The sequence below is a fragment of the Arcicella rigui genome, from assembly GCF_034929435.1.
Taxonomy (GTDB): Bacteria; Bacteroidota; Bacteroidia; order Cytophagales; family Spirosomataceae; genus Arcicella; species Arcicella rigui.
The window spans coordinates 1-57,671 of record NZ_JAYFUM010000007.1 but is presented as its reverse complement, the minus strand read 5'-3'; the positions used below and the strand labels follow the sequence as shown (position 1 = coordinate 57,671).

The window sequence follows — 57,671 nt, the reverse complement described above, 5'->3', positions numbered from 1 at the left end:
ACAGCAACTCAACAGACCCATTGAAAGCAATATTTTTAATGATATTTTCATTTTTAAAGGGAAATTTTAAATTTTGGCAAGCAAAATAAAGTACTTATTTGAGCTTAATTTCTTGTTTCAAACGTTCATTTTCTTTTGTTAAACTGTCCGATTTAAAATAGAAGTATAGGGCTGCTATCAAAAAAATCTTGGATAAAACAAACACGGCGATAAAAGCGGGTCGCCAGTATTTATGGACTTTAATGTGCGTATTATCAACTTCTACTTCTAAATACTTCAGCTGTTCTGTATGATTAGTAGCTTCTTTGAAAGTATTTTGTTGCTGCCATTTTTTTAATTCATTTTTATTGGCATTCAACAAAATCGCTTCCCGAACATTGGGTGGCGGCGGAACGGCATTTGTTAAATAATGATTGGCAATATCTATTTCGATAGATTGAAGTGCCTTGGCTACTTCGTTATCTATCAACACTCTTTGCTCTACTTCTCTTTGTTCTTCCTCAGAAACAATGCCTAATAAGTAGCTTTCGAGTATTCCACTTTGTATGTATTCTTGATTCTTCACAATGGTATTCGATTAAGATTGGCGAAAAGTTTTGAAATATTGACTAATAGCTTTGTAAACTTTTGCTTTCGGAATGTTTAATTTTTCAGCAATTGTTTCAGCACTTTTCCCCTGTCGAAAGGATAAATCAAAAATAAATTGGGCTTGTTCTGTGTCGGTTTCAGCAGCGGGAACGTGAGCTGTTTCCCAATCAAATTTTTGCTTGTAAAGCAATGCGAGTTCTCGTGCCTTTCTAATAATACATACAGCAATACTTACTTTACCTTCTACGCAGGGATTGACAGTGAGTGAATCAAACAATTCAATCATAATTTCCTGTGCCATTTGTTTCTGTGGTACAATCTGAAGAATAATTCCATAAGCCATTGCTCCATACTGTTCGTAAAGGTGTAGGCTGTTGGACAACACAGAGGTTTTATTTTCAGAAATTTGAAGCTTCGATGATTCAAAATCACTCATGTCAATAACCTTATAAATTGGTAATTAAAAAATCAATTGATACGACAAGTCTTTCAGTCCTGCCAATGGTAATACTAATTGTTTCACACCATTGTTATCACGAATAATTGCTTTACTCGTTTCAGGAATTGATACAAAATATTGTTGATTGTCGATAGCAAAACGATTTTTTCCTAAATCAGTAATCATATTTCCTTCTGCCAAAAGTACGTACAAAGAAGTACCTGCTGGCGTTGAGCCTTCAAAAGTCAAATGACGAACGATGGCATCTGAATTGGCAGACGGTGTCGAGAGGTCTTGTACTTTTAGTCCTTTGTATTCGTACATAAAAACTGGGAAAGCAATTTTTTCTCCTGCTACTTCAATTTTATTCAAACGGTAGCCTTTGTACTGTAAGTCACTTTTGGGTAAGGAAGCAGGAATACTTGCCGAAGCATCGCTCAATAATGCCAAAGGAAATTTATCATTCAATGAAATGGTTACTCCCATCGGAGCAGACGTTTGTGGTTCGCCACGGTCGTGCCACATTTGCGTTGCATCTAAGAATTTCCCTCTCCAAGCTTGTAAATATCCCCCTTGGTTTAAGTCATAAGCGTAACTCAAACCACCCGGCATACCTACGCTAACGGCATGCGTTTTTTTCACATCGCCATACATCATAAACGAGCGTTGAAGGATTGTCTCCTGAGCTACTTTCACTTCAATTAATGGCGTAGCTTCTGGTTCTGGCAATGAAGTACGTTCTGTAATGGCTTGTTTTGGAGTACCTACTCTTTCAACAAAAAATCCTAAAGCTTTAGGCCCCCAACCAAAATCTTTGGCATGAATTAATGAATAAGTATGTTCACCAGCCGAAAGTTTTTTTGAACCTTTTACATCTTCACTGTACCAATGGTCGCCTTTGGTAATGGTGTCGTTGTCAATCAACAATACGCCTGCACCAGTCCAATTGGTCGTGAAAGTATAAGTATCGTTTTCAGGAATTGTAATTGTTCCTTTGAATTTCAACAAGAAATCAGATTTAGCTTCTGCCAATTTCATACTTGGTTGTTTGGCTGTACCTGCTTGAACTGGCTTAGTAGCTCCTGTTTGAAGATTAGCAAATTTTCCTTGATAGTACTCATAAGAAGTTGGGCTGAAAGTAGCCAATGGCTTATCGAATACTTCATACTTAATGTTTTTGAAGGCTACTTGTCCGTGGTCGCCTTGAATTCTAATCGGGCCAGTAGCTACTTCTTGCTGAGAAACTGCTCCACGAGTTACGCCTAAAAGCTCGATATTTTCGTGAATTAAAACACCGTTCAATGTTACTTTATTGAATCTGGCATTGCTTAGTTTTTTTCCAGAAGCATCAAAAGTGGGTGCTTTGAAATCAATTTCGATATGATTCCACAAACCTGGTGCTTTTACGGCATTTTGGCGAGGAACATGACCTTCATACCCTTCTTTGCCTGCTCCACGAGACTCATCCCAACGATGATAAATAGCTCCGCAATCGCCATCATTGATTTCTTTTTTGAGCCAAGAATCTAAAATCTGAACTTCATAACGTCCTTGCAGATAAATCCCAGAATTCGACCCTTTCGGAATCATAAAGTCGAGCGACAAGCGAATATCACCGTGTTCGAGTTTGAAAAACAAATCATCCGTTGGCTGATACTTTGCTCCTTTCAAAGAACAAAACAAAACACCTTTGCCGGGTGTACTTGTGAGTGCCGTTGCCTGATGGTCTCCTACAACGCTTCCTTCAATCGTCCAGTTGGCACTTGGATTTTTAAAAGCGTTTAAATCATTCAGGGGAATTTCGGTTTGGGCAAATGCCGAAATTGGAAATAAAAGAAATAGTAATTTTTTCATTGAGTTGAGATATTTCAGGAAAATTATACAAAAAGTAAACTTTCGTTATCTTGTATTGACATTAAAATTACTCAAAAAAGTATAACACCTTAGAACACTTGATGAATATTTATTTGATACAGTGACTAATAAACAGATTCTCAGCTTTTTTCTGCCCACGCACCGAAAGGTAATTCCAATCGGAACAGGCGTTTTTTACAATCTTCAAAGCAAAATAACAGTCGGCTCGTTTATAAAGTGCTTCAAAAGCTTCGTCCTTCATCAGTACACATTTAGTATAAAGTTTAATGGCTTTTCCGTAATTTTTTAGTTCAAACTGTTTGTTGGCTCGTTTTAATACACTTTCATAAACTAAGTCATCGTAGTAATAGTTTTCAGGCTGTTCTTCTTCTTCGCCATATCTAAATTCATAATTGAATACAACATCTACTTTCTTTCCGTCGTAGTCGGCAGGAAGCCAAGATTTCCGAGTTTGCCAAACCGCCTTCAACAATTGGTTATTATAAGTAGAATCTGAAGATTCTTTGATTTCAACATTCTTTAGTACGCCTTCTTTTGATACTTGAAAAGCTATTTTAAAAATACCAGCCTGATTTTCGGGATACTTAAAGTTTTTTTCAATGTCTTCATAAGAAAACTGGTAAACGTCATCGAAATCGTCATAAATCGTTCCTTGAAAAAAATCTCTACCACCTTTATAGTGTGGAAAAACATACTTATTAAAATTGTAAAGCGTATCGCCATTGGATTGTTTTATGATATTAGGCTTGATAAATTGTCGAAAAAAGTACTCCGAAGCAGATTCTTTTGTGGACAAATAATGGTATCTATAAATTAAGTAATCGGGAGTATTGGGAATAATCTGAGAAAAAACTAATTCATAAGGCGTGAGCTTGTCGATATGATAAAGTGCAGCACGCCCTACCAACAAAGTATCGCCAACGGTCACATACAAAGTAGGTGAAGCTTCTTTTCCCAGAATAATCACACCAGCATTGTCTTTTCTGAAAATCAACATCGTGGCAGTTACTTTATCTACTTCTGGATTCGTTAATCGACTTCCATCTTTCATGTCGATATAATCTTTCACCCAGTTACCAATCAGTTTTCTGGAATCAACATTCAAAGAATCAGTTTTAGTTTGGGCATTCAACCAAAAAGAAAAAGACAAAAGCGTGCATAAAATACCTAATTTCATAAAGCAAATACGTTTATAAGTACTAATATATCTCAAAATATTTATAAAAAAATTCAATAAAAATTATTCTCCTGAAAAAAAGAAATCTACAAGACAAGAAAAATTATCGAGAGCGAATCCGAATACCCATCTGAAATCCGAGCCAAAAGGTAGAAACTTTGGTAGAGTACAGCGGTGGATAAGGGGGTATTTGTACGAATGGTTTTCCTTTCCAAGAAGCAGCATTATATGAATCCAGAAAAAAAGCTTTTATGGATGGGCCAAATGTAATCGCTGCATTTCTGGCAATTTGTTTTTCAAAGCTAAAGTCTAATCGCCATAAATTTCCTACGTTTGGTGTAAAATCATTATACTCTATCATCAAATTGGTGGTAATATCCGTGTTAAACATCCACGCATTTCTTAATTCGTAGGCTCGCCCAACGCCGTAACCGATACTAAATACTTCATTGGCTCTGAGGAAATTGTAGCCAATTGCCAAAATATTATAAAATTTTCTTACGCCTGTTTTGAAAATAAAACTACCAGTTTGATTTTCATCGATAGATAATTCCAAACGCTTATAGCCATCGCTACTACTCACGAAACTGAGTAAGCCAATCGGCGTAGTTTCAGAAAATTCGCTGATATTAATCAAACCAATTTGATGCCCTTTGCCTTGTACTTCGTTGGCGAAATTGATTAAACCAACCTGCCAGCCATTTGATACTTGGGTTACTACGTTTACGCCTACACTAAGTTGTACTCCTCTTTGAATGGCTTCGGTGAGGTTAAAAATCGAACTTATCTGAACGCCCAAAAGTTCGCCTCCGACAATGTTTCCAACACCTGCCAATTGAAAACCCGTAACATTATTACGAACGCCATTAAATAAACCTCCGATTTCTACTTTACGAACACCCGCCGAAAAACCCATGAGGATATTCAACGAAAAATCATTTTCGATACTTCCAGAAAGTAAACGATTTGTACCCAAAAATGGCAAAAGTGATACTTGAAAAGTACGATTGAGTGAATCGTTGATGTTGATGGCATTGATTCGCTGCGAACGTCTCACAAAAAAGGTTTCAATACGTTTTCTGAATTTATCCCAATTGGTATTTTCTTGTATAGAATCTGGTTCGATGATAATAGATGATTCGAGTTCGTCTATTTGGTCAAGAAATACTGGACGAGGGTTTTCTAAAACCATTGGTCGTTCAATTACTTGAACATTATTTTTAAACGCTTCCATTTTTTCCATTGAATTATCTTCAATGGTAGGTTCAAAAACGAATGGTTTTTTGATTCGCCTCAGCTCGATATTTTGGTAATCGTTCTGAGCATTTCTTATCAAAACAATTTCAGGTTCATAGCCCGGTTTTGAAACACTCAGTCGTATCGGGAAGCTTTTGGTAGAAAGCTTTATCTTATAAAAACCATACTGATTACTAATGGCTGAAATCAAGCTGTTTTTTTCGTAAATACTGGCATCTGGCAGTTTGATTCCCTCTCGGGGGTCAACAACGTAGCCACTCAGAAAAAAATGGGTTTGCCGTGTTTCAATCGTATTTTTTTGAAGAATTACGTATTGTCCACGTACTTTATAGCTGAGAGAAGTACCAAAAAGTTGTTTCAATACATCTCGAACTGGTCGGTCGGTTAGGGTTAAATCTATGCGACGATTTACATCAATGAGGCTGGAGGGATATGCGAAGTTGAAGCCACCTTCCTTTGCAATAAGGTCAAGGACTTCAGACAGTTTGTCGTTATTGGCTTTTAAACTAATATTGCGTTCTAAAATGGGTACTTGTGCATAAAGATTAAAAGCAATTAGCCACAAAACACAAACAAAAAATATACGTTTTTTCAAATAATAAGCCATCATCGTAAAACGATTTTCAAACCGTTTTTCAACCTAATTTTTTACTGACAGCCCTCGCCACTAAGCACAATTGAATCTCCTTGTTTGCGAACTTTCAGGTTTAATGTTTCAGAAATTATGGTGAGAATATTATCTAAATTTTCATGGTCGAAAGTAGCGGTAAGTGAACAATGTTTAATTTTTTCGTTCTCAAACGAAATCTTTTTTCCATAAATATCACTTAAAGATGCTATTACTTTGTCTAAGGTTGCTTCTTGGAATGTAAACGATTGTGTTTTGTAAGCAAGTATATTTTCGTCGATATTCGTCATTTTAGTTATTTCAGCTTGGTTTGCCTCAATAGCAGCGGCTTCGCCTTTTACTAAAATCACTTGCTGTTCATTCCTTGAAAATTGTACTTTTCCTGTACGTACCACCACTTGTACTTGTTCGTTATAGGCTTTTACATTGAAAGAAGTACCCAATACTTTAATTTGCGAACCTTGTGCATCAATGATAAAAGGATGTGCGGCATCGTGATGTACTTCAAAAAATGCTTCGCCTGTTAGCTTCACATTTCTGATGTCACCTTCAAATTTTTCTGGAAAACTAATACTTGAATTTTTATTCAAAAATACTTTTGTGCCATCTGCCAATACTTTTTCGGTTGGTGTTTCAGCCGTTTTGAAAGTCAATAATTCTGGCTCGGTAGCCATGTTTTTACTTACTAAAAACCAAGTACCAAACACAAGGGCCAAAGTAGCGGCAAATTTGAGAAAATTCTTAAAAATGAGATTTTGAGGAATAGATTTTGGTACATCCAAACGCTCGTCGCTACCACCAATTTTAGGCGTAAAAGGAGTAATTGGCTTTGCTACTTCGTTGGACTGCTTGGCAGCGAATTGTTCGATACCCAATTTTGCCCAAGCGGCATCTACATCTACGCTTTGTGAGCCATGTAGAGCTTTTGATTTTTCCCAAATCAAACTTGAATGTTCAAAAACCTTTTGATTTTCGTCTGACAAACCAATCCATTCGCTTACCTGTTCTGCTTCGTTGGAGTCAGTTTCTTCAGCAAGGTATTTTGCCAATAAGTCGTCTATGTTTTCTTCGTTAATCATATCAAACCCAAAGGTTTTATCTATTTTTTTTGGTTATTATCGGAACAAAAATAAAAATAAGAATATTGGTAAATAATCTGAGAGTTCGGCTCGCATTATTTTTAGGGCTTTACCAATTTGATTTTCTACCGTTTTGATAGAAAGCCCCAACCTATCAGCGATTTCTTGATACTTGAGTTCTTCAAATCGACTCATTTTAAAAATGAGTCGGCATTGTTCTGGCAGTTTTTCAAGTGCGTCGCTTATTCTTATTTCTAATTCATCTTTATCTAATAAATCAGTGGCCGACTCGTGGTTGTTTTCTAAATACTCGCCCACGTGTTGACGATAGACTTCTTGTACTTTTAAATGCTTGAGGCGATTGAGACAGGTATTGTGTACCGCACGGTAGAGATAGGATTTCAGCGACACTGTAATTTCTATTTCTTCCCTTTGTTCCCAAAGTTTCAAAAACATTCCTTGTACCATTTCTTCGGCATCGTCCATGTCTTTGAGGATGCCACAAGCGTAATTACACAAAGCCTGATAATGTTTCCGAAATACTGTTTCAAAAACACGAACATTGCCTTGACGGATAGCGAATAAAATATCAGAATCAGTAAGTTGCAAAATCAGTAGAGGTTATTATCATAGAGTTATCTTCACAAAATTACAACATTCGTTGATATTTTGATTGATGACACCTAAATTTGGCTTCCCCCCTACTTTTATACGAAAGTATTGTGGGAATTTCATTCATTTTAGCAGTATCAAATTACGCTTCGTAAGGTCTGAGAACTGTAATTCAACTGATTCATTTTCACATTTATCATATTTTTCAATGAACAAATTTTTCTTGCAGGCTGGTGCTGTTTTGGCAGGTTTATCAGTGGCACTGGGGGCTTTTGGGGCTCATGCTTTCAAAGCAGCTTTGGAGTTATCGCAGAGAACGGATACTTTTGAAACAGCAGCACGTTATCAAATGTATGGTGGTTTGGCTTTGATTTTGGTGGGTATTTTATCTGAAAAAATCTCGCATAAATTAATTACTTGGGCTGGTAATGCTTTCTTGTTGGGAACAATCATTTTTGCAGGTTCACTTTACTTGATTTGTGCAACGGGCGTTACGATATGGGGAGCAGTTGCTCCTATTGGCGGTTCGTCGCTCATAGCTGGCTGGATTTTTTTACTGATTGCGGTTTCAAAAAAATAGGTTTCAGAAAAAACTCCCACAATATTTGTTACAAACATTGTGGGAGCTAAATCTAAACTCAAAATAAACCTTTGTACTCTATAATTTTGTTTTTCAGCCAATGAGTCAAACGCACAAAACACTGTTTATCAACACCTTAAAACTAAAACTCATTCTTATCACGCATCATTTTTTCATTAGACTGAAACTATTTCTTACGCTAATTTTTTCAGCGATTTTCTCCCAAACAATTTTTGGAACGTCAATTTTATAATCGACCAACATTACTTCAAAATCTGAATCAAGCGAAATACCTGTTTTACTAATATTCAATTTGCCTTTGATTACTTTTTCCTTAGAAACCCCATGAAGTGTGAGTATTCCTTTGGCACTTACTTCAAAAATTCCTGTCTTTTTAAAATCTATTTCTTCATTGATTTTACCAGTGAAAGTTCCCGTCGGAAATTCATCTGATTCAATATAGTTTTCGTTGAAGTGTTCTTGCATCAATTTATTAGGGAAATTAAATTGATTCATGTTCATTCGCACAGCAATTTCTCCAGTACTTGTGTTAAGGATTGCCGATACATTGCTATTAACAGCCGTAATGTCTTCGAGAGGCGTTTTTGAAAAAAAGCTTGTAATACCAGATTGGGTCGAAAATAATTGAGAATAAGCTACTTGACTGACAAAAAGAAAGATTGCTAAGATAAAAATGTTCGTTTTCATAGTATTTCAATATTTAGTTTATGTTAATTATTTGATTTATGTTCAAAAAGAATGTTCTAAACAAAAAATATTGTAATTCATCCGTCCGTATCGACAATGAATTTTCTGTGATTTTACTTAACAAGTTTCTTCTTTTGTTGATGATTTTCAGAGCATACTCACTTTCTTCTAATTTACAATTCTCCTATTACGATTTCTTGGCTCTCTCTCGAAAATATCGTATATCCTTTATTTTCCAGACAAAAATTGTTTTTACAAACATATAATTTTTTGATACAAAAAATACAATTTTTTAATTAAATAATTATAGTTATTCGATTATGCGAGAAAATATTTTTCAATAAAAAAACTCCTTCAATCATCAGAGTAGGGATTGAAGGAGTTTATGACTTAAATTTTGTTTTTCAGAAGCTCAAAATGGCTTTTCTTTATTTTTTTACTAAAGAAAAATTGTTTTTTACGGCAATTTTTTCAGCTATTTTTTCCCAAACCAATTTTGGCACTTCAATTTTGTAATCAACCAAAGCTACTTCAAAATTTGAGTCGAGCGTCAAAGCATCTTTCCCAACAGTCAGTTTTCCAGTCAGTACTTTTTCTTTCGTAACGCCGTGGATGGTTAAAGTTCCTTTTGCCGTAACATCATAAGTACCAGCTTTGGTATAATCAATGGTTTCGTTGATTTTTCCTTTGAAACTACCCGTTGGAAACTTGTCAGATTCCATGTAGTTTTCGTTGAAATGTTCTTCCATCAATTTATTTTGAAACTTAAATTGTGTCATGTTCATTTTCACCGCAATTTCGCCATTACTTGTATTGATTGCCGCCAACACATTGCTATTCAATGCCGAAATATCTTCCACAGGTGTTTTTGAAAAGAAACTTGTTTTACCAGTTTGTGTCATAAATAATTGTCCAAAACTGGTTTGTGGTACAGCTACCTGCAATACCAAACCTACAAGTACTAAAAATAAAAGATTCTTTTTCATTAGATTAATTGTTTTTCTTTGATTTTCCATCAAAGCTGAATGTTCTTGAAATATTAAAGCCATAGAAAATATCGGCATTACTCCACTGACCAACGGTTTGGGCAATAAATTGTCTTTCAATCATTCCTCTTGAATTGGTAAAGTGTAATTGGAAAACGTGTCCGCCTGTTTCGATATCAAAACCTACTGATAATGAATTATGATACTTTTGTTCGGTTGTTGTTTTACCACGGTCGGCTAAATAATATTCAGCGTTTAAGCTCAGTCTTTTGTTCAATTTCAAACGTCCACCAAAGCCCAAAGCCAGCATATCATTTTTCATATCTGTACTTTCGGTTTTGTTGAAATGAATAATCGTCGGCATGATTTGTAAAGAAAGTTTATCGTTAAACTTTCGGGCAATGAGTAATTGTCCACAATACGTTTGGCGTTCGATATTATCATTGAATTTCATTACTGAACCCGATTCCATCGTGTAACCCGTAACCGCCGTCACGGCTGCACCGCTTAAATATGCTGTAACTGTAACGGGTACTTTGTTGGATTGACGAATGGCTTTGTACTTGGCATAATAGTCATATACTTTTTCTTGCGAACTTCTTCCCACACCAACCGTTAGTTGGTCAGTCAGTCCGTACTCCAAACCAAGTCTGATACGGGCTTCGTCTAAGCCGAAGAAATTATCAATAAAACCAGAATTTACAGCTCCGAAGCGGTGCGAAATCCAGAAATTGAGGTGATTTTTACTGGCAGTTTCAATTGTTTGCCCATTGATTAACCTCGGAGCTTTGAAAGTAGCAGTAGTATAATTGATTTTAGACTCGTTCTCTTTATCCAACATATTCATCAAATCATCTTGACAAAAACTTTGGAAGCTGCCCAGTAAGCAGGCTATCAAAAAATATTTTTTCATAAAATCTGGATTTTAAGTAATGTGTACAATTGAGCTGAGGCTTTAATACTTGATAAGAAATTGATAATTAAATATTTACAAATCAAATTTCAATTACTATTATTTTAAGATGATACTTCCGAGAAAATCATTCTCAACAGCAGTAATTATTAAACTGTACGAATTAAAGCCGTCCTTGGTTTTAGCTAACCGTAAGGATTGAACCATTTTTAGTAACTGTATAGGTTTTCAAGCCTGCACTACCATTACTGTTCGTTCCTTTTCCTGAATTATCAAAAGTAGCACCGTGAGCGGTACAGTAAAACTTATTGGTAGCGTAGGTAATTTGCTTTTGTCCTTCGTGGCTACAAATCAAGGTTACGGCAACATAAGTACCGTCGCTTGTGTATGCGACAACAATATTATTAGTGCGGTCAACAACATAACCACCTTTTGTATTCAAAGCAGCATTGGCTGCGGCAGTTAAGTCAAACGTGATTCCTCCTGTTGGTAGTGGGCCAGCAATGTCACCTTCGTTGGTACATGAAGTCATGGTTACACCACAGTAAACCGCCATTAGGCTTGCTCCCGAAAGCCCTAATTTTTTCAAAAAAGTAAGTCTGTCAATTTTTTCTTGAGTAATGTTCATTTTCAGGATTATTTATTGGTTTGAATGATTTCTGATAATCTATTTATCTGTACGTATAAAATCGAATGATGGATGCTTTTATCATTTAATTCGTGCACTTAGTTGTATGAAAGTATTGAAAAACTATTCGTCAGAAGCCGTAAGCATGGCTTGTAAAATAGATGCTCCTTGTTTTACAATCAACTGGTTACCAATATTTTTCTCAGGAAATACTTCCACATTTCCTCTTTCAGAAAGCCCGATTTTTACAGGAATTTGCTGAAAGGTATTTTCTTTAGTTTTGATAAAAATAAAACCTCCTTCGCCATGCAATACAATTGCTGTTTCGGGTAAAGTTTTAGCGATTCTATTTCTTGTTAGAATTTTTGAATTAACGAATTGTCCAACCGTAAATTTTTCTTCTAAAGCTTCATTTACGATATGTCCGTGAATATTAATTGTTTTGGTATCGGGTTCTACGTTTTTACCCACCAAAAACACCGTTGCCGTAACAGGTGAATCTGAAAATTTAGGATTTTCAACTACGATTTTCTGTCCAATCTTTACTTTGGAAATGTCGTTTTCAAATACTTTTAGCTCTAAATGTTTGTGGTCGTTTCCAACGATTTCAAAAAGTACGTCGGTCGGGGCAACATTTTTGCCAATTGATAAATTTACGGTTTTGACATAGCCTTCGATAGGAGAAATGATATTTACCACAGATGATATTTGTCCTTTTCTGAGTTTATCCATCGAACAACCAATCATTTCTAATTTCAATGCCAGAGCTTGGGCTTGGGCTTTAATCGAAGCTACTTCCGAGTCTGCTTGTTGCAATTTCTTCTTCGCTCCTACATCTTCTTGGCTCAAAACCGTTTGGCGAGATAATTCTTGTTCCAAAAACTTTAATCTGCTCAAAGATTGAAGATAATCTTGTTGCAACTGGATGTAATCCATACTATAAATACTTGCCAAAACGCCTCCTTTTTTAATGGGCGAACCAGGCAAAATATTCGTACTTTTCACATAACCGCTAATGGGAATACTTACAGAAGCCATATTCATTGGCGGTACATCTACTACGCCATTGGCTTTGATTTCTTCCGAAAGTGTAGTTTCATCAAACGAACCTATTACTAAATGAGCATTTTTTACTTGCTCAGGCGTAAGGCTGATAAGGTCTTTGGCTACTTCTTTTTCTGTTTTTACTTCTTCTGTTTTTGGGCTTGAACAAGCCATCATTAGTACAAAAGAGTAAGCAATAAAAACACTCTTCTGAAGAGTATTTAAACTATATTTTTGAGAATTATTCATTTCCGATTAAAGTTTCGATGTTGATAATTAGTTGGTTAAAGTTTTGTAATTCAGACAAATACATTTCTTTAATTTGCCAAGCCTGCGTGATATTTTGTACAAATTCTACGTACTCAATCTCGCCCGCACGGTAGCTTTTTGAAGCCGTTTTTGAAATTAAATCTGCTTGTGGTAATGCCGATTCTTTGTAATACTTCAAAGATGTTTCGGATTTTTCTACCTGAATTTTCAAAGAATTTAACTGACTTTGTAATTGACTTTCAGCGTATTGATACTGTTGATTGATTACTTGTTCGTTGATTTTAGACGCTGTAATTCGGGCTTGTTGGGCTTTTGTGAAAATGGGAATATTCATCCCAACTTGTACAAAATTCTGATTGTAATGGCGTTCGATACTCTGGTTGGTAACAGCAATTTTTACATCAGGTTTTAGGCGTTGCTGTTCCAAATTAGTCTGCAAACGGCTTACTTCACTTTGTTGTTTCAAAATGCCCAAGTATGGATTGGCAGCCAATTGTAAGTCTGAAATGGCAAGTGATTTTTTCGGAGTAAGGCTGTGGTCAATCTCAAAAACTTCATTGGTATTCATCAAAAAACGAAGTGTTTGATACAAATTTTGCTTATCGGCTTGCGTTCTTTGAATCCGATTTTGGATTTCTCTTAAACGAGTTTCAAAAGATACTTTTTCTAATAAATCCGTTTCGCCCGTTTTGTATCGAACCGAAGCCGCCTTGAAAGCACTTTGATAAAGGCTGTCTTGTTCTTGCAGTAATTTGATGTACTGTGTGGTGTATAAAATCTGAAAATAAACACTTTTCACTTCGCCAATCAATTGATTTTTAGTGAGTTTAGCTCTTTTTTCAGCCGATAAAACATTTCCTTTTAAAAGGTTTTCTTGAGCTTTATAAAAACTTGGCAAGGCAAAACTTTGTCCCACACTCAACGTAACATCGTTACCGTCAAATACTTGTGTGCGTCCGTATTGGGCATCAATAGCGGTTTTGGGTAAATCACGAGCCGTTTTCACCAAAGCTTGCGAACCTGAAATTTCTAAATTTGAAATCTGTACATTTTGATTCTGACGAAGTGCTTTATCAATACACATTTGCAAAGACTGTGGCTGTGAGTTTTGGGCAAAAACCGAAGTAGAAAGCAAGCAAAGCAAAACGATACTTGTCAGATTTTTAGAAACTTTTATTTTTCCACCAAAAACTAAACTATAAATAATGGGCAAAACCACTAAAGTAAGAATGGTAGCCGTAATAAGTCCACCGATTACCACCGTCGCTAAGGGACGCTGTACTTCTGCTCCGGGCGAATGACTCAGAGCCATCGGCAAGAAACCCATTGAGGCTACGGCGGCCGTCATCATTACTGGACGGAAACGGGTTTTTGTTCCTTCTAAAATTCTTTCTTTAATATCTGAAATGCCTTCTTTTTCAAGAATTTTGAAGTATGAAATCAATACAATGCCGTTCAAAACCGCTACGCCAAAAAGTGCTATAAACCCAATACCTGCCGAAACCGAGAAAGGCATATCACGTACCCAAAGCGATAAAATACCGCCAATCGCTGAAAGTGGAATCGCCACAAAAACGATGAGAGCTTCGACCAAAGAGCCAAAAGTGAAAAACAAAAGGGCGAAAATTAAAAACAAAGCCACTGGAACGGCAATAAACAAACGACTTTTGGCGGCTTGTAGATTTTCAAAAGCTCCACCATAAGAAACCGTATAACCTACGGGCATCACTACTTTGGTATCAATAATTCCTTGTACTTCTGAAACCAAACTTTCTACATCTCGATTACGGACATTGATTCCGATTGAAATTCTACGGCGAGCATTGTCTCTTGAAATTTCCGAGGGTGAATCTTGGTACTCAATATTGGCTACTTCCGAGAAAGGAATTTTTCCACCATTGGGCAAGTCTAAATACAAATCTCTAATATTTTGAATATCCTTGCGATAAGTAGAATCAAGGCGAATGACTAAGCTAAAACGTTTTTCGCCTTCATACACCACGCCTGTTTCTTCGCCAGCGAAAGCTGCTTTCAGTAGCGTATTTAGGTTTTTGATATTCAATCCATATTGGGCAATTTTCTGGCGATTATAGTTCACCACCATTTGCGGAACGCCATCAATTTGCTGTACTTTTAGGTCGGCAATACCGTTTACTTTATGGATTTTTTGGGCAATTTCTTGAGCTTTTGCATAAAGTACGTCGAGGTCTTCGCCAAAAATTTTAATGGCAATATCCGATTTTACACCAGCAATTAATTCATTAAAACGCATTTGAATCGGTTGGGTAAATTCAAAAGTTACACCCGGAATGTCTTTCAACACATCGTCCATTTTCTGAGCGAGTTCTTCCATGGTTTCAGCTTTTTTCCACTCTTTCGTGTCTTTCAAATCTATGATTAAATCACAAGCATTTACGCCCATTGGGTCGGTTGGAATTTCCGAAGAACCAATTCTGGAAACTACTTGCTCGATTTCATCAGGAAATTCACGTAATAAAAGTTTTTGGGCTTCATTATTTGATTTCACACTTTGCGAAAGTGAAGCATTGCTATGAAGAATGGTTTCTACGGCAAAATCTCCTTCATTGAGTTCTGGAATAAATTCGCCTCCCAAACTACCAAAAAGTAATAAACTTGCCACAAAAAGGACTAAAGATGAGGCTAAAATGATTCCTTTTTTATCTAATGCCCAGTTGATAATTGGACGATAATAGCGATACAAAAAGTTGATGATTTTATCGGCAATGGTTTCTTTATGACTGATTTTTTTACTTAAACATAAAGAAGACATCATTGGCACGTAAGTCAAAGACAAAATCAATGCTCCAATAATGGCAAAACTTACCGTTTCAGCCATTGGTCTAAACATTTTTCCTTCAATTCCCGTAAGAGCAAGTATCGGGAAATAGACGATTAAAATGATGATTTCACCAAAAGCCGCAGATTTACGAATGGTTACGGCCGAATCATAAACCGATTCATTCATTTCTACTTGTGTAAGCAAACGCACAGAAGTAGAGCCGTCTTTGTGATGTTCTAAGGGAAATTTTTGTGTATGTAGGCGATGCACAACGGCTTCTACAATAATGACTGCTCCATCGACAATCAGCCCAAAGTCAATTGCCCCAAGCGACATCAGGTTGGCAGAAACGCCAAAGAGATTCATCAAAGCAAAAGAAAAAAGTAAACAAAGTGGAATAACAGAAGCTACCACCAAGCCAGCTCTAAGATTTCCCAATAATAAAACCAGAATAAAAACGACAATCAAACCGCCTTCTACCAAGTTTTTTTGCACTGTGCCAGTGGCTTTGTCAATCAATTTACTTCTATCAATAAATGATTGTACTCTTACGCCTTCGGGCAAAGATTTCTGAATTTCTTCTATACGTTTTTTTACTTCTTTTACTACTTTTTGGGCAGATTCACCTTTCAATAAAAGTACAACAGCACCAACGGATTCTCCTTCGCCATTACGAGTCATCGCTCCATAACGCACCGCATGACCAAATTGTACTTTAGCCACATCGCTCACCAATACGGGCAAGCCGCCACGAGAAGCCACTACAATATTCTCAATGTCTTGTAGAGAAGTTACTCTACCTTCCGAACGGATAAAATAAGCATCTGTACCTTTTTCGATATAGCTACCGCCAGAATTGGCATTGTTGTCTTGCAAAGCTTGAAATACTTCTGCAATACTTAGGTTCATGGCTCGTAGGCGTTCAGGATTAATAGCTACTTCGTATTGTTTCAAATTTCCACCATACGAACTTACTTCTACTACGCCTTTGATGCCCAATAGTTGCCTTTTTACCACCCAGTCTTGCAGTGTCCGCAAATCAGCTAAAGAATATTTTTCTTTAAACTGAGGCTCAACCACTAAAGTATATTGATAAAATTCGCCAAGTCCAGTAGTAATAGGAGCCATTTCTGGACGACCAGAACCCGCAACCAAATTGGGTTCTGCCTCTCTGATTTTTTCAGAAATCTGTTGACGAGCTTTCTCCATCGGTACGTCGTCATCAAAAACGACCGTGATAACTGATAAACCCATGCGAGAAATAGAACGAATTTCTTTGGTATTAGGAACAGTTCTTAATGAAATTTCAAGTGGATAAGTAATGAATTGCTCTACTTCAGAAGCGGGCAAAGCAGGTGATTGTGTAATTACTTGTACTTGGTTAGAAGTAATGTCTGGAAGGGCATCAATGGTCAATTGTGTTAAAGAAATGCCACCCCAAGTCACCAAAGCTAATACCAATAAGCCGATTACCAGCTTATTGTATATGCTGAATCGAATGATTGAATCTATCATTGTTTGTTTTTTTCAAGAAAAGACCTTCAAATTTTATTGCTTCCATATTTTTCTATCACTTATTAATTACCTGTTTATCAATGGATTGACAAAAAATAAGATGAATTTCAAAATACTCAGACAACAAAACTTGTAAACCCATTAAGGGAAAAGCCTGTAAGAAATGTATAAAGATTTTTTACCACAAAGACAATTTTGTGGATAAGCAACAACAAGAAGAACCGAATGGAATTCGGGCAAGGATTATACTCGTGGAGGATTAAACAATGTTTGGACTATCGAGAAGCGATAAAGGTTTTTCCAAACGAAATTGGGTTCTGAAAAGACTTTGAAGATTGGCACAAAGTTGAGAACAATCTTTTTATTAAAGGTAGGTTCAAACAAAGTAACAGTACTGTGGGAATCTAAGTTGGGTAAATGAGAGTGAGAATGTTTAGCGGTTTTTAGGTGTTTTGAAGCCGTAGAATAGTGCATGGCTAAAAAATCTAAAAAGCTGATGTTCTCGTTCCAACTATGAGTGTGCTGATAATAATGTTTGACCAATTCTCCAACTTTCGCCAATTGCAAAGCATCCGCTTTGGGGAACAAACTCCCGACAAAGATGGTAAAGCTTAATAATATGGCTGTAAATTGTTTCATTTGGCAAATGTAGTTAATTATACGAAAAGAAAAAAGGCGAAAAATCATTTTCGCCTTTGTCTTTATTACTTAGCTTTCAGACATGAGTCATTTAGCTATCTATTTTATTTTCAGCAGATTGTCTCTAAAAATTAATTTAGAGTAACCTTAACTATTTCTGATTTGTAAGTATTCTTTTGCGTTCCCAAAATACTTCTTACTGCTTCGGCAATGCCTTCGGGGTCGAAGCCACATTCTTTGTGTAACTCAATTTGTTCGCCATGTTCTACTACTCTATCAGGAATACCCAAGCGTTTGATTTGTGCTGAATAATTATTATCTAACATAAATTCAGCAACAGCCGAACCAAAACCACCTTGAATACAGCCATCTTCTACGGTAATTATTTTATCATAATTTTGGAAAATTTCATGAAGCATCGCTTCGTCTAAAGGTTTTACAAAACGCATATCATAATGAGCAGGATTGATGCCTTCTTTTTCAAGTATTTCACAAGACTGAACAGCATAATTTCCGATATGACCGAGTGTTAAAATCGCAACGTTTTCGCCGTCTTTGATTTTTCTGCCTTTACCGATTTCAATTTTCTCGAAAGCGGTTTTCCAAACTGGCATCACGCCTTCGCCTCTTGGGTAGCGAATCGTAATACATTGTTTCAATTCTTTGAACTCATCCTGCGAAGCCGTAAACATAATGTCTCTTAGCTCTTTTTCATTCATCGGAGCAAAAACAATCATGTTCGGAATACAACGCATAAAAGCAATATCATAAGCTCCGTGGTGCGTTGGTCCATCAGCTCCTGCAAAACCTGCACGGTCGAGACAGAAAATTACAGGTAATTCTTGAATCGCTACGTCGTGGATTACTTGGTCGTAAGCACGTTGCATGAAAGTCGAATAAATATTACAGAAAACGGTAAGCCCTTGAGTAGCCATACCCGCCGAGAAAGTAACAGCGTGTTGTTCTGCAATTCCTACGTCGAAAGCACGGTTTGGCATTGCTTTCATCATAATATTTAGCGAACATCCAGAAGGCATGGCAGGAGTAACACCCATAATTTTTGCATTCTGTTCAGCCAATTCTACAATGGTATGCCCAAAAACATCTTGATATTTTGGAGGCTGTGGCGTAGAATAATATTTCTTCTTGATTTCACCTGTAATTTTATCAAACTTGCCCGGTGCGTGCCATAAAGTTTGGTCTTTTTCTGCCAAAGCATAACCTTTACCTTTGGTAGTGATACAGTGAAGAATTTTAGGGCCGGGAATATCTTTTAAGTCATTGAGTACAGTTACTAAATACTCTACATCATGACCATCAATTGGGCCGAAGTATCTCAAATTCAAGGATTCAAATAAATTACTTTGTTTGAGTAAAGTAGCCTTTAATCCATTTTCAATTTTAGAAACAATATCTTGGGCAGATTTTCCAAACTTCGACATTTTTCCTAACAGATTCCAAACTTCATCTTTTACTCTGTTATAAGTATGTGAAGTGGTAATATCAGTTAGGTATTCTTTCAATGCCCCTACATTCGGGTCAATAGCCATACAATTATCATTTAAAATAATAATCATATTGTTGGGAATATCGCCTGCATGATTCATTGCCTCAAAAGCCATCCCTGCCGTCATTGAGCCATCGCCGATTACAGCAATATGCTGGCGGTCTGTTTCTCCTTTATAATTAGAAGCTACCGACATTCCTAAAGCTGCTGAGATAGAAGTTGAAGAATGCCCTACGCCAAAAGCATCATATTTACTTTCTTTACGTTTTGGGAAACCTGAAATTCCTCCGTACAAACGATTGGTATGAAAGTTATCACGACGACCCGTAAGGATTTTATGCCCATAAGCCTGATGTCCTACATCCCAAATCAATTGGTCATTTGGCGTATTGAAAACATAGTGCAGTGCTACTGACAATTCAACCACACCCAACGAAGCACCAAAGTGTCCGCCATATACCGATACATCATCAATAATATATTGACGCAACTCGTCACAAATTTGTAATAATTCAGAACGATTACGTCTCCTCAAATCTTCGGGAGTGTTAATCTGAGCTAATATTTTTCCTGGTATAATTTGCATGGGCTTTTCGAGAGAAAATGATAAGTAGATAACCCTTTAAATCTTAAATTGTTTGGTTTTCGATTTTTGTTACCAAAAATCGGGGTCAAAAACCATACTAAAAAACAAATTTACAGAATTATTTTAAGCTAATTACGAATAAAAATAGTCAAGTAGATGCACCACTTGACTATTTTTATTGGATTTTGAGTATTTTTCTCTATTTCTGTGAAGCCTTGAAGAGTTTTTGTTTTTCTTCTTTTGTCAAACTTTCGTATCCTGAGCGTGAAATTTTATCTAAAATTTCATCTACTTCATCTTCGTCAGGATAACCAGTGGACATTCCTACACTCGAACTATTATAAGACGATTCTTTCTGACGATAGGCTACTTTTATTTTAGGTTTTTCATTGCGTTTGCCCAATCCCTTAAAGAAATCTACAATTACATCAATAGGTTTTCCCCAATCGTAGCCTCTTTGTAGCTGTTTTACATACAAATATCCCAATAAAGCTCCACCTAAGTGAACAATTCCTCCGCCTGCATTTACACCGATTGCACCAGCTAATGAAATCAAGAAAAAGAAGAAGGCAATATATTTAATTCTTACAGGGCCAATCAAAAACAAAAAGAAAGTATAATCTGGGGCAAGTGTGGCTGCTGCAAACATAATCGCCATTACACTTCCAGATGCTCCGATAATTGTTGTTGCAATGCCAGATTGATAATAAGGAATAAAATTGAAAGCTAAGAGAGCGAAAATTCCTCCAAAAATAGCTCCAAGAATATACAAATTAATCAATCTTCTACTTCCTAAAAATTCTTGAATGATAGCACCAAACCAATAGAGCATCAACATATTAGGTAATAAGTGTGCAATAGGATTGACAGAGTGGAAAAAAGAATAAGTAAGAATTGTCCAAGGACGATATAAAAAAGTACCCAGAGCAGGCGTAAGACTTAGGTATGACAGAGCCGAATCAAACAATTCTGATTTTTTGAATAGAACCGTAAGGCATATCAATACCAATAACATCACTACATAAACAGCCACATTCAACCAAATCAGTTGAATCAGCCCATTATTTCGCTTCGCAAAAGCATCTTTAAAGTCATCTAAAATCCCGCTCATTTTTATATTCCTTTCTATACTTTATAATTCTTAAATAATACGATGTGTAAATATAATACCTTGAAAAATAAGCCTTTGTTCAATTAATAGAATGTATTTCGGTTTTTTCCCCAGATTTTAATTAAGATAAATGCAAAAATCATTCCTCCGATATGGGCAAAGTGGGCAACGTTATCACCCGGCATTTTATGAAGCCCAGCGTACAGCTCATATAAGCCATATAAAGCTACAAAATATTTTGCTTTTATCGGGATAGGAATTAAAAAAAGCATCAATTCTGTATTAGGGAAAAGCAGAGCAAAACCTGCCATAACACCAAACACTGCCCCAGACGCTCCAATCATCGGTGTATCTAATACTGATTTCAAACACTCCTGAACAATGATAACCGATTCTTTTACATCAATATTGTTTGGATCTTGAATTTGCCCTATTACTTCACCCGGAATACCTTCTGGATAATTGTGTAATAAAAACTGATTGAAAGTACTCAAATCGGGGTTTTCAACATAAGCACGAGTAGCCGCTTCTAAGGCTGAATAGTCGTAATACTTTAAGCCCATGTACAATAAACCCGCTCCAATTCCTGTCACAAAAAAGAAGGTGAGAAAGCGTTTATCCCCCCAATACATTTCTAAAATTGGTCCTAAAAAAAATAAGCCAAGCATATTATTGAACAAATGCCCAATATTAGCATGCACAAACATAGAAGTGACAAACTGAAATGGTAAAAATTTGTCCGAAGTAAAATAATGTAAACCCATCACAGACACAATCATATCTCGATGCCCAAAGTATTCTACTCCAAAAACTATTACATTAATGGCAATTAATGCCCTAATGACAGGCGTTATCGGTGGCGTTCTCATTGCTTTAAATAGAAATTTTAGAGAAAATATTACTCTTCATAAGCCCAGTCAATTTTAGTTTTCATGTCTTTAATCACTAATCCATTAGCTTTAAAGTATCCTCTGATTTCATCTACTTTATCATATTGTTTAGCTTCCTTGTATTCACGATAAAGTGACAACATTCCTTTTGCAAAAGCTTCAACATTTTCGTTGGGTTCTTCAATCAAGCCAAGTACATTTTCTGTAATAGCTACAAATTGTTCTTTTAGCAAATTGAAAGTACTTTCACCCAATTGAGCAGGCTGTACTTGCCCCATATAAAGCTGATTGATTTTCTTTACTAAATTGAATAAACCTGCAATAGCAACGGCAGTATTCAAATCGTCGTTTAAACCATCGTAACAAGTTTGAATACCTTTCTCTACTTCTAATACGTGTTTTTGGTCTATCTCGATTGCCTCGTCTGCAATAAATTCTAATTTTTTTGCGATTCTCAATCCATTAATCAGACGTTTGTAGCCTTTCTGAGCTGCCTTTAAAGCATCGTTTGAGAAATCCAAGGTACTTCTGTATTGCGACTGCAACATGAAGAAACGAACCGTCATTGGACTGTAAGCTTGTTCCAACAATGGATGCGAACCCGCAAATAATTCAGCAGGCAAGAAAGAATTACCTAAAGATTTAGACATTTTTTGTCCGTTCACCGTAAGCATATTCGAGTGCATCCAATAACGAACTGGTTCAACACCATTTGCACCTTTTGCTTGGGCAATTTCGCATTCGTGATGTGGGAATTTCAAGTCCATTCCTCCGCCATGAATATCGAAAGTATCGCCTAAATATTTGGTACTCATACAAGTACACTCTAAATGCCAACCCGGAAAACCATCGCCCCAAGGCGAAGTCCAACGCATTAAATGTTCGGGAGCAGCTTTTTTCCAAAGAGCAAAATCTAAAGGATTTCGCTTTTCACCAACGCCATCTAAATCACGAGTTTCGGTTAATAAATCTTCCAACACTCTTCCCGAAAGTTTGCCATAATTTCCACCCTCTGCATTATAACGAGCAATATCAAAATACACTGAACCTTGCGATTCGTAAGCCAAACCTTTACTGATTAAAGACTTTGTGGTTTCAATTTGTTCAACAATATGTCCAGTAGCCGAAGGTTCGATACTTGGCGGAAGTAAATTAAATTGTTGGAGTACTTTATGGAAATCGTTGGTATAACGTTGTACAATTTCCATCGGCTCAAGCTTTTCGAGCTTCGCCATTTTACCAATTTTATCTTCGCCTTCGTCGCCATCACCCACCAAGTGACCAACGTCTGTAATATTTCTTACATAACGTACTTTGTAACCAATATGAGTAAGGTAGCGATTAAGAATATCGAAAGTTAAGAAAGTACGGACATTTCCAAGGTGAACGTAATTATAAACAGTAGGGCCACAAACATACATTCCCACATGCGGGGCGTTGATGGGCGTAAAAAGTTCTTTTTCTCGGCTGAGGGTATTGTATATTTTTAAAGGTTGCATTCAGTTGGATTATTCTTGTGGACTAAATTGATTTCTTTTACAAAACTAATAAAAGTATAATGGAATGAGAGGCTTTTGAGTTCAAAAAGCATTAAGACTTCTCCGATAACTTATTTTTAACTCTTTCGATAGAGTTCTCTATCATTTCTTTTTCTTCTTTGAAATATTTAGGAGTAAAAGATAAAGCCTTTTCAAAGTTATCTAACGCAAGACTTTCATTGTTTTGTTCTTCATAAACCCTTCCAATTTGATGGTAAGTACCGCCTAAACGATATTCTTGACCTGTTTTTTCTTTCCAGTGAATAGCCATTTCGTAATTCTCTAAGGCTTTATTCCAATTCTTTTGCTCTTCGTATACTCTGCCTATATGATGATAAGAACTTCCTAATTGATATTCTCGTCCAGTTTGTTTTTTCCAATTAATCGCTTTTTGATAATTTTTAAATGCTTTAATCCAATTCTTTTGTTCTTCATAAACTATCCCTATATGATGATAAGTAGCTCCTAATTCATATTCTTGCCCAGTTATTTCTTTCCAATAAATAGCTTTTTGATAATTTTCTAAAGCTTTATCCCAATTTCGTTGTTCCTCATACACTCTACCTATATGATGATATGTAGCTCCAAATCGTTCTTCTTGTCCATTCCGTTCTTTCCAATTAATCGCTTTTTGATAATTTTCTAAAGCTTTATCCCAATTTCGTTGATTTTCATATACCATTCCAATCTGATGATAAATTCCACCTATATTTATCATTGTATTTTCTTGAATATCATTTTTTAACACTTTTTTATAAAGAGTTAAAGCATTGTCAAATTTTCGAAAATCTAAACTCAATGTACCATAATCAAAAAGTAACTTGTTATAACTATTACCACGAATATTCAACTTCTCAGTAATACCAATGGCATTTTCGTAATACTTTTTAGCATTTTCATAGTCAAAATATTTGGCATATTCGTCTGCTAAAAGGCTGTAAAGATTTAGCCTTTCCCTCATAGCACGCCCTTTATCAGTGTCATTCAAAGGAAGGTGTTCTAATTTATCTTTTAGACTTTTGATATATTCTTCTCGTACAGGTAATTTGGCAGGAACTTCGTGAGGCTGTGGACTAAGTTCTTTTTCTTGATGTATTTCATCCTCTTTAAACACAAAAAAATTAGTCACCCAACTCCAAAGGTCTGGGGCTTTGCGTTGGAGTTGAATAAAAAAATCGTGGTCGCCCCAAAGTATCGTGATGTAATTGGGTTTTCTAAAAATAATTTCTCTTTCAAAATTCAACTGGGCAATCATACCCGAATCTACAATTTGTCCATCTTCGGAGCTTAATCGGCTATTTTCTAAACCAAAAACATTGACACAGTAAGTAATCCTTTCAGATTCAATAATAGATTTTGGTAATTTCTCTTGAAGTGTCTGATGCAAGGAGATAACTTGAAAGGGTGTAAGATCTATATCATAAAACTGGTATTGAGGGACTCTCTCTTTGAGCTTTGCCAAAACCTTTACTTGTAAGTCATAGGTGGGTACGCTTATCATCACAAGCGTCGGTTCTTTACGGTCTTGTAATGTAAACTGTATTTCATCAAGCAGGTTTTCGTTATAGGCTTTTTCAAGCTCAAAGTTCGTTGGCATTTCGTAAGTATTTTTCAAGAATAGGATTCATCTTAATTGAGCTTTTACCATTGTATTTTAGTAAAAGTAATCCATATAACATTTCCTTTACTTTGGCTTCGGCAGGCTCAAAATCTCCCTCTTTTAGAATTTTGATATAACTTTTATCAATACTCTCACGCAATGTATTACCGATTTCATCCACAACGGCTTCTACTACTGCTATATTGATTTTACTTTTTCCTCTGGTTTTACGAATGGCAACATTCACGATTCTAAACAATTGCCTAATACAACCACCTGAATAAAAAATACATTTTTCAAGTGTTTCTTTATTCTCAAAAAAAGTATCAAAATCTATGCGTTTAGTAATGATTTCACAAAGAGCATCACAATTTTCTACTTTATCAGTACGAATCATTGGTACTACGTAGCGACTTGTAAAACGAATAGGTGATTTTTCAATTTGATAGAAAGCATCTATTCGTACACTCATAATCATATTGGCGTTGATGCCTATCAATACATTAGCGTCTCTTACAAAAAGCGTTTCATATTTTTCAAACATGATTTTTTCAGAACCATCTACGATAAAAAGGATGTCTTGTCCTAAATTTTCGGCTTGAATGTCTGCTCTTATGTCTGAAAGGTAATCATTTAGCAATTGTGTAAGATGTAGTAAATTTTTTCGGGTTACTTCACGAATTACTTTAGCCGTTTTAGTCTCTCCTGCCAAAAGGTTTTTTAATGAACCTCCAATTTTAAAGAAATCAAAAAAGCCAATTCCTGCTTCTACGTTCACCGCAAGCTCGTCTTTGATACTTTCGCTAATTTCTTTTTTTACTTCAGAATCACTAAAAAACATTTTTGCTAACTCTTTGAGCGATTCTGTATTTCGACTAATACCTTTCTCTTGAAGTTGTGTAATTAATTTTGTGATAAGCAAAACATAAAAGTCTTCTGGCTCGAACCTTGAAATTTCTAATTCTTCTTCGATACTGATAAAGACTGAAAAATACAGGTTTTGTTTATTGAGGTCACGATGTAAACGTTTAAGTTCAACGGTTTTACCAGAACCAATATGACCCGAAAAAATCAGTTTCACATACTCTTCTGTCAAATGAAAAGAACCGTCATCACCAATACCCAAGTCAAACTTAATATCGCTAAGGTATTCATTACCACGCACTTTATCGAGATTAACGTAAAGATTACTGGCAAAAATATCTTCTTCAAAGGTTGGCTCAGTTACTGCTCTTGCCGTGAAGGGGTCATTTACAGGATAATTAAATTTTGACATTAGCAATGATGTTTTTTGTTGTAAAAGTAAAGAATTTCATCAAGAGTTCCATGATAAATAAGCTGTTCATTGCTACTACTGTTGTTCTAAAAATAAGTACTTCGCATTCTTGTTTTTAGTCATTAATCATGTCTTCTTTTGATAACGTAAATCTCAAACCAAAATCCTCTATCTTTGAAAAAATATTCAACCCAACAACAATGACCATTTTAGAAGTAGCTAACCATAAACATCTCCAACAAGAATTTCTTTTATTGCCTGTTAGATTGTATGAACAGGATAACAATTGGATTCGTCCGCTCGACCAAGATATTGAGAATACTTTCAATCCTGATAAAAATAAGTATTTCAAACATGGCGAGGCTATTCGCTGGATTTTGCAGGACGAAAAGGGTAAAACTATCGGAAGAGTTGCCACTTTTATCAATCACGAAACGGCCAATAAAGAAGAACAACCCACTGGCGGAATGGGCTTTTTTGAATGTATCGAAGATGAAGCTTCTGCCTTTTTATTGTTCGATACTTGTAAAAATTGGCTGGCTTCTAAAGGAATGGAAGCGATGGATGGCCCCATTAATTTTGGCGAAAGGGATTCGTTCTGGGGTTTGATGACAAAAGGATGGGAGTACGAACCTACCTACAAAATGCCTTGGACTAAGCCATATTATATTCAATTCTTTGATAAATACGGCTTCAAAGATTATTTCCAACAATACGTTTATGTGTCGCCAATTCGAGCGGCGGCGGTGAATAAATCTGTGGAAGAAAAAGCTAAACGTATTTACGAAAACCCTGAGTATTCGTTCCGACACATTGAAAAAAGTAAATTGGCGAAATATGGCGAAGATTTCAGAACGATTTTTAATGAAGGTTGGGCAAAATTTCCGGGCGTAAAAGCCATGACCGAAGAACAGGCAAGTAATTTGGTAAAACAAATGAAACCTATCATCGACGAAGAACTTACTTGGTTTGCCTACGCTGGCGAGCGTCCGATTGCGTTTTTTATCGTTATTCCCGACATCAACCAAATTGTAAAACACCTTAACGGAAAATTTGGCGTTTGGGAAAAAGCTAAGTTTATGTTACTCTTAATGCGTGGCGTGATTACTCGTACTTGTGGAGTGATTTTTGGCGTTGTGCCAGACTATCAAGGAAAAGGCGTTGAGTCGGCTATTGCTTTGCGTTTTCGTCAGGCAGGAAGAGACAATCCGCATTATCAATACGAAACCATTGATATGAATTGGGTGGGTGATTTTAATCCAAAAATGAATCGTTTCGTTTCACAATTAGGAACAACACGTGACAAAGAATTTATCACTTATCGCTATTTGTTTGATAGAACGAAAGAATTTAAGCGTTGTCCGAGAGTTGGATAAATAATGAAGAGTTGTGAATTGTGAGTGATGAATTGTGATATTATTTAAAATTCATCACTCACAAATATTCATTTCTTATATGAAGCGTTTTTAAGTAATGGATACAATTTAATTAACGCTTTTATTTATCTTAATCACCTAACAATCAAAATATTACAAATACTAATCACCAATTACTATTTACCAATCTCTACTTCATTATTTCAGTGAACTTTTACCTGTTCCAAGCTCACCCATACAATTTCTCCCATCGTTCTACATTTCAAAAACTTATCTGAATTGTAATATTTTGCCAATTCAGTTTTCAATTGTTCTGTATTTTCGGGCGTTGAAATATCGTCTCTTGCCATAATCGACATCAATTCATATACTCTTTGGCTTTCTACTTTCAAACGTTTTGAAATCAAAGACCTTTCTTCTATTTGGTATTGCTTCACCGACTCTGGTGTCATGTGTCGCATTCCCATTTCAATCAAAGGATAATTTTGCTTGAAGTACTGAGGCATATAAACCGTTCGTTTGCCTTCATAACTCTGCTGGTCAAAATCAATGGCTCTGATTCTAAAATATACTTCTTCAAAATCTGGCGTAATATCCACCACAAAATTAGAAGAGTGCATATCTCCTAACAGTAAAACCAAGCATCGTTCGTTGAATTTTACAAATTCTTTCGCCAAACGAATTTCATTGAGATTGGGGTCATTCAAATGATTTTTGAAAAATTGGTCGCCCGGAATTCCTGCGATGTGTTCTTCTACCAATGAGTTTTGATAAGTAAGATAACTAATTCTATTGGGCGAAAGTAAATGTTCGAGTTCCATGCCGTAAACCCTCGAACAGTCGGCTCTTTTGATATAAAAATAATCGAAGTTGTCGTTTACTCGGTTTACAATTCTAATCCTAAATGGCTGTGTGTTTCCGTAAGTACACAAATCAATTCTATCAACGGTTAAGTGCTTGATTACTTTTTCGTCGCCATCGGTTTTTAAATCTGCGTAGATTTTCTTTAAACCTTCATAAATATGCTCAATTTCGCTATGAGGATAAAAAACCGTAATCCACAAAGTATCATTTCCATACTTATCGTAAAGACTGATTGAACTTTCAAATCTCAATAAATCGGTATATTGAATGGGCATTTCTATTTCACGCCCATATTTTGTCAAGTACCTTCTTAGTTGAAGATTGATTTTGAAAGGAACTTTCTTTTTAGAAATTAAAGCCATGGCAATAAGTATGAATTATGAGATATGAATTATGAGTGTACAAAAGCTTAAAAGCTATTTTGGATTTAGGAATTGGGATTTCTGATTTTGGAAATTTCATCAAATACTTCTAAAAAAGTAATTTGTAAAGCCGAAATCCGACATCAGAAATCTCAAATCAAAAACGGCTTACCATCTTGATAATACTTGAGTACGGTGAGCGTCAATTTTCAAGAAAATAAATAATAAAATTGAAAACGACCAAAGCGACGAACCTCCGTAACTGAAAAAAGGAAGTGGAATACCAATTACTGGCATTAGCCCAATGGTCATACCGATATTTACCATAAAGTGAAAAAACAAAATGGAGGCTACGCCATAGCCATAGACTCGGGCAAATCGGGATTTTTGTTGGTCTGCCAGATAAGTAATTCGTAATAAAAGCCCTAAAAATAGCCCAACTACCAATAAACTTCCTGCAAAGCCTTCCTCCTCGCCTACTGTACAGAAAATAAAATCTGTACTTTGTTCGGGTACAAAATCAAATTTAGTTTGTGTTCCTTGTAAATATCCTTTTCCGATAAGTCCACCAGAGCCAATCGCAATTTTAGCTTGACGAACATTATACCCCGTTTTCTTTCTGTCAAAATCTGGGTCAACTAATACTTTGATACGGTTTCTTTGGTGTTGTTGCAAAACGTTGTTGATTGCCCAATCTACACAAGTAACAAAAAGCCCCATTGCCAAAGCAATACTGATAATGGTAATGATATTTTTAGTTTTGCGTTCATAACGTGGCATTAACCAAATAATAAGCCCTGCCAACACAGCCAAACCAATATAAATTTGCCATTCTTCAAAAATCAAAGAAAGTACAAATAGAATAATTATCGAAAGAAAAACGGCTGGATAAACGCCCGGTAATCCTTCACGATACAGTAAAATCATAAACGAAGCAAATACCAAGGCTACCCCTGTTTCGTGCGAAGCCAAAATCAAAATAGGTGGTACTAAAATAATAAGTGCTACATTGAATTGGTCTTTGAAACGAGACAAATTTACCATGGGCGTACTGATGTACTTTGCCAAAGCCAAAGCCGTTGCCATTTTGGCAAATTCGGCTGGTTGCAACTGAAACCCCCCCACTCTAAACCATGAATGCGAACCTTTTACTTCTGTTCCGACCAACAAAACCGCCACAAGTAAAAACATAAAAAAGCCATAAATAATAAAGGCGAAAGTATCGTAAAAACGATAGTCAATCACCAAAATGGCTATGATAAGCAGTACAGTTGTACCAATCCAAATTAATTGTTTGCCTGCATTGGTATCGAAAAAGCCGGGGTCGCCAATCCAAAGAGGATTTTCTGGATTATAGATTGCGGCGTAAATATTCATCCACCCTACTGCCACACATACGATAAACAGTAAAACTGTTATCCAATCTAAATTTTTTGATATTTTTTCTTGCCTTGCCAAGTTGAATTTGCTGAATTAGGTCATTCATTCAACAATGAATGACATTAATGTATAATTATTTAATGTGTGCCTTTTTTAGGCGTTGTCACTTTTTGATTAACAGGTTTTTTCGGACTCATTGGTATTTTTACTGTATTTTTCTGAGCCGAAACGCCCAACGGTAAGGTTACAGTTGGTGTTGTCAAGAAAAGCTCTTCATCTACTTTTTGTGCTGTATCAGGTTTTGAAACAGTTTTAGGTTTTGCCGCAGCATTCGCTTTTCTGATGGTCAACAAGTTTGGATAGCTTTTATTCATCCATTTAGTTTCGATAGCCTTTCTATCCACATGACCTTTGATGTACTTTTCAATACACAAAGAAGCGATTGGTGCAGCATGAGCCCCACCCGAACCTGCATTTTCTACAAAAACGGCAATGGCTATTTTAGGATTTTCTTTCGGAGCAAAAGCGATAAAAATAGAGTGGTTTTCTCCATGTCTGTTTTGTGATGTTCCTGTTTTTCCACACATCTGAATATCACTCATACGTCCGTCGCCCGATACTGTACCATTATTTACGGCTGCAACCATCCCATCTATTACTGTTGCAAAATGACGGCGGTCGATACCTACCGAAATTTTCTCTTTATATTTTGGATCAATTTCTCCAATTTTATCAATGCCTTTTACCAAATGTGGACGAATATACCAACCTCTGTTGGCAATAATAGCGGCAACATTTGCCATTTTCAGCGGATTTACGATGATTTCTCCTTCACCAATACTGTTACTGGCAATGTTTGAAAACTTCCAAGTAAGCTCGCCGTGGTACATATTATTATAATACTCTACATTGGGTAACTTTCCTTTTTTCTCGTTTGGTAAATCAATTCCTAAAGATTGCCCGATACCAAACTTCGCCACCATATCATCCCAGCGTTGTAAACCCAAAGCTGATTTTTTGAAGATATTTTTTTCAGTGTTATTATAAATCATTCGTTTATAAGTCTGATAAAAATATGGGTTACAAGAGTACTGAATCGCCTTCTGAACATCGCTGGCTACGGGGTGATTGTGGCTACAACGAATCGGCGAACCGCCGTGTCCGAAGCCCGTTCCCGGACTAATTACGCCCATTTGTAAAGCCACCAAAGCTTGAATAATTTTGAAAGTAGAACCCGGACGATAATAAGCACTTGGCGGACGGTTCAATAGTGGATGAAGTGGATTGAGATTCAGCGTTTGAAAGTACTTTGAAAAAGTTCTTCCCGACAATAAACTGGGGTCATAAGTAGGTGCTGAAACCATTGCTAATACTTCACCGCTACTTGGCTCAATGGCTACTATACTGCCTACTTTGTGTTGCATCAAACTATCCGCATAAGCCTGCAAATTGATGTCCACAGAACTAATAAGGTTTTTTCCCGAAATCGGATTTTTATCAAAAGCTCCGCCTTTAAATGGCCCTTTTTCTACACCACGACTGTTTACCATCATGTATTTGATGCCACGTTCGCCCCGAAGGTCTTCTTCATAATAGCGTTCCAAGCCCGTTACGCCTATGTAGTCGCCTTGTCGGTAATAGTCGTCTCCTGTTTCTTCTTGTTTTGCCAAACGTTCTGGACTGATTTCGCCCACATAACCCAAAGCATTTGCCATCGCTTTTGAATCATAAGTACGCAAAGCACTTACTTGAAATTCAAAACCGGGGTAATCGACCATAGCATCTTGTACTCTGGCAAAATCTTCACGAGAAAGTTGTCGGAGAAAAAGTGAAGGACGCACAGGCGAAAATACTTTCGCTAAATGCGTAAGGCTATCAAAAGTTTGGCGAGTAATTCCGAAAATATTACAGAAACGAAGTGTATCTGCCACTTTTGCCTTTTTGGGCGTAATGTACAAATCGTAAACTACGGTATTGCTTACAATAAGTTTTTTGTTTCTGTCATATACCAAGCCCCTAAAAGGTACTTGGATAATTTTTCGGATGGCATTATTCTCAGCATCTAATTTATAAGTTTCGTCTATTACTTGTAAATAGAACAGTCTGCATATATAAACTAATGCTATTAATATAAAAAATCCTTGGATAAATCGTCTTCTAAGCTCGTCCACGAGTGATAAAATATTTTATTAAGCTCTTGCCTAAGTACATTCATTTTGATTGAAACCGCTTGAAAAAACGATTGACCGAGTATTTTCAATGAAATTACTTGGTCAATTTTGGGTTCGCCTTTCGTGCGTTACAGATAATGTACAAAATTTGTTATTTTTCGGGAAATTATCAAAGAAAGTATTCAATCAGTTGTAATATTCTGATAATTCATTCTTTGGGAATACTTTTGATGAACAAATACATTCCTGCAAAAATAAAAACCAAAGAGCAACCTACCGCAAACCAAGGTGTTTGAGTACCTACTTTTTCGTCGAGCCATCGTCCTAAAAAAACGCCACTGGCTATCGTTACGAGCATCTGCGTACCTGCTCCCATATAACGCATATACTTATTGTCATTGGGTGAATCTTGTTTCATGGCTTAAATGGTTTTTTAGCTGTGAGTTGTTAGCTTTGAGCTATGAGCTGTTAGCTTTGAGCTTTGGATTATAGCCTTAGTTAATAATATAAGCTCAAAGCTCAAGGCTTACAGCTCATAGCTCAAAGCTAACAGCTAACAATAATTACAAAAATATGCCTACAACACAAAATTGATACTAATTTTACGTAAAGTTGCGTTTCTTTTAGCAGTTGAGCATTAACATTTCTTATGAATAAACTATTTATTTTTTTTTGTGTCGCTTGTATCAGTGGAGGCTTGTGGGCTTGCTCGCAATATAGCAATGCTCCTTTGAGTGTTGGCTTCCATAATGTGAACGCTAAATTCAATGCTCTTTTCCAAGCAAATATCAAATTCAAAGAAGCTCAACAAACTTTATTTAATAATCGCCAAGATAATTTTGATGAATTACTCTCTATTCTGATTCCTATCGACTCTTCTTCTGCTCAAGCGGTTGGCGAACAACTCAATTCTGTTATTAAAAAAGCTTCTTTAGTAGTAGAAAGACATCAAAATTCTAAATGGATTGATGATGCCTACGTACTTATCGGCAAGGCTCGTCTAATGAATGAAGACTACAAAAACGCTATCGAAACCTTCAAGTTTGTAAATACAAATGCTGAAAATAACGATGCAAAAGATGCGGCTTTGATTGGACTCATGCGTGCTTATACTGAAAAAAAAGAGTTTCAAACGGCTCTAAGAGTAGCCGAAATTTTACGTGAAGAACCACTCAATCAAGAAAATACCATTCAGTTTTATTTGACAAAAGCTTACTTGCATCAATTAAAAAAAGAGTACAAAACTTCTGTTGCCATTCTGGAAGAAACCTTGCCGTTGATGCCCAAAAATGAAGAAAAAGCAAGGTTATTTTTTGTAGTTGGACAAATGTATGAGCTACTCAATAACAAAACTCTTGCCGCTTCCAATTACAAGGCTGTGAACAAAAATCGCCCTAATTATGATTTAGGTTTTCATGCCCGACTCAATCAATATGCCATGATTGGGCAAAGTAATAATTTCCAAAAAATGCTCAAAGACCCAAAAAACAATGATTTACAAGATAAAATCTATGTGTCGATGGCAATGGCGGAAATCAAAAAAGAGAATTTCAAATTGGGTTTAGAACGCCTAAAAGCGGCTGTTCGGACAAACCAAAACCCTCAGCAATTACCCTTTACTTACCTTCGCTTGGCTGATGTTTATTACAACAACGTAGGCGATTATGAAATGGCTTACTATTATTACGATAGTACCGCCAGTACGCTTTCGCAACAAGACCCACAGTATAAGCGTGTTGCCGAAAAAAAAAGCTCTTTGGCAGATTTTGTTCAACAAACCAAAATCATCAAAACCGAAGATTCTTTACAGCGATTAGCAAAAATGAGTCCTGAGCAATTAGAGAAAGTACTGGAGAAAGCCTATGACATTCTGCAAAAAGAAAAAGTTGAACAACAAAGAATAAAAGAAACTGCCAACCGAGGCGGACAATTGGACAACAAACGTCCTGTGGCTACTTTTACCGACCCCAACAAACCTACTTGGTATTTTACTAATCCTTTGGCGGTATCGCAAGGCAAAATTGCCTTCGTAACTCGCTGGGGAAATCGAGTATTAGAAGATAACTGGCGTAGAAGTAGCAAAGAAAATATGCTGTCTTTTGATAGCCAAACTAACCCTGCCAACAAAAGTCTAAACAGTAATGTAAGCGAAGGTGGAGGTGACACAAAAGGTAATCAGAACCCATTGGTTGAAAATAGAAAAACAGCCATAGCAGCCCTAAAAGCCAAAATTCCTTTTGCACCCGAAGCACTTTTAGCCTCAAAAAGAAGACAAGAGGAAGCTACTTTTGTATTGGGGAGAATCTACAAACTCAATCTTAATGAACCACAAAACGCTATCATTACTTTTGAGAAATTCCTCAGAGATTTCCCTAATTCTACCCATCAAGCAGAAGTGTATTACTTGTTGTGTTTATTGCACGAAAACAATCCTTCTATTTATACGCAGTACAAAAATCAGCTTTTAGAGAAATTCCCAGAATCATATTTTGCTCGTTTGCTTATCAGAAGTCAAAACGCAAGTTTAAGTACCGATAAAGAATCAGAAGCCCAAAAAATGTACGCCGAAGCCTACAATTATTTTAGTCAGAACGACTACGAAGACGCTTACAGTTTTGTAGAAACAGCCTTGAAAGACTACCCCAACAGCCAAATTGAAGATAAATTTATTTTCTTGAAAGCCGTACTTTTAGCCAAGACCAAAGACCTTCAAACCTACAAAACCGCTCTCGAAAACTTCATTGTTGATTACCCCAAAAGCCAGCTAATTCCTTTAGCTAAGGAAAGATTATTAGCCGCAGCGACTCAGAAGTAAACCTAATTTCATATTGTGGAAATTAAATCACCATTGCAGAAGATTGTTTCTGCATTGTGTAAAATGTAATTGTCTCTGAGGAAAAATATTTATGAATTGTGGAAATTAAATCGCCATTGCGGAAGTTTATTTCTGCAATGTTCAATATGAAACCGCCTCTGAGGAAAAATATTTATGAATTGTGGAAATTAAATCACCATTGCGGAAGACTATTTCTGCATTGTACATAATGAAACCGCCTCTGAGGAAAAATATTTATGAATTGTGGAAATTAAATTGCCATTGCGGAAGATTATTTCTGCATTGTACATAATGAAACTGCCTCTGAGGAAAAATTAATTACCCTTGTAAAAATCATCTACCCCAAAAAACCTTCTTGTCCATTTCCGAACAAAAAGTGTATCGTTATCGTACACTTTTCAGCACAAGACACAACACAAACACTTCATTATCAAATACTTAACTTTTTGGCATTATCTTGTTAATAAAAATAACCAAACAGAATAGATACTTAATGAAACACATCTAATCTTATTAATTTCAATACAATGGATAGAGTAATCGAAAAAAAGAAATGGTCAATGAAACGCATTCTCCCGTGGGTGGGTGGCGTAGCAGTAATTGGACTCATTGCTGCAAGTTATTTCAGCACCACAGGCAAAAGCAAGCTGAATGTGGAAGAAGATAAAATCATGATTTCGGAAGTAAGCAAAGGAAGCTTTCAGGAATTTATTCCCGTAAACGGAATTGTAATGCCTATCCAAACCATTTACTTAGATGCCCTTGAAGGCGGTAGAGTTGAAGAGCTTTTTGTTGAAGACGGAGCTATCGTGAAAAAAGACCAGCCATTAATTAAATTATCAAATACCGACCTCGAACTGGATTTAGCCAACCGTGAAACCTCTGTTTTTCAATTAATTACCCAAATGCAATATACCCAAAACTTGGCTCGTGAAAACACCATTCGTCAGCAAGCCAATTTAGCGGATATTGATAATGCCCTTGCAGAAGCCAAACGAGTATATGAATTGAATAATCGTTTGCACAAAGAGAAAGTGATTTCAGAACAAGATTATCGCTCATCTCTAAACCTATATAATTATAACCTCCGCCGTAAATCATTGATTGAAAAAACCTTAAAACAAGATTCAATCACGACGGCAACACAATTAACACAAATGAAAGAAACCGTAGCTCGCACGCAAGAAACCTTGAAATTGATGCGTAAAAAGGCTTCTGATTTGGTGGTAAAAGCACCCGTTGCAGGTCAGCTTACTTCAAGAAATGCTGAAATCGGTGAAAACAAAGTACGTGGTGTAAGATTAGGACAAATTGATGTACTCAGCGGTTTTAAAGTTCGTGCTGATATTGACGAACATTATATTTCAAGAGTATTCATCGGTTTGACGGGTGACTTTACTATCTCCGATAAAACTTATAAACTCCGTGTGAAAAAAGTGTATTCACAAGTAACCAACGGTAGATTCCAAGTAGATATGGAATTTGTGGGAACGCCTCCAAGTGATATTCGCCGTGGACAAACGCTTCAAGTTCGTCTTTCATTAAGCGACCAAACGCAAGCAGTTTTATTAGCAAAAGGTGGTTTTTATCAACAAACTGGCGGAAACTGGATTTTCAAAGTAGGCGAAAACGGACAGAAAGCTTATAAAGTAGATATTCAGTTAGGTCGCCAAAACCCTGAGTTTTATGAAGTATTAGAAGGCTTAAAACCGGGCGACAAAGTAGTGACATCAAGCTATGAAAACTACGGAGATATGCAGGAATTGGTGATTAAGAAGCAGAAGTAGCTTTTTAGCTGTGAGCTTTTTTAGCTGAGAGCCTTGAGCTGTGAGCTATGAGCTATGAGCTGTGAGATTTTAGTTAAGAGCTTTGAAATTACTTAGTGTAAATAAAAAAAGTTCATTGCTCAAAGCTGATAGCTCAAAGCTACGAGCTATGAGCTGTGAGATTTTAGTTAAGAGCTTTGAAATTACTTAGTGGAAATTAAAAAAGCTCATTGCTCAAAGCTGATAGCTCAAAGCTACGAGCTATGAGTTGTGAGATTTTAGTTAAGAGCTTTGAAATTACTTACTTAGTGTAAATAAAAAAAGCTCATTGCTCAAGGCTGATAGCTCAAAGCTACGAGCTATGAGTTGTGAGATTTTAGTTAAGAACTTTGAAATTACTTACTTAGTATAAATAAAAAAAGCTCATTGCTCACGGCTCGTAGCTCAAAGCTGATAGCTTATAGCTCACAGCTAAAAAGCTACAAAAGCTTCGCTCCATATCCATAAATCATTTTTCTGATTTCGTTAATTTTTTTATTTAAAGATAAAAAAACTACTGAATCAATATAGTTTAAGTCTTTCGCTAAAAGCAATTGATATTCTAATTCGGAAGCTGAGCCTTTAGCAATAGTAAGAAAACGGTTGAAGTCAATATTACTTTCTCGACCACAGCCTTCGGCAATATTGGTTGGAATAGAAGAAGAAGAACGTCGCATCTGGCTTACAAGTCCATAGAGTTCATCTTTCGGAAACAGGGAAGTAGTTTTATAAATTTCTAAAGTGAGTAAATGGCTTTTTTGCCAAACTTGTAGTTTCTTAAAATCTCTCATTGTAGTATATTTTAGCGTTGAGCTACGAGCCTTGAGCTGTGAGCAATGAGCTTTGAGTTATAAAAAAGCTGATAGCTCAAAGCTCATTACTCAAGAATAAAAGATAACAACAATTTACTCAAAAACCTAAATCAAAAGCTGAAAAAAACTATAAAAAACTCAAAGCTCATTGCTAAACACTAAAAAGATATTACAAAAAAACAAAAGCTAAAAACTCAAAGCTCAAGGCTCATAGCTCAAAACTAAAAACTCATAGCTCAAAACTAAAAAATCATAGCTCACGGCTCAAAGCTCAAAGCTAATAAATCCTAAAAACATGCTTAAAATAACAGACTTAGAAAAAATTTACCGTACTGAAGACATCGAAACGGTTGCATTGAATAAGCTTTCATTAGAAGTAAAAACTGGCGAGTTTGTTGCCATTATGGGGCCTTCGGGTTGTGGTAAATCTACTTTATTAAATATCATCGGAATGTTGGATGATGCTGAAAAAGGTAGCTTTATGTTCAATGGTGAAGAGATTATCCATTTCAACGAACGCCGCCGTGCCGACCTCCGCAAACGCAATATTGGTTTCGTTTTCCAATCATTCAACTTGATTGACGAGCTAACAGTATATGAAAATGTAGAATTACCATTGTTGTACTTGGGCGTAGATGCTACCGAACGTAAACAAAGAGTAGAAGCAGTTTTGGAAAAAGTACAAATCATGCACCGTAGAAACCACTTTCCACAACAATTATCGGGTGGTCAGCAACAACGTTGTGCGGTAGCTCGTGCGGTTGTGAATAATCCAAAATTAATCTTAGCCGATGAGCCAACAGGTAATTTGGACTCTACCAACGGTAACGAAGTAATGCAATTATTAACCGAACTCAACGAAGCTGGCACTACCGTAGTAATGGTAACGCACTCTGAACACGACGCACGCTTCGCCCACAGAATCATCCGCCTTTTGGATGGAAAAGTGGTGATGGAAAATATTTTAGGATAAAAGCTGTGAGCTATGAGCCCTGAGCTTTATGAAAAGCAGACTGCAAATATCTAAGAATAAAGAAAATATATAAAAAGCAAAGAAGCTAAAAGCTCATTGCTCACGGCTCAAAGCTCATCGCTCACAGCTAAACAGCTATCAAAACCTTTAAAACCATGCTAACCAATTATATAAAAATCGCTTTTCGTAATCTTTTGAGAAACAAAAGTTATGCAATCATTAACATTGCAGGTTTGTCTTTGGGGCTTACTTGTGCCATGTTGATTTTTGCTTTAGTTCGCTACCATTTCAGTATTGATAAACATCATAGCAAATATGAAAATACTTATAGAATTGTAAGTGAATTTGTTTCAAGAGAAGGTGGTGAAAATTTTCATTCTCCGGGTGTTCCTTATCCTTTGGGAAAAGCTGTTTTGACGGATTATCCTACTATCGAAAATCTTTCGATGACTGAATTGGCAGAAGATTATTTCGAGGCTATTCCTTCGGCAAATGGCGAAGACAAAAAATTTAAAGAAACATTAGAAGGTGCGTTCGTTGAACCTTCTTTCTTTAAAATTTTTGATTATGAATGGGTTCAAGGTGGTTTTGAGGAATTAAAAAACCCTAATACAGTTGTTATCAGCGAAAAAAATGCTTTGAAATACTTCGGCTCAACGGATGTTATCGGTAAAATCATCAAACACAATGGTCGTTTGAGCCTTAAAATCGTTGGCGTTTTCAAAGATTACAAAGACAATACCGACTTTGGCTACGAAGTAATGCCTTCATACTCCAGTTTGAAAGAATATTATGGTTCTATCAACGATAATTTCGGGAGTACCAATAGCAGTACTCGTTGTGTAGTTTCATTAAACGAAAAATTTACCAAAGCTAATTGGGACAAACTAATGCCAGCTTTTGTAAAAAAATATCGTCCAGATGAAGCGAAATATATTCACTATGTCATGCAGCCGTTGAAAGAAGTTCACTTTTCAGAAGACTATGGCGGCATCAACAAAAACCTTATTTTATCACTCTTTGCGATTGGTATTTTCTTAATTATTACAGCAAGTATCAACTTCGTCAATTTAGCAACGGCTCAGGCTTTGAAACGCTCTAAAGAAGTAGGTGTTCGCAAAGTTTTGGGAAGTTCAAAAGCACAATTGTTTTGGCAATTTATGGCAGAAACAGCCATGATTACGATAGCTTCTTTGTTGATTTCAATTGTATTATTTCAATTTGGTGAGAAAATCGCTCGTGAGTACTTGAACGGAGCTTTCAAATTTACTTTCTATTTCGATGCCTCTGTTATCTTGTATGTTACGCTTATTATTCTTGCTGTTATCGTACTTTCTGGAGCGTACCCAGCTTTGGTATTAGCAGGTTTTCAGCCTGTAATGGCATTGAAAGGCAAAATTTCAACACAACAAGTGGGTGGTTTTTCTGTAAGAAGAAGTTTGGTAGTAGTTCAGTTTGCCATTTCGCAAATGCTAATTATTGGCATGGCAGTAGTGACAAGCCAATTATCGTATTTCCAAAATAAAGATTTAGGTTTCAAAAAAGAATCTATCTTAACCATTAGTCTTCCTTTTATGCCGAAGCAAGATGTTGTAAAAATGAATACCTTCAAGAATTTGGCTTCGGCTGTTCCTGATGTAGAAAAAATCAGTTTTTCAATGTCGGGGCCTCCACAATCTGGTTGGGTAAATAGCACAAGTTTAAGATTTGATAATCGTGCAGAAGACGAAAAATGGAGTACTCAAGCCAAAAGTATTGATGCCAATTATTTAGATTTATATGGTATCAAATTGGTAGCAGGTAGAAATCTCTTTCCTTCTGATTCTATCAGAGAAGTAGTTGTTAATGAAGCTTTTGCAAAAAAGCTTAACTTCAAAGACCCCGCAAAAATTATCGGTAGAAAGATGGATGCAAGAGGCAGAAATGTAGAAATCGTAGGCGTAGTAAAAGACTTTCACCAACAGTCGCTCGCCCAAACGATTGAACCTTTATACATGACAACCTTAGCGACCAATTACTATTTTGTTAATGTTAAATTACGTTCGGCTAATTTTCAAAAAGTAATCAAAACTTTAGAAAAAAGCTTTAATCAAGTATATCCAGAAAGTTACTTCAATCATCAATTTGTGGATGAAGCCATTCAAAGAGCCTATGAAGAAGAAGAAACCATGGGCAAACTTATCAACTTCTTCGCTTTGGTTGCCATTTTGATTGGCTGTTTGGGACTTTACGGTTTGGTGTCGTTCATGGCAGCACAAAAAACCAAAGAAATCGGTATCAGAAAAGTATTAGGAGCAAGTATTGGAAATATTTTAGTGATGTTCGGAAAAGAGTTTGCACAACTTATCATCATTGCTTTTGTGATTGCTGCACCTGCTGCTTGGTGGATTATGAACGCTTGGTTACAAAACTACGAGTACAGAATCAGCATTGGCGTTGGCATATTCGCTTTGTCGATTTCTATTACTATACTCATTGCTTCATTTACGGTTGGTTATCAATCCATCAAAGCAGCGTTGGCAAATCCAGTGAAAAGTTTAAGAACAGAGTAAAAGCCTTAAGCTGTGAGCAGCGAGCAATGAGCTTTTAGCTCACAGCTCATTGCTCACAGCTGACAACTAAAACCTAAAAAACATGTTAAAGAATTATTTTAAAATTGCTCTTAGAACCTTGTTGAGAAACAAAGCTTTCTCGGCAATTAATATTGTTGGTCTTTCGGTGGGAATGGCCGTTGCGATGCTTATTGGGCTTTGGATTTTTGATGAAATTTCTTTTGATAAGTATCATCAAAAATACGACCGTCTGGCACAAGTAATGCAAAACCAAACTTGGAATGGCGTTACGGGTTCGCAAACGGCGATGCCCTTGCCTTTAGCACCCGAATTAAGAGCTAAATATTCGGGAGATTTCAAAAATGTAGTATTGTCTTCTTGGACTTTTGAACATATTTTGGCTGTGGGCGACAGAAAATTTACCAAAACTGGTAATTATGTAGAACCTAAATTCCCAGAAATGTTTACCTTCAAAATGTTGAAGGGTTCGCAAAAAGGCTTGAAAGATCCCTACTCTATTCTTATTTCAGAATCGGTTGCAACGGCTTTGTTTGGTGATACTGACCCGATTAATAAAATCGTAAAAGTAGATAACAAAACCAACGTAAAAGTAACAGGCGTTTATGAAGATTTACCACATAATACTACCCTCAATGAAGTAACTTTTGTATTGTCTTGGGAAATGTATTTGGCTACCGAAAGTTGGGTAAAAAACTCGCAAGACCAGTGGAATAATAACTCATTTCAAACTTTTGCAGAACTAAATCCAAATGCAGATTTTGATAAAGTATCCGCAAAAATCAAATTAGTAAAGTTTAATCACGACAAACAAGATGCTGCTAAACCAATGGTTTTCTTGCATCCGATGAGTAAATGGCATTTATATTCTGAATTCAAAGATGGTAAAATCTCTGGCGGACGTATTCAGTTTGTATGGTTATTTGGCATTATTGGCGTATTCGTTTTGCTGTTGGCTTGCATCAACTTTATGAATTTGAGTACCGCTCGCTCTGAAAAACGTGCGAAGGAAGTAGGTGTTCGTAAAGCCATCGGCTCGGTTCGTTCTCAATTAATTACTCAGTTTTTAAGCGAATCTTTACTCATTGTAGTGTTTGCTTTTGTACTTACGCTTTTGTTGGTAACGCTTACTTTGCCGTGGTTCAATGAATTATCAGATAAAAAAATGTCCATTCTTTGGACAAATCCCTATTTCTGGATACTCAGTATTTCATTTTCATTGATTACAGGTTTAATTTCTGGAAGTTATCCTGCATTTTACTTGTCCTCTTTCGACCCAATCAGAGTACTCAAAGGTACTTTTCGTGTAGGAAGATTTGCCGCCGTTCCACGTAAAGTATTGGTAGTAATTCAGTTTACAGTTTCGGTTACTTTAATCATCGGAACGATTATCGTTTACCGCCAAATTCAACACGCTAAAGACAGACCCATCGGTTATAGTCGTGATGGATTGATTGCTATCACCATCAATACTCCCGAATTGGTTGGTCATTACGATGCCCTTAGAAGTGATTTATTAAAAACTGGAGCAGTCTATGAAATGTCGCAATCGTCAAGCCCGACTACTGGTGTGTATTCAAATCAAATCGGTTTTAATTGGGAAGGCAAAGACCCGAATCTACAAGCATTGTTTGGCGTAATTGCCGTGACGCATGATTATGGCAAATCGGTAGGTTGGAATTTTGTAGAAGGAAGAGATTTTTCAAGAAGCTTTTCAACCGATACTTCTGGAATGGTATTAAACGAAGCCGCTGCCAAGTTTATCGGGATGAAAAATCCTGTTGGGAAAAATATCAATTGGAACGATAAAAATTACCGCATCGTCGGCGTCATTAAAAATATGGTGATGGAATCGCCCTACGAACCCATTAAACCAACAATATTTTTTATCAATTATGGTTGGGCAAATATTATCAATGTTAAGTTGAATCCTGCCATGAGTGCCTCCGCTTCTTTGGAAAAAGTAGGCGAAGTATTTAGAAGATACAATCCGGGCAGTCCGTTCGACTATAAATTTGCCGACGAGCAATACGCTCTAAAATTCAGTGGCGAAGAACGTATCGGTAAATTGGCTACATTCTTTGCTTGCTTGGCGATTTTTATTTCTTGTTTGGGCATTTTTGGTTTGGCATCTTTCACGGCTGAACAACGCACGAAAGAAATTGGAGTACGAAAAGTACTGGGTGCATCGGTATTCAATTTATGGCAATTACTTTCTAAAGATTTTGTGGTTTTAGTAATGATTTCATTCTTAATAGCCACGCCAATTGCCTATTACTTTATGAATGGCTGGTTGAAAAACTACGAATATCGCTCAGAAATTTCATGGTGGATTTTCGGAATATCAGGCTTAGGTGCGTTGATTATTACTTTACTAACCGTAAGCTATCAAGCCGTAAAAGCTGCTTCGGCTAATCCAGTGAAGAGTTTAAGAACAGAATGATTCGATTTGGGATTGGGGATTTCGGATTTGGGATTTAAAAAAATCACCGAAATCCGAAATCTCAAATCCTTTAGTCCTTTAGTCCTTTAGTCCTTTAGTCCTTTAGTCCTTTAGTCATCAATCCTAAAGTCCAAACCCATGTTCAAAAATCATTTAAAAATCGCTTTGAGAATTTTGCTCAGAAACAAGATTTACTCTTTCGTTAATATACTTGGTTTGGCAATTGGCGTAAGTGCCTGCTTAGTAATTTATTTACTGGTCAGCTTTGAACTAAGTTTTGAGGATTTTCAACCCGACCGTGAACGGATTTATAGAGTAACTTCTGGTTTCAAAAACCAAGAAGGAGAACATTTTTATAATGCAGGACTATCGTCACCGATGCCTGCTTCTCTTGCACAAGAAATTTCGGGTATAGAGTATTTGGCAGCTTGCCATGTTTGGAGTGCAAAAACATCTTTACCAAACGACAAAAAATACGGTAAAAATCCACCTAAAATCTGGAAAAACGACAATTCAGAAGTATTGGTTTGTCAGCCAGCATATTTTAAAATTTTCAATTACGAATGGCTGGCAGGCAGCCCAAAAACAGCCCTCACTACGCCAAATGAAGTAGTTTTAAGCCAAAGCGAAGCAGAAAAATATTTTGGCAAAATTCCTTTAGCACAAGTATTGGGCAAACAATTATATTTTAATGATTCTTTGGCGACAACCGTAACGGGCGTTGTGAAAGACTTCCCTGTTAATTCTGATTTTAAGTTTAAAAACTTTATTTCTTTCAAAAGTATTGAAACCCAAAATTGGCGTAAAGAATTTCAATTAGACCAATGGACAAATACCAATTCGAGTTCAATGGCTTTTATAAAACTTACTCAAAACACCAAAGAAAGTACTGTAAATGCACAATTTCCTGCTTTTCTAAAAAAACATCTCGACCAAAAAGATGAGTGGAATATTGGCAGAACACTTTCATTACAGCCTTTATCAGACATTCATTTTAGTGATATATTACAAGACAATTTCTCAAGACAAGTACATTTACCAACGCTTTACACATTATTGGGAATCGCTGGATTTTTGCTATTAATTGCCGCCATCAATTATGTTAATTTATCAACCGCCCAATCTATTACTCGTGTGAAAGAAATCGGTGTTCGTAAAGTATTGGGAAGTAATAGAAAAACATTAATAATCCAGTTTTTATGTGAAACATTTATTATCACCACTTTAGCCGTCTTTTTTTCTGTTCTTTTAGTAGAACCTATTCTTTGGGTTTTCAAAGAATTTATTCCGAAAGAATTATCTTTTACTATTTTAAGTCCAAATATTTTAGGCTTTTTAGGCATCATCACGCTTGGTACTTGTGTACTGTCTGGCTTGTACCCTGCTTGGATAATTTCGGCTTATCAGCCCGTTTCGTCTTTGAAAAACCAAGTATCCTCTGGCGGACAAACTCGTACCGCTCTACTCCGTAAAGCTTTGATTACTTTCCAATTTACGGCTTCGCAAGTATTTATTTTGGGAACAATCATCGTGGCTACACAGTCGAAGTATATGCTTAATAAAGACCTCGGTTTTAAGAAAGATGCCATCGTACATTTTTACACAGATTGGAACGAAGTAAACACCAACAAGAAGAATGTTTTGATTCAAAAACTCAAGCAAATGCCTGAAATAGAAATCGTTAGTCTTGGAGAAACTCCTGCAAGAAGTGGCTATTCTACCAACAGGGTAACTTATAAGGAAGGTGGCAAAGAAATTAAAACAGACGTTCATAGAAGAACGATTGATGAAAATTATCTACCGATGTTTGGTATCAAGATTTTGGCAGGAAAAAATATTACCAATAGCGACACTGCCAAAGAATTTATCATTAACGAAACTTACGCAAAAGCATTGGGCTTCAAAAAACCTGAACAAGCGGTTGGACATTTTTTAGTGTATTCGGGCGGAAAAGGAGATTTCAAATTGCCCATCGTTGGCGTAGTAGCAGACTTTCATTTACAGTCATTACACAAAGCCATTCAGCCTTTGTATATGATGTCGGAAACTAAATATGAAACAGCCATCAATGTAAAAATTCATAGCAAAGGTCAATCTTCGGCTGATTTCAAAGGTGTTTTAGCCAAAATTGAAAAAGCTTACAAGGAAATTTATCCTAATAGTTATGAAGAATTTAGTCCGCAGTTTTTTGATGAAAGTATTGCCAAATTCTATGAAAAAGAAGAACGCTTTGCCAAAATTCTCAATACGGCTACGGGCGTTGCTATCTTGATTTCTTGCATGGGTTTATTTGGCTTGGTGGCTTTTACAACCCAACAACGCACCAAAGAAATTGGCATCCGCAAAGTATTAGGAGCTTCGGTAATGCAAATCATGCAATTGCTGTCGAAAGACTTTTTGAAATTAGTCATTTTAGGAATCTTCATTGCTACGCCTATTGCGTATTGGGCGATGAATCAATGGTTACAAGATTTCGCTTATCGCATTAATATTAGTTGGTGGATTTTCGCTTTGGGTGGCATTGCCTCTATCATCATTGCCTTGATTTCTGTGAGTTATCAATCAGTAAAAGCCGCTTTGATAAATCCAGTGAAGAGTTTAAGAACAGAATAATTCGATTTGGGATTTTGGATTTCGGATTTGGGATTTAAAAAAATCACCGAAATCCGAAATCTCAAATCCAAAATCCAAAATCCTTTAGTCCTTTAGTCCTTTAGTCCTTTAGTCATCAATCCTAAAGTCAAGAAAATGTTCAAAAATCATTTAAAAATCGCTTTGAGAATCTTGCTCAGAAACAAGGTTTACTCATTTATCAACATTGCAGGCTTGGCTTTGGGGATTGCTGCCTTTTTGTTGATTTTGGAATATGTAAGTTTGGAAAAAAGCGTGAACCAATTTCACGCCAATTTGCCTACGATGTTCCGACTTTTGAACCAAAACCCTAAAGGAGAATCGTGGGCTCAAGTAGAACCGGGCTGGGCTACGAAAGCACAAGAACGTTTTCCCGAAATCAAAAGTTACTGTCGTGTAGCCGAGAGCGTTGGGCAAGGCGTAGTGAAATATGAAGCAAAAAATATTTCTTTCCGTGAAAAAAATGTAGCCTATTCAGAAAGCAATTTCTTTTCATTTTTTAGTTTCCCACTCATCAAAGGGTCGGCTTCCGCACTACAAAAACCTGATGTTGTTTTTGTAGCCGAATCCGTGGCGAAAAAGTACTTCAACCAAGAAAATCCTATCGGTAAAACGCTTACTTTATATAACCAATTTGGGAAAAAAGATTATTTAGTAGAAGGTGTTTTTGCCAATATGGGCGACCTTTCCGACATTCAACTCGACTTTGTTTTTTCATTAGAAACCCTAAAAAACCCAGCCAACCTCAATGATAACGCTTGGGCAAATCTTACTAATCTGGATTCTCAGTACATTGATACCTATTTTCAGTTAAATCAAAACACTGATTATCTGGCACTTGAAGGTAAACTCAATGTCCTTCGCAAAGAACTTAGCAAAGAAAATGATGATGTTACTTTTCGCTTACAACCTTTTTCGGAAATCCATTTAGCAAGCAGTTTTTCAGATACTTATCCACACAATGGCAATATCAAATATGTGTTTATTCTAAGTGGTATCGCCTTTTTGATTTTGCTGATTGCATGGTTTAATTATATCAACCTAAGTACCGCCAACGCCCTAAAAAGAGCCAATGAAGTAGGTGTAAGAAAAGTAATCGGTGCTACACGCAACAATTTGGTGATGCAGTTTTTGGGAGAATCAATCTTGGTAAACCTTTTTGCCTTTGTCGGAGCTATTTTTCTGGTGACACTTTTACAACCATTTTTCAATGAAATCATTCAGAAAAATCTTTCACTTACTACTTTACTTTCCTCCTCTTTGTGGATAATTGGCTTGGGTTTGTTGATTATTGGTTCTGTCGCTTCGGGCATTTATACTGCTTGGGGCTTGGCGAATTTTAAATTAATAGAAACCCTAAAAGGTAAATTACACAAATCAGCTAAAGGGATTTTCTTGCGTAAATCGCTTGTAGTTACCCAATTCAGTATTTCAATTGTATTGATTATCGTTACGCTGGTTATTTTCAGTCAATTGAAACACATGCAAAACCAAGATTTGGGCATGAATATCAAACAATTGTTGGTGATAAAAGGACCAGAAATTGGGAAAGACAGTACTTTCAAAAACCGAGTAAATGCTTTTGAAAACGATATTGCCAACCTCAATTTCGTGAATGATTACTGTACCAGCGGAAGCGTGCCGAGCAATTGGTATAATTTTACGACGGTTGGTTTTACTTCTGCCAAATCAAAAACTGGCGACGAACAAAAACCTTACTCTTTCGTAACGATTGGACATAAATTTCTAAAAACCTATGATATTCCATTGAAGGCAGGAAGAAGTTTTACCGAACAAGAATGTGACGTGGAATGGAACAACAACAGCAAAGTACTCTTGAACGAAAAAGCTCTTGAGCAACTCGGTTTTAAATCAGCCAACGAAGCTGTAAATACCAAAATCAAATGGGACGAACGCTATTTGGATGTAATTGGCGTAGTGAAAGATTATCATCACAAAGGCTTACAAACCGCCATCGACCCGATGATTTTTTATCCTTTCAATAGTTCTTCGTACTTAACAGTAAAGCTTGCTGGCGAAAATATGAATAGCAAAGTGGCAACTTTGGAAAATGTATTCAAAAAGCATTTTTCAGGCAATCCATTTGAGTTTTTCTTTATGAGCGAAAATTTCAATAAGCAATACGAAACCGAAAGTCAGTACAGTACTTTGTTTACAATGGCTTCGGTTTGGGCAATTTTTATCGCTTGTATGGGACTTTTTGGTTTGGCTACTTTCACGGTAGAATCTCGCACCAAAGAAATTGGGATTCGTAAAATTTTGGGTGCATCTGTATTCAGTATTGTACAATTATTATCAAAAGACTTTTTGATTTTGGTAAGTATTGCCATCCTCATCGCTTGCCCAATTGCTTATTATTTTATGCAGCAATGGCTACAAGATTTTGCGAGCAGAATCAATATTGAATGGTGGTATTTTGCTTTTGCAGGCATTTTGGCTTTGGCAATTGCTTTACTTACCGTTGGTTTCCAAGCCACAAAATCAGCCTTGATGAATCCAGTGAAGAGTTTGAGAACGGAATGATTCGATTTGGGAGTTTTGAGTGCGGAGTGCGGAATATTTTTTGCCGAAATCCAAAAATGAAGATAAGAATCAAGCAAAGATTTTTGAAATAGGTATCTCAATATTCATTACTCTATCTTGTACGATTTGGTCTTCATGGAAAAATTCGTAATGGCTTGGACTATCGTAAACAAAAACGCCTTGAAAATCTGGTACAACAATCCAGCAAGATTTGATACCAAAATTGAAGTAAGGCTCAAGTTTTGAAGTCATGTCTTTACTACTTTGTGATGCTGACTGTATTTCAATAGACAACAAAGGGGCATCTTGGCGACGAGAAGGGTCGTTTTGGAAATCTAAATTTTCAAAAGGATATAATACCACATCAGGAGTAAATGAGTTGGGAGTAGTAGCTAAGGAAACTTCGCTGGCTACTCTAAATTTATCTCTGTAATTGAATTTGATTTCAAAAATCAAATTGGCTTGAATTGCACCATGTAAAAGTGTTGGCATAGGTTTATTCCTTTCTATTTCGTAGTCTGAAAGTTGGGTTTCGGCTATGTTTTCGGCTAATAGTTCCATAATCACTTTTGTTTATTTCAAATATACTCAAAAAGTAAAATCATGATACAAAATTATTTAAAAATCGCCATTCGTAATTTGCTCAGAAACAAGGTGTTCTCGGCAATTAATATCGTTGGTCTGGCTTTGGGAATAGCCACTTGCGTTGTCATTATGCTTTTTGTATATGATGAATTAAGCTACGATAGATTCAACGAAAAAGCAGATAGAATTTTCAGAGTAGTATTTAAAGCTTCTATCAATGATGGAAAAATCAACGAAGCCAACGTGATGCCACCAACGGCTCAGGTTTTGAAAAACGATTATCCAGAAGTGTTAGCCGCTACTCGTTTGCGAACCAGCGGTTCGCCTGAAATTGTTTACCAAAACAAGAAATTCAAAGAACATTCTTTTGCTTCGGTAGATGCCAATTTCTTTGATATTTTTACGTTGCCATTGTTGAAAGGCGATGCTAAAACGGCTTTGCGTGAACCCAACACTGCCGTTATTACACAAGATTTTGCCAAAAAATACTTTGGCGACGAAGACCCAATCGGCAAAGTATTGTTTATCAAAAGTTGGAACGAAAGCTATAAAGTAACAGGACTTATCGACAAAGTACCACACAATTCCCATTTTCATTTTGATATTTTTGGCTCATTGGCTGGCGTAAAAGATGCCCAAGCAGCCTCTTGGATGTCGTCGGGCTATTTTACTTATTTGGTTTTGCCCGAAGGTTTCGACTACAAAGTATTAGAAGCCAAATTGCCACAAGTCATTAAAAAGTACATGGGACCGCAAATACAAACGGCAATGGGCATGAGCCTATCGCAGTTTTTACAGAAAGGCAATCAGCTTGGACTTTTCTTGCAACCACTAACCAGCATTCACTTCGACGAAGGCTACACTGGTACACTTGAGCCAAGCGGCAACATTCAGTATGTGTATATTTTCGGGGCAATTGCCGTGTTTATGTTGCTCATCGCTTGTATCAATTTTATGAATCTTTCAACGGCAGGAGCGTCAAAACGTGCCAAAGAAGTGGGCGTTCGTAAAGTGTTGGGTTCTGTAAAACAAGATTTAATTAACCAATTTTTGTTTGAATCCATCCTTCTAAGCGTCGTTGCATTGCTACTTTCGTTGATGTTGGTACAATTGTCTTTACCCCTTTTCAACGATTTAGCCGAGAAAGATTTACAATTAGATTTCCTCCGAAATCCTCTCCTACTCATTGCATTCTTAGTTTTTGGCTTGTTAGTTGGCGTTTTGGCAGGCAGTTATCCCGCTTTTTTCCTTTCATCGTTCAATCCTGTGGAAGTACTGAAAGGTAAATTCAAATTGGCAGGAAAAAGTATCAGTTTGAGAAGTGGTTTGGTGGTTTTTCAATTTTCTATCTCTATTGCTTTAATCATCGGTACAACGGTGGTGTATCAGCAAATTAAGTTTATTCAAAGCAAAGATTTGGGTTATGCCAAAGACCAATTACTCATCATGCGAAATACTTGGTCGCTGGGAAAAAATGAAGAAGTATTTCGTCAGCAAATTTTACAAGACCCAAGAGTATTAAGCGTAAGCAGTGCGGGCTATTTGCCTGCTGGTCCGAGCGATTCAAATAATTCTTTGGGCTATCCCGACGGCGACGATTCGCAAATCATGCGAACGTTGGAGTACAAAATCGACGAGCAGTATATTCCAACGATGGGCATGAAAATCATTGCTGGACGAAATTTCGCTAAAGATTTTGCCACGGATTCTACCGCCATGATTATCAACGAAACGGCTGCAAAAGCTTTCGGATGGGGTAAAAATGCCGTTGGACATACGATTACTCGCTTAAAAAATAACGATGGATTGAAGTTTACTTACAGAATCATTGGCGTTGTGAAGGATTTTCATTTCAAATCGCTTCATGAAAGTATCACGCCTTTGTTGATGGTTTCTGAAAAAACTTATGGTTTAACCATCAAAGTAAAAGGAAAAGATGTGGAAGGTTTGTTGGCTTCCTTGAAAAATAAATGGCAAAAGTTTAATGTAGAAGAGCCTTTTTCTTACGCTTTTATGGATGAATTATTTGAAAAAACGTACCAAAGCGAACAGAAAATTAGTGTGATTCTAAGCATTTTTTCTGGACTTACCATTTTTGTAGCTTGTTTGGGTTTGTTTGGTTTGGCAACTTTTACGGCAGAACAACGCACGAAAGAAATTGGTGTTCGCAAAGTATTGGGAGCTTCGGTGAGCCAAATCGTTACTTTACTTTCTAAAGAATTTTTAAAATTAGTAATGATTGCCTGCGGTTTTGCTTTTCCGATTGGCTATTGGCTAATGAATAAATGGCTACAAGACTTTGCTTATCGCATTGAAATCAGTGCTTGGATTTTTGTACTGGCTGGCATTTTAGCCCTTTTTATCGCTTTGCTGACGATAAGTTACCAAGCCATCAAAGCGGCATTAGCCAATCCTGTGACGAGTTTACGAACGGAATGATTATCTGAAAATAGTGGAAAAGGCTATTTCAATTCCTGTAACAGGGTCTTTGATAGTACCTTCCGTATAAGTCAATTTTATACCGTCAGAAGTTCTAATCGTAATTAACTGTAATGAAGGAACGATAATCCAAACAGATTTTACGCCTGATGGAAAATAAATATAATTCATTTTATCCGTAAGGTCGGTGGTGGCTTGCTTGGGAGATTGTATTTCAATAGCAATGAGGGGAGGTTTATTGTAAAAAATAATGTCATTCTCCCAGTCGTCTTGCATTTTCGGAAAAACACATACATCAGGCTTGCATTTTACCGAAGAAAGTTCAAGTTCAAGCTCTGGTAAAATATCATATTCATCTTCAAATTGACTCAAAGCGACACTTAAACGATGAATAATTTTAGAATGATTAATTGACATAATATCTTCTGAATGATACTCTTCAATAAAGTCTAACACGGGAGTTTTCATTGAATTATTTTTTATACGAATATACAAAATTTAAAATGTCATGCTACAAAACTATCTAAAAATCGCCATCCGAAACCTCTTGCACAACAAGGTGTTTTCGTTTATCAACATTGCTGGGCTGAGTATTGGTTTGGCTTGCTGTATGTTGATTGTACTTTATACCAAAGACGAAATCAGTTACGACCGTTTCCATAAAAATGTCAACCAGATATACAGAATTACTTCTACCGAAATATCTCCAGATGGTAAAGTAGATAAATACGGCATTACGGGAATGATGCCCGGGCCAACTTTTAAAGCACAATTACCAGAAATTGAAAATTTCGTTCGTCTGCAAGGTGAATCATACAACATCAAAAAAGGCAACGAAATTTTAGTACAAGATGCCTTGAAAGTTGATAGCTCGTTCTTTTCCATTTTTACTTTTGATTTTGTAGAAGGTTCACCCAAAACGGCTTTGAAAGACCCACAATCAGTTGTGATTTCGGAAGAAGTAGCCGAAAAATACTTTGGGAAAGTGTCAGCTTTGGGCAAAACTTTATCAATCAACTATGAAGATAAATTTCAGCCTTTTACGGTGGCTGGAGTAACCAAAAAGTCACCTCAAAATTCATCCATCAAAATAGATTTATTAATGCCTTTTCATCGTGAAAAAAAACATGATGACCAATGGATTAATTTCTATTTAAACACGATTGTAACACTAAAACCATTCGCAAACCCAAAAGCTTTAGAAGCAAAATTTGCCAGTATTTACGCCAAAGAAGCCAAAGGACAGTTAGTTGAAGCCAAAGAAAATTGGAATTTTCAAAATACTATTCAATACGGGTTACAGCCTTTTGTGGACGTTCATCTTTCAACTGAATTTAGAGCGGCCAATGGCTTAAAAGATGATAGTGACCCGATGTACTCTTATGTTTTGATGGGGCTTGCTATATTTTTGTTGGTAATTGCTTGTATCAATTTTGTCAATCTCACGGTAGCCCGTTCTGTGAAAAGAGGGAAAGAAATTGGTATCCGAAAAGTAGTTGGTGGCGACCGCAAACAGTTGATTTTTCAGTTTATGGGCGAGTCTTTTGTGTTGAGTTTGATTGCTTTTTTATTAGCAATTTTTCTGGTAGAACTCACTTTACCAATTTTTAATACTTTAGCCAACAAAGCACTTTCTTTGAAGTATCTTTTTGATTTTCAACTAATTGCTTCGTATTTCTCACTCTTCCTTTTTACAGGATTTTTAGCAGGGCTTTATCCATCATTGGTACTTTCAAGTTTCAGTCCTGTTGATACACTTTATGGTCGATTTAAGTTTTCAAAAGGAAGTTTCTTGCAAAAAAGTTTAGTGGTTTTTCAGTTTTCATTGGCGGCTTTTATGATGATGGCGACGCTTGTACTGCATACTCAATTTGATTTTATGGTTAAGCAAGATTTGGGTTATGACGATAAAAATATGGTAGATGTATCAACGGGCAGAATGACTTTGGATGAAACCCATACTTTCAAACAAGAGCTATTACGAAATCCGTCGATTGAAAAAGTTGCCCCACGACAAAGCGGTTCTTGGAATACGATTGCCAAAGTAAATGGCAAACAGGAAATTATTTTTGCCTTTGATGTGGTAGATGAAGACTATCTTCCTACGCTAAAAATCCCGATGGTTCAAGGTAGAAATTTCTCTAAAGATTTCCCTTCAGATACTGCTCAGTCCATTTTAGTAAACGAAACTTTTGTAAAAGAAGCAGGTTGGAAAAACCCAATTGGACAAACGGTAAACTTCTTTTCAAGTAATAAAACGTATCAGGTAGTTGGCGTGGTGAAAGATTATCATTTCAGTACTTTACATGAAAATATTAAACCCCAACTATTTACTTGTGACCCCAAAAGATCTTCTTTTGCTCAATTGAGTATCAAAATTAAACCGACGGATATTCCAAGTACTTTAAAATTCATTGAAAAAACCTTCAAGAAACTACGCCCAACACAGCCTTATATCTATGATTTTAAAGACCAAAGTAACCAAAAACAATATGAAAAAGAGGCTAAATGGAAGCAAATTATCAGTTTCTCGGCCATACTTATCATCTTTATTTCGTGTATAGGGCTTTTTGGTTTAGCTACACTTTCAGCAGAAAAACGTACTAAAGAAATCGGCATCAGAAAAGTATTAGGAGCAAGTGCCATAGCCATCGTGTCGATGCTGACGAAAGATTTCTTGAAATTAGTATTGGCTTCGGTAGTTTTTGCTTTTCCATTAGCTTGGTGGGCTGCCAATAAATTCTTAGAAAGCTATCCATATCGTATTCAAATAAGTACTTGGATGTTCGCTACGGTATTCGTGCTTTTGGTTTTGATAACCATTCTAACCATTAGTTATCAAGCCTTAAAATCTGCTTTGGCAAACCCTGTGAAGAGTTTACGAACGGAGTAATTTCTTCCAAAATGTTAAAAAAAGTTAAGCTCTATTGAAACGCTGTGATAAGTATTAAGGCTTGATTATCTTCACTTTAAACTAAAAAAATGAAGAAATCATGTTGAAACTCTACTTTAAAATAGCTTGGAGAAACTTATTAAAACGGAAGTTTTATTCTTTCGTTTCTATCTTGGGTTTGTCGGTGGGTATTTCGTTTTCGCTACTGATTGTTACTTATATCTGGGGAGAATTACAGGTAAATGCTGATTTGAAAAATGTTGAAAATCAGTACTTGATTCAAAGCAAATGGAAGAAGCCCGATATTGGTTTAGAAATCACGACGCTTGCTCCGTTGGCAAAAACGTTGAAGGTGAATTACCCCCATTTGGTAGAAAATTATTATGGTTTTGAAGGTTATACTTCTACGATTTCAAACGGCGACAAGGCTTTCAGAGAAGATATTCAAATTGGCGATGCTACTTTATTGAAAATGTATGGTTTTGAGTTGCTTTATGGCGACCGCCAAACGGCTTTAGACCAACCTTATTCAATGGTAATTTCGTCGGAACAAGCCATTAAGTACTTTGGTAAATTGGACTGCGTTGGCAAAAGCCTGACGGTAGAATCAAATGCTGGAAGCAAAAAGAGTTTTATGATTTCGGGGGTTTTAGGAAAAGTAAATACCAATTCGGTAATGAACTTACTTTCTGATACCAGAATTCCGATTTTCATGTCTTTTGAAAGTAGTAAATTCTGGGGAATTGAGAAGTACTTCGCTTGGAACAATCCTTATAATGTTGGCTATGTTGAGCTGAAAAAAGGCGTAAATCCAGCAACGGTTACACAAGTAATGGCGAAACTCATCAAAGCCAATGCACCCGAAAATATCAGTGCCAACCTTCAAGCTTACCTTGTTCCAATGAAAGAGGTTTATCTTGAAGCCAACAACGGTATCGTAAAAAAGACCATTCTTACGCTCTTTTTCGTGGCTTTGTTTATTCTGCTGATGGCAATTGTTAATTTTATCAATATGTCTATCGGCAATGCAGTTACAAGACTCAAAGAAATCGGTGTTAGAAAAATGCTTGGTAGCCAGAAAAAGCAATTAATGCTTCAATTTTTGGCAGAATCCATCTTGATTTCTTTGTTCAGTTTATTGATTTCACTGATTCTTTATGAAGTATTTCAGCCATTTTTCGGACAAATGCTTCACAAGAAAATACCTTCTTTATTGGCGGTTTCACCTTATTTTTATCTTTTTTCAGTACTTTTTTCTGTGCTGATTGGCTTGATTTCGGGTGTTTATCCAGCTTTTATTTTGTCTAATTTGCCTTCCATAGATTCTTTAAAAGGTAAATTGAAATCTATCAAAGAGAATATTTTCCTAAGAAGAGTCCTTATCGTTTCGCAGTTTTCGATTGCTTTGTTTGTTTGTGTTGGGGCAAGTGTGATTAATAAACAGGTCAATTACTTTTTTAACAAAGATTTGGGCTATCAGAAAGAAGCCGTTGTTATATTAAGTGTTCCCCGTGATTGGTCGCCACAAGGCGTTGATAAAATGGAACGCATCCGAGACGAAATGGCAAAACTCAAAGAAGTAAGCCAAGTAAGTTTGTCGTATGATATTCCAGCAGGGCATGGTGGCAACAACAATGCTTTCTATAAAATGGGACAAGATTCTACCCAAGCGGTGTATATTCAGACCATTACAACCGATGAAAAATATGCAGATACTTATCAAATTCCTTTAGTTTCGGGCTTATATTTTCAGCGAAAACAAGAGAGCTTTCAAACTGGAAAAATTGTTGTAAACGAAACGGCTGTAAAAACATTAGGATTTAAAAAGCCCGAAGAAGCCGTCGGTCAGCAAATCAGAATTCATTATTATCCTCAGCCATTTACGATTGTTGGCGTTACAAAAGATTTTCACATTGCTTCAATGCACAAAGCCATTTCGCCTTTGGTGTTTATGAATGTAAGAGATTTCCCTTTTTTCAGGTACTTATCTTTCAAAATTCAGCCGAATAATCTTGCTCAGTCTTTATCAAGTATCGAGCAAAAATGGAAAATATTAATGCCCGGTTCAGCTTTTGAATATACTTTTATTGACGATACCTTACAAAAGTTGTATCAATCTGAAATTCAACTCAAAAAAGCCTCGCAAATCGCCACGGTTTTATCTGGAATTATTGTGCTATTGGGAATTTTAGGAATGGTTTCGATGAGTATTGCTCGCAGAACCAAAGAACTGGGGATTCGCAAAGTATTGGGTGCTTCGAGTATCAGTATCGTCATGCTTTTTCTGAAAGAATTTGTGGTTTTAATAGCCATTGCCATAGTCATTTCCTTTCCACTTGGTGTCATGAGTATGAACAATTGGCTCTCAGCTTATGCTTATCGTATTGATTTAAGTTGGCAAATGTTTGCCACTGTCGCTTTCGGATTCAGCATTATCATTAGCCTTTTTGTATTCTTGCAAACCTTTAAAACGGCTTTAGAAAATCCTGTGAAGAGCTTGAAAACAGAGTGAGGAGTATTGCTTTAGGCTATAGGCTTTAAGCAAATCGTAAAAATCCCTTTATCGTAAGAAATAAACATTTTTGCCTATTGCCTATGGCTTACTGCCTAAAGCAAAATAGCTAAACATGAGTCATCCCGAATTTTGGGCAAAGCTTATCCATAGGATATTGTAAATGGCTATTCTTAATCTGTAAATCGGTATCGAAGTACTTCGGTACCGATTTCCTGTTCTATGACAC

40 protein-coding genes (1 of these 40 running past the window's edge) are annotated in these 57,671 nt (G+C 36.4%); 12 read left to right on the top strand and 28 right to left on the bottom strand.

Annotation, left to right across the window (positions count from 1 at the left end):
- From VB248_RS06450 to VB248_RS06415, 8 genes are all read right to left on the bottom strand, one after another.
- Positions 1 to 51, bottom strand: partial view of a hypothetical protein gene (locus VB248_RS06450; protein WP_323295930.1) — the 5' portion only. It extends 1,848 nt beyond the left edge of the window; the window shows 51 of its 1,899 coding nt (coding positions 1-51); its start codon is at positions 49 to 51; its stop codon lies off the left edge, out of view.
- A gap of 43 nt (positions 52 to 94) precedes the next feature.
- Positions 95 to 565, bottom strand: coding sequence for a hypothetical protein (locus VB248_RS06445; protein ID WP_323295929.1), 471 nt, complete (start codon positions 563 to 565; stop codon positions 95 to 97).
- A gap of 12 nt (positions 566 to 577) precedes the next feature.
- On the bottom strand, positions 578 to 1,024 hold the full coding sequence (locus VB248_RS06440; protein ID WP_323295928.1) for a hypothetical protein: 447 nt from the start codon (positions 1,022 to 1,024) through the stop codon (positions 578 to 580).
- Between the two features lie 24 nt (positions 1,025 to 1,048).
- Complete coding sequence (locus VB248_RS06435; RefSeq protein WP_323295927.1) at positions 1,049 to 2,881, bottom strand: 3-keto-disaccharide hydrolase; 1,833 nt, start codon at positions 2,879 to 2,881, stop codon at positions 1,049 to 1,051.
- Positions 2,882 to 2,990: 109 nt separating this feature from the next.
- Positions 2,991 to 4,079, bottom strand: coding sequence for an energy transducer TonB (locus VB248_RS06430; RefSeq protein ID WP_323295926.1), 1,089 nt, complete (start codon positions 4,077 to 4,079; stop codon positions 2,991 to 2,993).
- Between the two features lie 103 nt (positions 4,080 to 4,182).
- Positions 4,183 to 5,946, bottom strand: coding sequence for a hypothetical protein (locus VB248_RS06425; protein WP_323295925.1), 1,764 nt, complete (start codon positions 5,944 to 5,946; stop codon positions 4,183 to 4,185).
- Between the two features lie 38 nt (positions 5,947 to 5,984).
- On the bottom strand, positions 5,985 to 7,043 hold the full coding sequence (locus tag VB248_RS06420) for a FecR family protein (RefSeq protein WP_323295924.1): 1,059 nt from the start codon (positions 7,041 to 7,043) through the stop codon (positions 5,985 to 5,987).
- Between the two features lie 36 nt (positions 7,044 to 7,079).
- Entirely contained in the window at positions 7,080 to 7,652 is a 573-nt protein-coding gene (locus VB248_RS06415) for an RNA polymerase sigma-70 factor (protein WP_323295923.1), read from the bottom strand.
- 211 nt (positions 7,653 to 7,863) lie between these two features.
- Here VB248_RS06415 and VB248_RS06410 point away from each other — a divergent pair, with 211 nt between their 5' ends.
- The gene (locus VB248_RS06410) at positions 7,864 to 8,235 is read left to right on the top strand and encodes a DUF423 domain-containing protein (protein ID WP_323295922.1); all 372 of its coding nucleotides are present in this window, start codon (positions 7,864 to 7,866) and stop codon (positions 8,233 to 8,235) included.
- 165 nt (positions 8,236 to 8,400) lie between these two features.
- On the opposite strand, the gene VB248_RS06405 is transcribed toward VB248_RS06410, so the two are convergent.
- The 13 genes from VB248_RS06405 to VB248_RS06345 all read right to left on the bottom strand — a co-directional run bounded on the left by VB248_RS06405 (position 8,401) and on the right by VB248_RS06345 (position 26,246).
- Positions 8,401 to 8,943: a YceI family protein gene (locus VB248_RS06405; RefSeq protein ID WP_323295921.1), complete on the bottom strand. Its 543-nt coding sequence runs from the start codon at positions 8,941 to 8,943 to the stop codon at positions 8,401 to 8,403.
- A 428-nt stretch (positions 8,944 to 9,371) separates the two neighbouring features.
- Entirely contained in the window at positions 9,372 to 9,929 is a 558-nt protein-coding gene (locus VB248_RS06400; protein WP_323295920.1) for a YceI family protein, read from the bottom strand.
- Between the two features lie 4 nt (positions 9,930 to 9,933).
- Positions 9,934 to 10,842: a DUF5777 family beta-barrel protein gene (locus VB248_RS06395; RefSeq protein ID WP_323295919.1), complete on the bottom strand. Its 909-nt coding sequence runs from the start codon at positions 10,840 to 10,842 to the stop codon at positions 9,934 to 9,936.
- A gap of 181 nt (positions 10,843 to 11,023) precedes the next feature.
- Positions 11,024 to 11,470 carry a Rieske 2Fe-2S domain-containing protein gene (locus tag VB248_RS06390; protein WP_323295918.1) on the bottom strand — a complete coding sequence of 149 codons (447 nt, stop codon included), beginning with the start codon at positions 11,468 to 11,470 and terminating at the stop codon, positions 11,024 to 11,026.
- Between the two features lie 123 nt (positions 11,471 to 11,593).
- The gene (locus VB248_RS06385) at positions 11,594 to 12,763 is read right to left on the bottom strand and encodes an efflux RND transporter periplasmic adaptor subunit (protein ID WP_323295917.1); all 1,170 of its coding nucleotides are present in this window, start codon (positions 12,761 to 12,763) and stop codon (positions 11,594 to 11,596) included.
- Positions 12,756 to 17,099: a CusA/CzcA family heavy metal efflux RND transporter gene (locus VB248_RS06380; protein ID WP_323295916.1), complete on the bottom strand. Its 4,344-nt coding sequence runs from the start codon at positions 17,097 to 17,099 to the stop codon at positions 12,756 to 12,758. Before VB248_RS06380 ends, VB248_RS06385 begins: the two co-directional genes overlap by 8 nt.
- A 243-nt stretch (positions 17,100 to 17,342) precedes the next feature.
- Positions 17,343 to 17,738, bottom strand: a complete 396-nt coding sequence (locus VB248_RS06375) for a hypothetical protein (RefSeq protein ID WP_323295915.1) — start codon at positions 17,736 to 17,738, stop codon at positions 17,343 to 17,345.
- 131 nt (positions 17,739 to 17,869) lie between these two features.
- Positions 17,870 to 19,831 carry a 1-deoxy-D-xylulose-5-phosphate synthase gene (gene dxs / locus VB248_RS06370; RefSeq protein WP_323295914.1) on the bottom strand — a complete coding sequence of 654 codons (1,962 nt, stop codon included), beginning with the start codon at positions 19,829 to 19,831 and terminating at the stop codon, positions 17,870 to 17,872.
- 199 nt (positions 19,832 to 20,030) lie between these two features.
- Positions 20,031 to 20,942, bottom strand: coding sequence for a rhomboid family intramembrane serine protease (locus tag VB248_RS06365; protein ID WP_323295913.1), 912 nt, complete (start codon positions 20,940 to 20,942; stop codon positions 20,031 to 20,033).
- A gap of 83 nt (positions 20,943 to 21,025) precedes the next feature.
- Positions 21,026 to 21,811 (bottom strand): rhomboid family intramembrane serine protease, encoded by a 786-nt coding sequence (locus VB248_RS06360; protein ID WP_323295912.1) that lies wholly within the window; start codon positions 21,809 to 21,811, stop codon positions 21,026 to 21,028.
- Between the two features lie 29 nt (positions 21,812 to 21,840).
- On the bottom strand, positions 21,841 to 23,331 hold the full coding sequence (gene cysS, locus VB248_RS06355; protein WP_323295911.1) for a cysteine--tRNA ligase: 1,491 nt from the start codon (positions 23,329 to 23,331) through the stop codon (positions 21,841 to 21,843).
- A gap of 91 nt (positions 23,332 to 23,422) precedes the next feature.
- Positions 23,423 to 24,967 (bottom strand): tetratricopeptide repeat protein, encoded by a 1,545-nt coding sequence (locus tag VB248_RS06350; protein WP_323295910.1) that lies wholly within the window; start codon positions 24,965 to 24,967, stop codon positions 23,423 to 23,425.
- Positions 24,951 to 26,246 (bottom strand): hypothetical protein, encoded by a 1,296-nt coding sequence (locus VB248_RS06345; protein WP_323295909.1) that lies wholly within the window; start codon positions 26,244 to 26,246, stop codon positions 24,951 to 24,953. Before VB248_RS06345 ends, VB248_RS06350 begins: the two co-directional genes overlap by 17 nt.
- Before the next feature lie 200 nt (positions 26,247 to 26,446).
- On the opposite strand from VB248_RS06345, the gene VB248_RS06340 reads away from it, so the two are divergent.
- The gene (locus VB248_RS06340) at positions 26,447 to 27,622 is read left to right on the top strand and encodes a hypothetical protein (RefSeq protein WP_323295908.1); all 1,176 of its coding nucleotides are present in this window, start codon (positions 26,447 to 26,449) and stop codon (positions 27,620 to 27,622) included.
- Positions 27,623 to 27,825: 203 nt separating this feature from the next.
- Here the strand turns inward: VB248_RS06340 and VB248_RS06335 are convergent, their stop codons facing one another.
- The 4 genes from VB248_RS06335 to VB248_RS06320 all read right to left on the bottom strand — a co-directional run bounded on the left by VB248_RS06335 (position 27,826) and on the right by VB248_RS06320 (position 32,817).
- Complete coding sequence (locus tag VB248_RS06335; protein ID WP_323295907.1) at positions 27,826 to 28,848, bottom strand: hypothetical protein; 1,023 nt, start codon at positions 28,846 to 28,848, stop codon at positions 27,826 to 27,828.
- Positions 28,849 to 29,016: 168 nt separating this feature from the next.
- Positions 29,017 to 30,306, bottom strand: a complete 1,290-nt coding sequence (gene rodA / locus VB248_RS06330; protein WP_323295906.1) for a rod shape-determining protein RodA — start codon at positions 30,304 to 30,306, stop codon at positions 29,017 to 29,019.
- Positions 30,307 to 30,365: 59 nt separating this feature from the next.
- A complete protein-coding gene (gene mrdA, locus VB248_RS06325; protein ID WP_323295905.1) occupies positions 30,366 to 32,399 on the bottom strand; it encodes a penicillin-binding protein 2 in 2,034 nt (677 codons plus the stop codon).
- A gap of 208 nt (positions 32,400 to 32,607) precedes the next feature.
- Complete coding sequence (locus tag VB248_RS06320) at positions 32,608 to 32,817, bottom strand: AtpZ/AtpI family protein (RefSeq protein ID WP_323295904.1); 210 nt, start codon at positions 32,815 to 32,817, stop codon at positions 32,608 to 32,610.
- Between the two features lie 231 nt (positions 32,818 to 33,048).
- On the opposite strand from VB248_RS06320, the gene porW reads away from it, so the two are divergent.
- Both porW and VB248_RS06310 read left to right on the top strand, forming a co-directional pair.
- A complete protein-coding gene (gene porW / locus VB248_RS06315; RefSeq protein WP_323295903.1) occupies positions 33,049 to 35,214 on the top strand; it encodes a type IX secretion system periplasmic lipoprotein PorW/SprE in 2,166 nt (721 codons plus the stop codon).
- A gap of 581 nt (positions 35,215 to 35,795) precedes the next feature.
- Positions 35,796 to 37,022 carry an efflux RND transporter periplasmic adaptor subunit gene (locus VB248_RS06310; protein WP_323295902.1) on the top strand — a complete coding sequence of 409 codons (1,227 nt, stop codon included), beginning with the start codon at positions 35,796 to 35,798 and terminating at the stop codon, positions 37,020 to 37,022.
- Between the two features lie 458 nt (positions 37,023 to 37,480).
- On the opposite strand, the gene VB248_RS06305 is transcribed toward VB248_RS06310, so the two are convergent.
- On the bottom strand, positions 37,481 to 37,831 hold the full coding sequence (locus VB248_RS06305) for a four helix bundle protein (RefSeq protein ID WP_323295901.1): 351 nt from the start codon (positions 37,829 to 37,831) through the stop codon (positions 37,481 to 37,483).
- A 316-nt stretch (positions 37,832 to 38,147) separates the two neighbouring features.
- Here VB248_RS06305 and VB248_RS06300 point away from each other — a divergent pair, with 316 nt between their 5' ends.
- The 5 genes from VB248_RS06300 to VB248_RS06280 all read left to right on the top strand — a co-directional run bounded on the left by VB248_RS06300 (position 38,148) and on the right by VB248_RS06280 (position 49,013).
- The gene (locus VB248_RS06300; protein ID WP_323295900.1) at positions 38,148 to 38,825 is read left to right on the top strand and encodes an ABC transporter ATP-binding protein; all 678 of its coding nucleotides are present in this window, start codon (positions 38,148 to 38,150) and stop codon (positions 38,823 to 38,825) included.
- A gap of 155 nt (positions 38,826 to 38,980) precedes the next feature.
- The gene (locus VB248_RS06295) at positions 38,981 to 41,377 is read left to right on the top strand and encodes an ABC transporter permease (protein WP_323295899.1); all 2,397 of its coding nucleotides are present in this window, start codon (positions 38,981 to 38,983) and stop codon (positions 41,375 to 41,377) included.
- Positions 41,378 to 41,459: 82 nt separating this feature from the next.
- Positions 41,460 to 43,838: an ABC transporter permease gene (locus VB248_RS06290; protein WP_323295898.1), complete on the top strand. Its 2,379-nt coding sequence runs from the start codon at positions 41,460 to 41,462 to the stop codon at positions 43,836 to 43,838.
- Between the two features lie 138 nt (positions 43,839 to 43,976).
- On the top strand, positions 43,977 to 46,451 hold the full coding sequence (locus VB248_RS06285) for an ABC transporter permease (RefSeq protein WP_323295897.1): 2,475 nt from the start codon (positions 43,977 to 43,979) through the stop codon (positions 46,449 to 46,451).
- Positions 46,452 to 46,586: 135 nt separating this feature from the next.
- Positions 46,587 to 49,013, top strand: a complete 2,427-nt coding sequence (locus VB248_RS06280) for an ABC transporter permease (RefSeq protein WP_323295896.1) — start codon at positions 46,587 to 46,589, stop codon at positions 49,011 to 49,013.
- A 69-nt stretch (positions 49,014 to 49,082) separates the two neighbouring features.
- On the opposite strand, the gene VB248_RS06275 is transcribed toward VB248_RS06280, so the two are convergent.
- Positions 49,083 to 49,574, bottom strand: coding sequence for a Uma2 family endonuclease (locus VB248_RS06275; protein ID WP_323295895.1), 492 nt, complete (start codon positions 49,572 to 49,574; stop codon positions 49,083 to 49,085).
- 42 nt (positions 49,575 to 49,616) lie between these two features.
- Here VB248_RS06275 and VB248_RS06270 point away from each other — a divergent pair, with 42 nt between their 5' ends.
- Positions 49,617 to 52,037, top strand: a complete 2,421-nt coding sequence (locus VB248_RS06270) for an ABC transporter permease (RefSeq protein WP_323295894.1) — start codon at positions 49,617 to 49,619, stop codon at positions 52,035 to 52,037.
- On the opposite strand, the gene VB248_RS06265 is transcribed toward VB248_RS06270, so the two are convergent.
- Positions 52,038 to 52,505 carry a Uma2 family endonuclease gene (locus VB248_RS06265; protein WP_323295893.1) on the bottom strand — a complete coding sequence of 156 codons (468 nt, stop codon included), beginning with the start codon at positions 52,503 to 52,505 and terminating at the stop codon, positions 52,038 to 52,040.
- A 40-nt stretch (positions 52,506 to 52,545) separates the two neighbouring features.
- Between VB248_RS06265 and VB248_RS06260 the strand changes: the two genes are divergently transcribed.
- Both VB248_RS06260 and VB248_RS06255 read left to right on the top strand, forming a co-directional pair.
- The gene (locus tag VB248_RS06260; protein WP_323295892.1) at positions 52,546 to 54,930 is read left to right on the top strand and encodes an ABC transporter permease; all 2,385 of its coding nucleotides are present in this window, start codon (positions 52,546 to 52,548) and stop codon (positions 54,928 to 54,930) included.
- Between the two features lie 100 nt (positions 54,931 to 55,030).
- A complete protein-coding gene (locus VB248_RS06255) occupies positions 55,031 to 57,442 on the top strand; it encodes an ABC transporter permease (RefSeq protein WP_323295891.1) in 2,412 nt (803 codons plus the stop codon).
- Positions 57,443 to 57,671: the final 229 nt, after the last annotated feature.

Excerpts from the sequence above, each read along its gene's own strand:
- VB248_RS06440 (WP_323295928.1), bottom strand. The coding sequence starts at position 1,024 with ATGAGTGATTTTGAATCATCGAAGCTTCAAATTTCTGAAAATAAAACC.
- VB248_RS06435 (WP_323295927.1), bottom strand. The coding sequence starts at position 2,881 with ATGAAAAAATTACTATTTCTTTTATTTCCAATTTCGGCATTTGCCCAA.
- VB248_RS06430 (WP_323295926.1), bottom strand. The coding sequence starts at position 4,079 with ATGAAATTAGGTATTTTATGCACGCTTTTGTCTTTTTCTTTTTGGTTG.
- VB248_RS06425 (WP_323295925.1), bottom strand. The coding sequence starts at position 5,946 with ATGATGGCTTATTATTTGAAAAAACGTATATTTTTTGTTTGTGTTTTG.
- VB248_RS06420 (WP_323295924.1), bottom strand. The coding sequence starts at position 7,043 with ATGATTAACGAAGAAAACATAGACGACTTATTGGCAAAATACCTTGCT.
- VB248_RS06410 (WP_323295922.1), top strand. The coding sequence starts at position 7,864 with ATGAACAAATTTTTCTTGCAGGCTGGTGCTGTTTTGGCAGGTTTATCA.
- VB248_RS06405 (WP_323295921.1), bottom strand. The coding sequence starts at position 8,943 with ATGAAAACGAACATTTTTATCTTAGCAATCTTTCTTTTTGTCAGTCAA.
- VB248_RS06400 (WP_323295920.1), bottom strand. The coding sequence starts at position 9,929 with ATGAAAAAGAATCTTTTATTTTTAGTACTTGTAGGTTTGGTATTGCAG.
- VB248_RS06395 (WP_323295919.1), bottom strand. The coding sequence starts at position 10,842 with ATGAAAAAATATTTTTTGATAGCCTGCTTACTGGGCAGCTTCCAAAGT.
- VB248_RS06390 (WP_323295918.1), bottom strand. The coding sequence starts at position 11,470 with ATGAACATTACTCAAGAAAAAATTGACAGACTTACTTTTTTGAAAAAA.
- VB248_RS06385 (WP_323295917.1), bottom strand. The coding sequence starts at position 12,763 with ATGAATAATTCTCAAAAATATAGTTTAAATACTCTTCAGAAGAGTGTT.
- VB248_RS06380 (WP_323295916.1), bottom strand. The coding sequence starts at position 17,099 with ATGATAGATTCAATCATTCGATTCAGCATATACAATAAGCTGGTAATC.
- VB248_RS06375 (WP_323295915.1), bottom strand. The coding sequence starts at position 17,738 with ATGAAACAATTTACAGCCATATTATTAAGCTTTACCATCTTTGTCGGG.
- dxs (WP_323295914.1), bottom strand. The coding sequence starts at position 19,831 with ATGCAAATTATACCAGGAAAAATATTAGCTCAGATTAACACTCCCGAA.
- VB248_RS06365 (WP_323295913.1), bottom strand. The coding sequence starts at position 20,942 with ATGAGCGGGATTTTAGATGACTTTAAAGATGCTTTTGCGAAGCGAAAT.
- VB248_RS06360 (WP_323295912.1), bottom strand. The coding sequence starts at position 21,811 with ATGAGAACGCCACCGATAACGCCTGTCATTAGGGCATTAATTGCCATT.
- cysS (WP_323295911.1), bottom strand. The coding sequence starts at position 23,331 with ATGCAACCTTTAAAAATATACAATACCCTCAGCCGAGAAAAAGAACTT.
- VB248_RS06350 (WP_323295910.1), bottom strand. The coding sequence starts at position 24,967 with ATGCCAACGAACTTTGAGCTTGAAAAAGCCTATAACGAAAACCTGCTT.
- VB248_RS06345 (WP_323295909.1), bottom strand. The coding sequence starts at position 26,246 with ATGTCAAAATTTAATTATCCTGTAAATGACCCCTTCACGGCAAGAGCA.
- VB248_RS06340 (WP_323295908.1), top strand. The coding sequence starts at position 26,447 with ATGACCATTTTAGAAGTAGCTAACCATAAACATCTCCAACAAGAATTT.
- VB248_RS06335 (WP_323295907.1), bottom strand. The coding sequence starts at position 28,848 with ATGGCTTTAATTTCTAAAAAGAAAGTTCCTTTCAAAATCAATCTTCAA.
- VB248_RS06320 (WP_323295904.1), bottom strand. The coding sequence starts at position 32,817 with ATGAAACAAGATTCACCCAATGACAATAAGTATATGCGTTATATGGGA.
- porW (WP_323295903.1), top strand. The coding sequence starts at position 33,049 with ATGAATAAACTATTTATTTTTTTTTGTGTCGCTTGTATCAGTGGAGGC.
- VB248_RS06310 (WP_323295902.1), top strand. The coding sequence starts at position 35,796 with ATGAAACGCATTCTCCCGTGGGTGGGTGGCGTAGCAGTAATTGGACTC.
- VB248_RS06305 (WP_323295901.1), bottom strand. The coding sequence starts at position 37,831 with ATGAGAGATTTTAAGAAACTACAAGTTTGGCAAAAAAGCCATTTACTC.
- VB248_RS06300 (WP_323295900.1), top strand. The coding sequence starts at position 38,148 with ATGCTTAAAATAACAGACTTAGAAAAAATTTACCGTACTGAAGACATC.
- VB248_RS06295 (WP_323295899.1), top strand. The coding sequence starts at position 38,981 with ATGCTAACCAATTATATAAAAATCGCTTTTCGTAATCTTTTGAGAAAC.
- VB248_RS06290 (WP_323295898.1), top strand. The coding sequence starts at position 41,460 with ATGTTAAAGAATTATTTTAAAATTGCTCTTAGAACCTTGTTGAGAAAC.
- VB248_RS06285 (WP_323295897.1), top strand. The coding sequence starts at position 43,977 with ATGTTCAAAAATCATTTAAAAATCGCTTTGAGAATTTTGCTCAGAAAC.
- VB248_RS06280 (WP_323295896.1), top strand. The coding sequence starts at position 46,587 with ATGTTCAAAAATCATTTAAAAATCGCTTTGAGAATCTTGCTCAGAAAC.
- VB248_RS06275 (WP_323295895.1), bottom strand. The coding sequence starts at position 49,574 with ATGGAACTATTAGCCGAAAACATAGCCGAAACCCAACTTTCAGACTAC.
- VB248_RS06270 (WP_323295894.1), top strand. The coding sequence starts at position 49,617 with ATGATACAAAATTATTTAAAAATCGCCATTCGTAATTTGCTCAGAAAC.
- VB248_RS06265 (WP_323295893.1), bottom strand. The coding sequence starts at position 52,505 with ATGAAAACTCCCGTGTTAGACTTTATTGAAGAGTATCATTCAGAAGAT.
- VB248_RS06260 (WP_323295892.1), top strand. The coding sequence starts at position 52,546 with ATGCTACAAAACTATCTAAAAATCGCCATCCGAAACCTCTTGCACAAC.
- VB248_RS06255 (WP_323295891.1), top strand. The coding sequence starts at position 55,031 with ATGTTGAAACTCTACTTTAAAATAGCTTGGAGAAACTTATTAAAACGG.